Raw genomic sequence first — 57671 nt, 5'->3', positions numbered from 1 at the left:
ATGGAAGTCCCTCAATTTCCGCTACTGTTTGTCCGAGAATTTTGCTGTCAAGCACTGCTGTTAATTGGAAATGATCCGTACGATCAACCAGCTTAACAGCTTCTCTCCCCATATTCCCTCTAGGACCTGCAATTACGATTTTTACGTCATTCATTGTCATTCACTCTCCCCTTCAATCTTTGTCCAGCGGTCTCTATCTCGTGTGTTAAATTTCGTCATAACTTGGCTAAATGCTTCATCAAGATCGATATCGAGTGAATTTGCAAAACAGGTTAATACAAATAATAAGTCGCCCATCTCTTCTTCAATCGTTCGTTCTTTTTCAGTCTGTTTCTTTGGCTTTTCCCCATGATAATGATTCACTTCACGAGCAAGCTCACCAAGTTCTTCAGTCATTCTAGCAAGCATGGCAAGCGGGCTGAAATAGCCTTCTTTAAACTGACTTATGTATTGATCTACCTCATTCTGCATTTCTTTTATTGTTTTATTTGACATGTGCTAAGTCCACCTTTCGCATCTGTACTTATGTTAGCTAAAAGATAGGCATTTGACAAATATTTAACTGAGGTAGCCACAGACCTACTGAGAGTATACCAGAATGAAATTGCTGTGTGCCGTGTATTTGATTATAATGAAAGCTGTTGGTTGTCATGAAAGGAGTGTGCTATATGGAAGGCATACGGGGAAAGAATGTATTCTTTATTTTACTTGGATCCGCAATATTTGCTTTTGGACTTGTTCATTTTAATATGGAAAATAACCTTGCTGAAGGTGGTTTTACTGGGATTACGCTTTTACTTTATTTTCTATTTCAGATTGATCCAGCACTTTCAAATTTAGTGCTTAACATCCCATTATTTATTATTGGTTGGCGTATATTAGGAGGCCGAGCATTTATTTATACCCTAATCGGAACCCTTTCCTTGTCTTTATTTTTATGGATTTTCCAAAAGTATTCAGCGCTTTCAATACCCCTGCAGAATGATTTAACACTAGCAGCACTGTTTGCTGGTGTTTTCGTTGGTGCAGGACTTGGAATTATTTTTCGCTATGGTGGTACAACGGGTGGCGTGGACATCATTGCTAGGCTTGGTTCTAAATACTTAGGATGGAGCATGGGAAAAACGATGTTTGTATTTGATTTCTGCGTGATTGCCCTTTCACTCGTTTACTTAAATTACAAAGAAGCCATGTACACACTTCTTGCAGTTTTTGTTGCTGCAAGAGTGATTGATTTTATTCAGCAGGGCGCATATGCAGCGAAAGCCGCAATGATTATTTCAGAAAACAACAAAGAAATTGCCAATAACATCATGAGTCAAATGGACAGAGGAGCAACTGTTTTAAATGGAAAGGGAAGCTTCTCAGGGGTACAAAAAGAAGTCCTGTACTGCGTCGTTGCGCGAAATGAACTTGTTCGACTTAAAAACATTATTCGTCACGTTGATCCACATGCATTTGTTGCTGTGAATGACGTTCATGATGTGCTAGGAGAAGGATTCACACTTGATGAGAATAAAAACCCAATTGAACATTAGAAATCATTATTTCACATTAATCACTTAAATAAGAATTAAAAAATCTCGCCCTCTGTGGCGAGATTTTCTAATTAATCTTCATTCATACCTATGAAAATAAACACAAAGCGAAGCAATTCTAGAAGAGCTACAACAGCTGCTGCAACATACGTTAGTGCTGCGGCATTTAAGACCTTTTTCGTTTCACGTTCCTCATCATTACGGATTACACCGGTTGATACAACCTGTTCCATCGCACGACTTGAAGCATTAAATTCAACAGGCAATGTTACGAGTTGGAACAAGACGGCGGCACTCATGAAAATAATGCCTAATAGAATGAAATTCGCTGAAGACATCAAGATACCAGCTAGAATAATGAAATAGCTAAAATTCGAACCGAGATTCGCTACAGGAACCAGCGTATGGCGAAATCGAAGTGGTGCATAATTTTGTTCATCCTGGATCGCATGACCAACTTCGTGAGAAGCAATCGCAGCACCTGCTACCGACTGACCGTGATAATTCCCTGATGATAGTCTAACTGTTTTTGATCGTGGGTCGTAGTGATCCGAAAGATGACCCCGCACTTCCTCTACGCCAACAGAAAACAAACCATTTTCATCAAGAATTTTACGAGCCACTTCAGCACCACTCATCCCGGATGAATTAGGGACTTTTGAATATTTTTTATATGCGCTCTTTACCCTGCCCTGGGCCCATAGTGGGATAATTAATAGAAGGGCAAAGTATACTAAAAAACCAGCCATTTCCATTCCTCCATCACATGTGTAATTACTTACTACTATGCTATTTAACGTCAATTTTAGTCAAATTTATATAGAAAGTCAATCACACAGTTTCAGGTTCACAAGATCTCCAAATTACTCAACCTGTTTTCTTTTCTTTTCTTCTTTTTCTCCACGATACTTACGATATATCACGTAAAGTAACGTTACCGTTATCATTCCACCAATTGACGAAATCAACCACAACAGTGATGTTTCATCTTCATTTCTAGTCGAATGATAGGCCTTTTCAAAATCGTCATGCATTGTTTCCAGCTGACCGACTAACTTTTTATCATCACTTGAAGCATACTGTTCAATAAAAGCGATGTGTGAATCGAGACGCGCTTGAGTTTCTGTAGATAAATCGATCGCCATTGCAGGACGAATGATGCTGTACGTACCAATAAACCTCTGTTTGCTTGTTTCATATACGTCACTATCACCATGCTTGATTGCAGCAGCCATTTCTTTGATTAATGGAAGTAATTTACTATCTGTTTGCCGCCACATTGGTTGCTTTTCAGCTACAAGAGCATCTACAGCAAGTCGAAATTCAGTTAGTGCCTGAATTCTTTGATCAGCCGCTTTATCCACAGATGTGACAGCGCGTAATGCTCGTTCTTGTGCATTTAGAATTATTCGTAGCTCTGTCGATGTCAGCTCATTACCTTGATCACCTGGAAAAACGTCCGAAAATTGTTCAAGCATCGTTTTAGCTTGTTCGAAATTTTCCTGTTTTCCAAACTCAAGTACATCTGCTGCTATATCATTCCAGACCTGTTTCACATCAGTTTCAGTTCCATACACGTTTACGGGAAGCGCTAAAAGCAAAAACAAAAGGAGCAATCGTCTACCCATCCCTGTCCCTCCTTCATTCTACTTAAATGTATGAAGGGTTGGACAAGAGTAGACCATCTACCTCATTGAATAGATAGTTTGTAATGTCCCCTGCGAACGGATAAGACATAGACAAGAGCAAGAGAAAGGATCGATAACCAGAACGTAAAATAACCGATACCCAATGTATATTCACTTAGGATAGAATATCGTGGCATTTGACCGAATACATAATCGATCACGTCATTATGTATTGTCCATACAGCAACCGCGATGAGATGCCATGGTTTGATTTTATAAAATGGAGCGTATAACAGTCCTTCAACTGCCATTCCTAAATGCGAGAAAATGAGCATAAGCGCAATGGGCGATAGCTGCCCCGTAACAACCATTACCATGATGTTCATCACAACAGCCCAGATCCCGTATTTAAACAGCGTTACAGCAGCTAGGGACTCCATTAATGGCCAATTCTTTCCGAGAAGAAAAGCAGCGAGTACAAAGCAGAAAAATAAACTGGCAGTGGGACTATCTGGAACGAAAAGTAGAAAAATTGGTTTCGTTTCTTCTAATTGCCAGCCATACCAGTAATAGCCGTAAACCGTACCAAGAATATTAATAAGAAGCAAGAACCATAGAAAGGGCCTTGACCTGAGTAAGTAGAAAAATTGGATAAGCATCGGTATCTCCTTTATGAAAGTGAAAAAAAGCTGACCTGAACAGTCAGCTTTTCAACACATTACTTATTTGCTTCAGCAGTTTTGACAATAAACTCAGCTAGCTTCTCACGTTCTTCATCAGTACCTTTGAAGGCATTAGCTGGCATTCCACCAATTCCATTGACAGCAATGTCCATAATCGACTCTTTTGTTTGCTGGGTTTCAAGAAGAGAAGGTCCAGAACCACCCTGCAAGCTGTCACCGTGACAGCCAATACAAGATTGACCTGAGTAAATTGCGTAGCCTTCTGATTCCTTATCAACTGTTGCCTCAACAATTTCACCTTGCTTCGCAGCTTTTTCCCAGTCATGCGTTACAACAGATTCCCAGGTAAGATAAACGGTTGAAATGAGACCTAGAAGCATAAGCGCTGTTGCAACAGGGCGCTTCGCAGGTCGTCTTTCAGGTCCGCGATCGAGCCACGGTGCCAGAAGAAGTGCACCAAATGCAAGACCTGGCATTACAACAGTTCCGACAAGGGTATAATCACCGGCAGCAAATTTGTACTTCAAGAGCTGGTATAAAAACAGGAAGTACCAGTCAGGAAGTGGTGTATACGTTGCATCCGTAGGATCCGCGACACGCTCAAGCGGAGATGGATGGGCAATCGTTAACGCTAGATAACCGATAAGGAAAACTGCTCCAACCATCCATTCTTTTAATAAGAAGTTCGGCCAAAACGCTTCTGTTTTGCCGGGGTACTCTGAATAATCTTTTGGAATGTTAGGCTTTCTCTGCGCAGGGATACGCGAGTCGCCTACAAACTTCATTCCTTTTCCGCGATGCATCTGTCCCCCTCCTTCGTAGAAAAAATTATGTTGTCATTAAAGAGAATAAGTTCTCAGAACGAATCTTATAGCGGGCCAGAAATACCCTGTTTACGAATCATAATAAAGTGAGCAGCTAGCAATCCAAGGAGTGCAGCTGGCAAGAAGAATACGTGAATTGCGAAGAATCGCGCAAGTGTTTGTGCCCCGATAATTTCTCCACCAGCAAGTAGCGTTTTGGCCCATTCACCAACAACTGGAATCGTAACCGCGATTTCAAGACCAACTTTCGTTGCGAATAGCGCTTTCATATCCCATGGTAAGAGGTATCCAGTAAACCCTAACCCAAGCATAACGAAGAAAATTAATACACCAACAACCCAGTTTAATTCACGAGGTTTCTTGTAAGAGCCGGTAAAGAACACGCGAAGGGTATGTAGAAACATCATAACGATAACGAGACTGGCTCCCCAGTGGTGCATCCCTCTAACAATTTGTCCGAAAGCTACTTCATTTTGAAGATAGTAAACGGATTCCCAGGCATTCACAATGTCTGGCACATAGTACATGGTAAGGAACATGCCGGACAAAATTTGGATAACAGTTATAAAAAACGTTAATCCGCCAAAACAATAAACAAACGCTGAAAAGTGATGAGCCGGGTTAACGTGCTCTGGCACTTCGTGATCCGCAATATCGCGCCACATTGGCGTAATATCTAAGCGTTCATCTACCCAATCATAGATTTTATTTAACATAGATTACGCCCCCTAACGTGGTTCAGGTTTTCCGAGGTAAAGTTTTCCATCTTCAACTTTCTTGTTGTAAACATCAAGCGGCGCAAGTGGTGGTGTTCCTTTTACATTCACACCATCTTTTGTGTAGCGGCCACCGTGACACGGGCAATAAAACTGATTAGGAAAAGCTGCATTCGAAGCCCAGTCAACTGTACATCCTAAGTGTTTACAAACAGGTGAAAGTGCGACAATTTCGTCTTTTTCATCTTTGTAAACCCAGGCGGATTGTGTTACTTCCGATTCATACCAACCATCTACCTGGTCAATTTTGAATTCTTTACGAACTGGTTTATTCGTAATCTCGCTTGTGTCCATAACAGGCACAAATTCTTGTTCTGCTTTTTCTTTTAACAATGGATCAATTGCAAAACGGACCATCGGCATCAGCATCCCTGCTGCCATAAAACCGCCTACACCAGTCAGGCTGTAGTTTAGAAATTGGCGTCTTGTTACTTCGTTTTTCTTCGCCATTGGTTTCCCCCCTATCCTATGAAGTCAGTCCAGCCGGACATAATAGTTCACACATATAACTAGGACATTCCTATGATAGCGTAGTCACTCTTGCTCTGTCAATGTTAGGATTGGTCAATAGCATGCCTCAAATCAACTATTTATATTACTTTGCCACGTATTTGTTACAAATTGAAGCACCTGCTTCACCTGGGCAGAGATAGTTTCCATTTTGTATTGGCCCTCCATATGCTCAAGAGGGATCGCAGGCATCCAGAGCAGGGCGCTTTCCACTTGTCCTTCAGACTGCTTCCAGTCTATATCTGCCGTTAATGTAATAATGTGTTTCATACCGCCTTTAAATAGCTCTGCTTCAACCTGTTTTAGACGATCCACACGTTCATCCATACTTTCCGTTTGAAGATACGTTACCGCAGGGATGAGCAGCAAACGACCTTTAAGTTGTCTTTCTAATTCACCTGAGATGATGGTAATGTATTCACCCATTGAAACTATCGTTTTAATATTTGATGTCAGGGATATCGGAACAAGTGGCACAATAGCTGTATCCACGTATTCTCTTTCTTTTTCATAAACTGCGATATCTGTTTCTGTCCATTTCATTTCTTTAGCTCCTTGTTTGTCCGTATAAATTCCAGACCGTTTGATGTGATTTTGCTTCAAACGATCTGGCGAGGTTTGATGGTAAGTCGACCCATATCAATCTTGCTTCCTGTTCAGCCTGCTCATTTACAATTTCCCACATGCTCTTACTATAAAGAACTTGTTCATCCCAAACCTTTATGTTGAGATAAGAGGCTCCTTTTTCTTCCTTCATCAGAAAAAAGCTTCCTGCATCACTTCGATACATCTCTAAACTATCAACATATGTATGACTTAAGTGCGGTGCATATGGAAGCGGATAGTAAATCGAATAAGGAAAAAAGCTAAGTTTACGACACTGATCATTTTCAATTAAACACTTTCGCTTCTCTTCTCTCGAGGATTCATGCTGGAAAGAAAGCTCCTCATTCCATCCTACCACGTCACCGGGGCTTATGCGAGATGATACAAGACTTGCTTCAAGGTCCATTTGTAAATGTTTAGCTAACCGATTCCCGGGTACATTATTTCGTTCTGTTGCATATCCCGTCCATGTTACACCAGGTTCTAAGAATGCGTCATTCTTCAGTCTGTTCATGAGCATGGTAGCTATACCTTGCCCTTGAAAATTACGGTGCGTACGCAGTCTACCAAGTACAGCAGCTTCACTTTCGAAAATGGTTACACCCGCTATCCCTACAAGCATCTGATCTTGAAAATAGCCGATGACGCAATCTTCTTCCACCAGTTTTAAGAAAATACGAATCACATAATCATCTTCTATCCCGGTTTCCATACTTGATACGATCTCTTTATCAGCTTCTGTCAATATGCGAATCAACCAGAGTCCCCCTCAATCAATCTAACTTTTTGAACTACTACCGTTCTTAATATAAAAAACCCTTGAAATGAATTCAAGGGTTAAAGATTATTAAGCTGCTTGCTCAAACTCTGAAAGGTTACTTCATCTTTTCGATCAAGAGCTTCATCAATTTGCTGTAAAATTGAATCACGCTTATACCGTGTAAATGATTCATCAAGAACCATTTCAGCTAGGAAGGAATATTTCTTATCAGCTGCCATATTTTCTGGCAAAAACGGATTTTCTTCTAATACAGCAACATATTGTGGTGACACATTCTTACTTTTGAAATTGAGCTGAATATAAATAGGCTCGTCCTGATTCAGGCGAATGTCATGGAAGGACTTCTCAGGATCTGTAGTAATAATATTATGCTTGTAAAAACGGAATGGTGCATTTTCTACACAGTGAGTGGAAATGACGAGTGCTTTTGGACAGAATTCAGCATTCTCAACAAAGTGGACATTTCCCATCAACACTTCATCACTGATTAAATAATTTAGTAACCAGACACATTCACGCTTCTTAACTTGATAATTCTTAAGAAACCATTTAAGAAAGTCCTTCTTTTCAACGACAGAAACGGAGCTGCTCATAGCGATTCCTCCCTGAGATTTTCCTAATTTAAGAATTCGTCATTGAAGATAAATTTCCTTCTAGCTCGCTGTTATTCCTCTTTAAATCTTTCTTCTTCAAAGCGCAGCACTTCTTCTTCAAGATGAACGAGTGTCGGATCCATCTTAAGGGCAAGTTTGAATGCCTCAACCGCTTCTTCTCTACGACCTTCTTCAATCAAGAATGCACCATACTCTTCAAGAAAAATCGGATCGTTTTTGAAATAAGTATATGCGTTTTCATAACGTTTTATAGCTTCTTTATAATTTTCTAACTCAGCATACGCTGTGGCAGCAGACCAATCAAGGAACGGATCACTCTGATCACCCTCTTCAATATTTGCTAATAGATCAATAATATCTTCAAATCGCTCTTCTGTACGGAAATAAGTAGCGAGCGTTTTTGCAGCTTCGATGTGAGTTGGATTAATCGCTAACAGTTCACGTAAATACTGCTCTCCGCTATTATTGTCATGTGTTTTATAGCTTAACCTGCTCGCCTGTAAATATAGCTCTTCATTAAATTCATCAACCTTAATTCCCTGCGCAAGGGTCTGGATGGCTTCCGACGTTGCACCTTCCTCCTCATAAGCTTTTGCAAGATAAGGATAGAGGGTACTGTACTGAGGATCTAGTTCTTTTAATTCATTTAGTGCATTGATGGCTTTTCGGTATTCATCAATTTGCAAAGCAGTAAATCCATAACCAAACAGAGCATTGATTTCGCGTCCATTTTCAAGTCCTTTCTCATAAAATGAAAGGGCATCCTCAAACTGTCCGCTACCGCTCAATGCTTCAGCAAGTCTGAGTTCAATATTTTCATTCGCAAGCTCACCTTTTGTACCCAATACGGCTTCATAGTAAGGTACAGCTTTTAGATGGTGCCCCTGTGTCAAATAAAATTCACCAAGACCGAAGTCAATGATGGGCTCATCAGGTGAAAGGCGCTTGGCTTCAAGGAGCTTTTGTTCAGCAACTTCTTCCAAACCTTCTGTTTGATACAAATCAGCAAGAAGAAGCAGCGCTGGTGGGTATGCTGCATCACTTTCATCAATTTTATTTAGTGCAGCGATGGCATCCTGCTCCTGTTCGAGGTCTACATAACATTCAGCTGCTTGAACGAGTAGCTCTCCCTCATTTGGATAGTGGATTAATAATTCTTCTACAACATCCCGTGAATCTTCAATTAATCCGAGATTATAATAAATATTGGAAAGATCATATAACGCTTCATGATCCGCTTCTTTTCGAACTTCTTTCAGTTCAAATAATCCTTTTTCAAAATTTCCTGACTCAATTAACGAGACAGCCTGTTTAAGACGCTCCACGCTCCAAAACTCCTTCTGACACTTGTTATTTTATTTCGATGATTCGTGAATGCTGTTCTTGGAATGACAAAACGTTTCCCGAATCCCGGCTTTAATATAAGGATATCACTCACCTTAAGTAATTCTCCACGAAGTCCTTAAATGATCGACTCCCTTTCATCATAATCAAGAATCTGTTGTTCTTCAACTCGATTGCCTGAATCTGAACGAAACAGATTGTATTCAAAATCCGCTCCCGTGGTTAAACACCCATTTCCTGGATATATCTTTATGAGGTCAAATGGAAGAATGACCGTGTATGATAAAAGGTGATAATCATATGAATCGAGCATCGAATTCCCTTTTCAAGCCTCCCGTCTGTTATTTTGTATCGATCTTCGTTCCAACAACCAATTTATGATTTGCTCCTCATCATGACAAGCTATAAACTGAGTTCTAAAGATATGATAAAAAATATCAATGAAAAAAATTCCCTGTGCAGAAAGCCTTTGTTAGCGCTTTCAAAACACAGGGAAAAAATAAATATGGATAGGAGTGGAGAGAAACCATTACTATTCTTAGTATAACAGGGAATCCTGTAAAATCAACAGATTGTTTCGAAAATTTCTATAAAAATAGAGCAGATTCTTAAGAACCTGCTCTAAGCTGTTTTAAATGATCAAAAAAATCTGGATAAGAAACTCTGATTGCTTCAGGTAATTTTAGATTAACCTTACCGTCAGTTATGCAACCTGCTACTGCAAGCATCATCCCGATTCGGTGATCTCCTAGACTCGAGACTTCGCCACCATGCAGTGGCGTATGACCTTTAATGATCATACCATCACCTGTTCCCTCGATCGAAGCGCCGAGCTTGTTTAAAGCATGAACAACTGCATCAATGCGATTGGTCTCTTTCACCTTCAGTTCTTCCGCATTTTTAATAACTGTCGTACCTTGAGCCTGTGTAGCAAGCAAAGCAATAACAGGAAGTTCGTCAATCAATCGTGGAATCATTTCTCCTTCAATCGTAATACCAGTAAGTTCACTCGTTTTAATGGTGAGATCCGCTACTTCTTCTTGATTAACAATTCGCTTGTTCTGAATAGTTAGATCGGCACCCATTTGCTCGAGAACATCAACAATACCTGAGCGTGTGTGATTTATTCCTACATTTAAAAGAGTGATTGTACTATCAGGAACAATAGCACCTGCGACAAGGAAAAAAGCGGCGGATGAGATATCACCAGGTACTTCCACATTTGTTGCTTTCAGTTCCTGGCCACCGGTTACGCTAACAGAAAGCCCATCACGGATTACGTTAACTCCGAAACTTTCGAACATATTCTCTGTATGATTCCGTGAGCGATGTGTCTCCGTCACGGTTGTGTTACCTGTGGCCTGTAAACCTGCAAGTAAAATAGCAGACTTCACCTGTGCACTAGCTACAGGTGAATCATAGGAAATCCCGTTGAGATTACCGCCACGAATCGAAATTGGTGCAAATGTTCCATTGTTTCTTCCATCAATAGTAGCGCCCATTTGAAGTAAGGGAATTGACACACGATTCATTGGGCGTTTCGCAATTGATTCATCACCGGCAAGGACGGAATGAAAAGGTCTTCCGGCAAGTAGGCCCATCATGAGACGAAAAGTGGTACCTGAGTTTCCAACATTGAGAAGTTCTGTTGGTTCCTGCAAAGCATCCATGCCCTTACCTTTTACAACCACTGACGCACCATCCTGTTCAATATGTACTCCCATTTGCTTAAAACAGCTAATTGTACTGAGACAATCAGCACCAGGAAGAAAGTTCGTAATTCTCGTTGTTCCTTTTGCAATCGCGCCAAACATGACGGCTCGATGAGAAATCGATTTGTCCCCTGGTATAATAACGCTTCCCTGCAAACTTTGTGCTTTGGTTATTGTTTCCATACTCACGAACTCCTTATTTGTCATCTACATACGTATCAAAGTCATGCTCAAGAGCAACTCTAGCGCGTTCACGGTCCTGTTCTGATCGAAAACTAAGTCGTAACACGCCCATGATGTCTTCCCGCGTTTCAATAATGCGAATATTGGTTATTGAGATTTCTTCTCCAGCGAGTTTCTGTGTGACGGATGCAATGACCCCGGGCTGATCCTGTACGTCAAGAAATAGATCATAAAAAGCTGGAATAGCACCTTTTGAGCGAACGGGCAATCCATCCCTAAATTCTTTTGCTTCAGCAAAATAGTTGAAGATTTTATCCCCATCCTCCTGTTCAATGTATCTCTGAATTCGACTTAGTTCTTTCTTCATGTCCTCTGTCAATTGAAGTAGAACTGATTTATTTTTTAATAGAATGTCGCGCCACATAATCGGACTTGCTGAAGCGATTCGGGTAATATCGCGAAATCCTCCAGCAGCAAAACGAGCTACATTGTAAGGTTGGTTGTTGTTACTTTCACTCACATAGTTAACCAAGCTCGCAGATAGAATATGTGGGAAATGGCTGATTAATCCAACAAGATAATCGTGTTCTTCTGCGTCTAATTCAACAAAGGTAGCATTAGTACCTCTTAACAGGTCCATGAGACGGCTCATTTTCTGTTCATCTACATTGCTGTCAGGTGTTAGAATATAAAATGCATTTTCAAACAGGTGTGCCTTTGCAGCAGAAACACCCGTTTTGTGAGAACCTGCCATCGGATGTCCACCAATAAATGTAATGGAAGGATCAAGAATTCGTCCGGCGTGTATCACTATTGAGTTTTTCGTACTCCCTACATCAGAAACAATGACATCTTTCTTTAATGAAATAGTACTTAATTGTTCGATTATCTGCTCGGTCTGAACGACAGGGGCTGCAATAATGATAAAGTCAGCTGATTGAACAGCTTCTTCCAAAGAAGAAGCTGTTTCATCAACAACTCTAAGTGCTTTTGCGAGATGTAGTTGATTAGGATTCACATCAAACCCCGTGATGAACGCATCCTTATGCTCCTTCTTAACAGCAAGCGCGATCGACCCTCCAATCAAGCCAAGTCCAATGACCGCCACTCTCATGATTGATCCTTTCTTTGGTCCATAAAGTGAGACAGACAGGCAATAATGTCTTTGTTTTGCTCTTCTGAACCAACCGTAATTCGTAACGAAGTTGGGAAGCCAAGTGCTGAACCGGATCTGACTATATATCCTTTTCTTAACAAATAATCAAAGACTTCATCTGCAGGAACACCAAAGTCAATAAGAACAAAGTTTCCCTGAGAAGGATACACGGTTAAACCATACTGACTGGAAAAATCATAGTATTGATTTCTTCCCTTCTCATTTTCTATTCGACACATCTCAATAAAGTTTTGATCATTAAGAGCGGCAATCGCTGCAGCCTGTGCGACACGGGAGGTGTTAAATGGCTCACGGGACGGCTCAATGGCTGCTACAACTTCTGGGTTTGCTACACCGTAACCAACGCGAAGTGCTGCAATTCCATATGCTTTTGAGAACGTACGGAGAACGACAAGGTTTTGATTATCAGATAGAGACGTTAGTGTGTTCGGGAAATCTTTAGCTGTTACATACTCCTTATAGGCTTCATCTACTACAATAAGAACGTGATCCGGCACCTGCTGCATAAATGAGAGCAATTCTTTCTCAGGCACGTGCTCCCCTGTCGGATTGTTTGGTGAACAAACCCAAACGATCCGAGTGTTCTCATCAATCGCCGCTACCATTTTATCAAGCTGATGTTTACCATCAACAAGAGGAATTTCTCTCACTTCTGCGTCTTCTATCACAGCATTATGACGATATTGTGGAAAAGTTGGCGTTGCCATTACCGTATTTGTCCCTTTTTCAAGATACGTACGGCAGAGCATTTGGACTACTTCATCAGATCCATTACCAAAGACAAGCTGGTTTTCATCCACCTGAAGACGCTCTGCTACCGCAGTGCGAAGGGATGCTGCATAACCATCTGGATAAATGTGTAGCTGGGATAGTTCTTTTTGAATCGCTTCTTTAACAAATTCAGATGAACCGTATGGATTTTCATTTGATGCCAGTTTAACAACTTCTTTTAATCCAAGTTCTTTTTTTACTTCTTCAATAGGTTTTCCTGGCTTATAAGGGATAAGACCTTTCATTTGTCGTTTTGGAATCATGCCTGCACCTCACGTGTGAATTTTCGCTTTCCCATAAGGAGAAACCAGATCGCGCACATACGTACGGATTTGATCTACTGCCTCTTTCCGGGATGCTTCCTCTGATAGGGCCTCAATGTGCGATTCCACCTGACGGATAATCGCACTCCCAACTATGACGCCATCACAGAAGTTTTTTAATTTCTCAACTTGATCTGGAGCTGAAACACCAAATCCAATAGCCACCGGCACTTCACTATGTCCTTTAACGCGTTCTAGAAAATCAAAAACGGACGAATGGAAATCCTTACGCGTTCCTGTTACACCTAGAGAGGAAACACAGTAAAGGAATCCTGATGATTCACTCGCAATGGCTTTCAACCGCTTATCGGAAGTTGTTGGTGCAACAAGAGAAATAAGTGCAGTTTCATTGCTTTTACAGCTATTCCTCCATTCTTCACTCTCCTCGAAAGGAAGATCAGGCACTAAAAGACCATCGATGTCATTTTTGTGCACTAAAGCAAAGAAGCGTTCTTCTCCTAATTGTAACAAAAGATTATAATAAGTAAATATCACAACTGGAATTTCAAGCCCACGATCACGCATTTTTCGAACCAGATTCATCGCTTTTTCAAGACTCATCCCATGCTCAAGCGCTCGAAGTGATGCCCGCTGAATAACGGGGCCATCTGCCAGGGGATCAGAATAAGGAATGCCAAGTTCTAGAGCATTAGCTCCTTCCTCCTGGAGCATGAGCGCTAGCTCGATCGTTGCTTCTTCAGTCGGATCACCCGCTACAATAAACGGTATAAACAAATCACTGCGTCCATTTACAAACTTCTCAAAACGTTTATTCATCAACGTCACCTCCAAGATGTTCCATAATTGTATGAACATCTTTATCACCTCTACCTGAAAGACAGACAAGAATGACTTCATCACTTGACATCTCAGGAGCTTGCTTCATTGCTTCAGAGAGCGCGTGAGCACTTTCAATTGCAGGGATAATTCCTTCTTCCTCAGAAAGAACCTTTAGCGCATCAAGAGCTTCTTTGTCTGTAATGCCCGTATACGTAACCCGACCGGTTTCAGAAAGATAAGCATGTTCTGGCCCTATTCCCGGGTAATCAAGTCCGGCTGATATGGAGTGCGGCTCCTGAATTTGACCAGTGTCACTTTGAAGAAGGTAGGTGATTGAACCGTGAATTACGCCAAGACGCCCCTCTGATAGCGTTGCCGCATGCTCACCGGTATGAATGCCCTTTCCGGCCGCTTCTACTCCAATTAGTGTGACATCATCCTGAAGAAACGGATAAAACATGCCCATAGCGTTGCTCCCACCACCAACACAGGCAATCACTTTATCAGGCAGGTCTGTTAGCTGCTCACGTGATTCATCACCAATAACGCGCTGAAAATCACGGACCATTTTCGGATAAGGGTGTGGACCAACGACGGAACCAATTAGATAGAACGTGTCCTCTACGTTAGATACCCAGTAACGAATCGCTTCGTTTGTCGCATCTTTAAGCGTTTTGCTTCCTGAAGACACAGGTACAACTTCCGCTCCAAGCAGCTTCATACGGAAGACGTTTAATTCCTGGCGTCTAATATCTTCTTCACCCATAAATACTTTGCACTCAAGTCCAAATCGCGCTGCAACCGTTGCGGCTGCCACCCCATGTTGACCTGCGCCTGTTTCAGCAACAATTTTTTCTTTACCCATTCGCACTGCAAGAAGTGCCTGTCCAATTGCATTATTGAGTTTGTGTGCACCTGTATGGTTAAGATCTTCTCTCTTCAAGTGAATTTGCGCCCCGCCAAGACGTTTCGATAAGTTTTCAGCATGTGTGATTGGGGTTGGACGGCCGGAATATTTCTTTAATTCCTCATGATAGTTTGCCATAAATTGAGGATCTGCCATTGCTTTATCAAGCGATTCCTCAAGTTCTTCTAAAGCATACATTGCGGTCTCTGGTACATACTTCCCACCATACCTTCCATATCTTCCGCGCTGATCTGGTACACTTGTTGCCATCTTTATCCCAGCCTTTCTCTCATTCGCTTGATTTTATATTCGTCTTTTTGCTCACTGCTTTCGATACCACTTGAAACATCAATACCATCTGGATGGAATTTAAGTAATTCATTCACATTATCAGGGTTTATCCCACCTGCAATAAAAAGTGGAACATGCTGCTCATTTGCTTCGGTCTGATAGCCAGGAATTGCCCCCCAATCAAATCGTTTCCCTGTCCCACCCCATTGTCCGGGTAATTTCGTATCAACTACATAACCATCGGCTATTCCTCGGAAAAGCAACATATCGTCCTGTGCGTCTTCACCATGGTGAAGCACCTTCCAGATTGGTTTTCCTGTCATTTGTTTTACTTTTGCTGCGAATACGGGTGTTTCTTTCCCATGTAATTGGAGTATATCAAGCGGTACTTTGCTCACAGTTTCCGCAAGGTCTTCTAACTCTGGATTTACAAAGACACCGACGATTTTAATAGACTCAGGCGGATAGTCACTTAACCAGTTCGCCACCTGTTCATCTGTTACTCGTCGTTTACTGGGAGCAAATATAAAACCGGCATAATCGGCTCCGCTCATTCGAACGGTTCCCCAATCCTGAACCGACCGATTTCCGCAAAGCTTTAATTCAGGCTTTTTCATGGATTGATTCACCAAAGAGACGCTTGATTCCTGCTTCATACGCACCACCACGCATCAGCGCTTCTCCAACAAGAACAGCCGATGCTCCCGCTCGCTTAACGTCCTTGATATCTTCATAAGTTGAAATCCCGCTTTCGCTAATCATGATTGAGGAAGCGGGCACGTATTGACTTAAGGCATGCGTTTCTTTAGTTGATGTTTCAAAGGTTGCAAGATTGCGATTGTTAATTCCTATTACGTCAGGCGTGAACAATTCCGTAAGCTGCTGAAGTTCTTCAACAGAATGAACTTCAACGAGACATTCTAAGTTGTATTCTACTGCAACATCATAGAATTCCTTCGTTTTCTGAGCACCGAGAGCCCTTACGATTAATAAAATAGCATCTGCACCAATTCGTTTGCTCTCTTCAATCTGTCTTTTATCAATAATAAAATCTTTTCTTAATATCGGAAGTCCTACATGCTTCTTAACTTCTGTTAAATAAGCGTTTGATCCTTTAAAAAACGTTTCATCAGTTAACACAGAAATAGCATCAGCCCCGGCTGTTTCATATGCTTTCGCAACTTCAACAGGGTGAAAGTCATTATTAATGATCCCTTTTGATGGCGATGCTTTCTTCACTTCTGCTATGAGGCCAATTTCACGTGTTGGATTTCGTAAGCTGTTCACAAACGATACTTTAGAAAACTGTTTATCTTCTGGCATTCTAAAACGCACCATTTCTTCGTGCTTTACTTCGATTATCCTATCAAGCATGTACATTCAACTCCTTTTGTGCACTTAAAAGATTAAGCTGTTTTCTTGCATCTCCAATAGCGATCGATTCTCTTGCCATACGAACGCCATCTTTTATCGACTCACTTGCTCCTGCAAGATAGAGTGCTGCACCTGCATTGTATAGAACAATTCCTGTACTTGCTTCATTTCCATTTCCATCAAATATTCTTTGAATGAGCTCGGCGCTCTCCCGCGATGTTTCCACTTTTAAATCATTCTGGTCGCACGATGTTAGTCCAACATCCTCTGGGGTTCGACGGTAAGTTGAGACCTCGCCTTCTTTTAACTCAACAAAATCAGTGTGTGTTGAAATAGAACATTCGTCCATGCCCTCTCCGCCTGTGACAAGTAATGCGCGTTCCGTTCCAAGTCGCTTTAAAGCCTCTGCCATTTTTAACGCGTTATCATGACTATAAACCCCAATTAGCTGTGACTGGCTACCTGCTGGATTAGCAAGTGGCCCCAGGCTATTGAAGACCGTCCGAAATCCAATGGCTTTACGAGCCCTGACAGCATGCTTCATTGCCACATGATAATTTGGGGCAAACAAGAAGCACATGTTTCTTTCTTTCAAGGTTCCGATGGCTTCTTCTCTAGAAGACTGCGTTGGAATGCCAAGTTCATCAAGAACATCAGCACTACCGCTTTTAGATGATACTGCTCGATTCCCGTGTTTTGCTACTTTCACTCCAAGACTTGAAACAAGAATGGCTGAAGCAGTTGAAATGTTAAAGGTTGATTGTCCATCACCACCAGTTCCACATGTATCAATGAGTGGAAGACCACCGTGATCAAGTTGAACAACATGGCTTCGTAACGATCGGACAAATCCTGTTAGTTCCTCAACCGTTTCTCCTCTCATTTTTAAAATGGTAAGAAAGCTAGCGATCTGGGCATCATCTGCTTTTCCTTCCATAATAACATTCATCATCTTTTCGGCAATGGCTTCTGACAATGTATTTCCTTCAATCATTCTCTGTAGTTGTTCTTTAAACATTTAACCGCTCCTCCTTTTGATCAAAAATCGATTCCGCTACCTGGATCGCTTTAATAAGGGCACTTGCCTTATTTCGTGTTTCTTCCCATTCACTTTCTGGTACTGAATCAGCAACAATTCCTGCTCCCGCCTGTACATATGCCTTACCACCTTTAATGACCATTGTTCGAATAGCGATACACGAATCAATATTTCCATCAAATCCGATATAGCCAATTGCACCAGAGTAAATGGAACGTGAAGTGGGTTCAAGTTCATTCAGAATTTGCATCGCTCTTACTTTAGGCGCACCAGAAACGGTACCAGCAGGAAACGAAGCCACAACTGCATCAAGGCTCGTAAACTGAGGTGAAAGAATTCCTGTAACTTTCGAAATAATGTGCATCACATGTGAGAAACGACCAATGTCCATGAGCTGCGGTACAGAAACACTGCCGTATTGAGCTACCCTTCCTACGTCATTCCTGGCAAGATCCACAAGCATATAGTGCTCCGCCCGTTCTTTTTCATCGGCTAAAAGCTCTTCCGCTAGCGCTTGATCCTCTTGATCCGTTTTGCCCCGCTTTCTAGTTCCTGCGATTGGATCAATTTCAACCTTGCCGTCCTGAACCTGCACTAACTTCTCAGGTGAGCTTCCGATAATCTCAACATTGTTCATTTTTAAATAGAACATATAAGGAGAAGGATTAATGATCCTAAGAACCCTGTAGAGATCAAGACCATTTATCGATATGTCCTTTTCAAATCGCTGAGATAAGACAGCCTGGAAAACATCCCCATTTTCGATATACTGTTTGATTTTATCGACATCTTCCAAAAATTGGTTTTTTTCGTAGTTCGATTTCACTTGTGAAAAATCCACATCATCAACTGAGTCTGCCGGAAGATGCATTGCATCCCCCTTTGCTGCCATCGAGGCGACAGAAACGAGTTCATCCATAACCGACAATGAATGGTCGTAAATCCCCTTTATATCTGCCCCATCATTAACCCTCGCATGGTGGCAAACCGTAAGTCTTTTTAAATGATGATCATAGATTAGTAAATTTTCACACACAATAAAATGGAAAAGTGGCATATCTTCATCTCGATCTGGATGTTCAGGAACTTTATCAAACCCGCTCACCGCATCATAGCCAATATAACCGACAGCCCCTCCGTAAAATGGAAAATCAGTTTCCGGTAGTTTAGGATTTAAATAGTCAAATAACCCCTGAACACCTGATTGGAAATCGTCACGCTCTAGTATGCTATTGCCGTTAACATCCGTAACCGAAAATAATCCTTTCTGTTCAATAAGTGAATAAACAGGATCGACCCCTATAAATGAATACCGTGACCATCTTGATTCCTGATCGCTGCTTTCTAATAGGAAACTGGCTCGCTCGCCAATGTTTTGAAAAATTTGAATGGGTGTAGCCGTATCAAGGAAATACGACTTCATTAAAGGAATCGTACCGTATGTAGCGGCATCCTTTTTAAAAGAAGAATAATCTGTAGTCAACTTTCTCACCTCTCCATGTAGTGTAATGGAGAATGGAAAAGTTAAGTAAACGAGGATTCAAAATGTGGTATGACAAAAAGCAGACCATATAAGTCTGAATTATCACAATACCGAAAAAGGGTATATAAAAACCCCCTGAATAACCTCAGGGGGTGTATAGACGTATCCCTCTAAGCTCTCCTCAACTCAACTATCCTATTCTCAGCTCTTTCAACTCGTATTACTCTGGCCTCTGCTCTAAACTTATTTCTATCCTAGTATGGTGAACCCTTTTTGTCAACTAGCAAGGTCCGGGCGAAGTGACACAGCTTTCTCTAAATAAACGTGCTGGATCGCACCTTGCTCTTCTATTGAATTGACCAACATTAAAATCCTGATGCAACGCGGTAATGAACCTTGAACCGCTATTTCTGATGAGCAAATAAGTGGAACATGCGTCCATCCTTCAAAGCCCCTCACTGCTTCTGCAGGAAAAACAGCGTTCAGGTCCTCTGTCATCGTAAAATGGATTGAAGCTACACTTTCCGCTGATAACTTGTTTTGGTCAATCGTTTCTTGCAGAAGCTTTGTCGTTGCATCAATAATGGCGTCTTTTTCATTTTCATCAACGGTTGTCGCTCCTCTTATCCCTCTGATCACAGCTAAAAGCTCCTTTCAACACCGAGCAAGTTAAGAGCTACCTTATCTCGAATGCTCACTTTAACAGGTGTTCCAATTTCTTTAAGTAGGACGAATTGCATGCTGTTGTTTTCAGCTTTTTTGTCTTTCTTCATTCGAAGAAGTAGCTTATGAGCATCAAGTTCTTCAGGTACATCTACAGGAAGTCCTACTTCTAGAAACCATTCCCTTAATTTATCAATACGAAATGTTTTATGAAAATATGCTTCACTCATCTTTAATGCATAGATCATTCCGATTGCTACAGCTTCCCCGTGGGTTACTTTTCCATAGCCGAGCTCTGCTTCGATCGCATGCCCCAGTGTATGCCCGAAATTCAAAAAGGCTCTCACACCAGACTCACGTTCATCTTCTTTTACAATGGCTCCCTTAACACTTATTCCTTCCTTAATCATGTACTGGAGTTCATCATCTGAAAAGTTCTGCACAGGCTTTTTACGCTCTATTAACCATGTTAAAAAGTCTTCATCGTGAATCAGAGCATGTTTAATCACTTCGCTAAATCCTGACCGCCATTCCCTGTCAGGCAGCGTACGTAAACAGTCAATATCGTAAATCACTGCTGACGGCTGATGAAAAGCACCAATTAAATTTTTACCAAGCTCATGATTGATCCCCGTTTTACCCCCAACACTCGAATCATGTGCGAGTAGAGTTGTAGGCATCTGAATAAAGTCAATGCCTCTCATATATGTAGCAGCGGCAAAACCTGCGAGATCTCCTACAACACCGCCACCGAGCGCGATGATACAGGCCTTTCGATCAAGTCCCGCTTCAAGCAAAGCCGTCATGCATTCATAATAACGCTGAAAAGACTTTGACGCTTCTCCTGAAGGTACAACAAACGTCGGAATGTTCGTTTCCCCTCTAACATCAGTCAAATAGGTTTCTGATACAGCCTCATCCGTAATAATAAAAAAGCTAGAATATGAATTCGGCTGATGAATGAGATCTCTCCATTTCGATCGAATGCCCGTTCCGATGTGAACAGGATAACTTCCACCGCTCGTTTCAATCGTCATTGTTTCCATAGTTAAAACTCCTGGCTATATGACTTGTAACGATCCATTGCCTCCGCGATCTCTTCCATGCGGTCATGTCCGAATTTCTCAAGAATCGATGCAGCAACTTCCCAGGCAACAACGTTCTCTGCAACAACGCTTGCGGCAGGCACAGCACAGCTGTCTGATCGCTCAATGCTTGCTGAGAATGGCTCTTTTGTATCGATATCTACGCTTTGAAGGGGCTTATACAAAGTTGGAATTGGCTTCATAACCCCTTTAACAACGATCGGCATCCCTGTTGTCATGCCGCCTTCGAATCCACCGAGGCGGTTCGTTTTACGAGTGTATCCTTTTTCCTTTGACCACTCGATTTCATCATGCACTTCACTCCCTGGTTTCCTCGCCGCTTCAAATCCAATACCGAATTCCACACCTTTGAATGCATTAATACTTATGATCGCACCTGCAATTTTTGAATCCAGCTTGCGATCGTAATGAACGTGACTACCAAGACCAACAGGTAACCCTTCAACTACGACTTCAACAATGCCACCAATTGAGTCACCGTTCTTCTTCGCATCATCGATCGCTTCCATCATTTTTTGACCGGCTACTTCATCAAGGCTTCGAACCGGCGATTCTTCTGAAACACGCTGCATCTCTGTAAGAGACATACCTCCGTCATAACTACTTTCTACGCCACCGATCATACGAACATGGCCCGCCACATGAATACCTAGCGTTTTTAATAATTTCTTTGCTACAGCACCAGCCGCAACACGTACAGTTGTTTCTCTTGCAGAAGAACGCTCAAGTACATTTCGCATATCACGATGACCATACTTAATCGCCCCGTTCAGATCAGCATGTCCCGGTCGTGGACGTGAGATCTGGCGCTTCATATTCTTTTCTTGCTCTTCTGTTAAAGGTTCAGCGCCCATGTAATTTTTCCAGTGCGTCCAGTCTTTATTTTCAACAACCAGCGCTATTGGCGCTCCAGTCGATTTCGCATGGCGAATACCGCTTAGAATCTGGACCTGATCTTTCTCGATTTGCATTCTCCGTCCGCGACCATGGCCCAATTGGCGTCTCGCAAGCTCTGTATTAATATCTTCCGCAAGTAATTCAAGCCCTGACGGAAGCCCTTCAAGTATTGTTGTTAATTGTGGTCCGTGTGATTCTCCTGCTGTTAAGTATCTCATCCTATCTCCTCCAATATCCTTTGACGCTTTTACGTACTACTATATCATACCGCATAAACTTCGTGTAATGATTTTTACTATTTTGATTGAATGGTTGCGGATATCCTACCACAAAAACTCAAAAAAAACACTATTCTGTAAGTTCTTTCGTATACTTTACCATATGGTTCCCTAAATGACCGTTACCTTTAACATTTCAGTTCTTCCGTTGCTAGTATGATTAAAAAAGAAGTTCTGTTAGGCATTTCATTCGAATGAGCCTGACATAAAAAAACCGGACATGAACTGTCCGGTTTTTTTAAATATAAGCGCTTTCATTTCTGTTCTAAAATTAAACCCACTTTGATATGGTTTTGGTGTACTCGTTCAATTCACTTTCATTAAAGAACAAAGCAATTTCCCGTTCTGCACTTTCTGGAGAATCCGATCCATGAATAACATTCATGCTTACCTGAACTCCAAAATCTCCACGAATAGTTCCAGGATTTGCGTCCTTTGGGTTTGTAGATCCCATCATAGTACGAGCTGTTGAAATAACATTTTCGCCTTCCCATACCATTGCAAATACAGGACCTGATGTAATGAAATCAACAAGTTCGCCGAAGAACGGGCGCTCTTTATGCTCTCCATAATGTGTTTCTGCGAGATCTTTTGAAATCGTCATCAATTTTGCACCTACTAAATTAAAGCCCTTCTTCTCAAAGCGTGATACAATTCCGCCAATCAGGTTCCGTTGCACGCCATCAGGCTTGACCATTAGAAACGTTTTTTCCACGAAAATCTCCTCACCTTCAACAGGATATATGTACAGGGCAGAAACAGTTTTTCTGCCCTTCAAAATTCTATCAAATTTTCGGAAAAATAACAACATTTCCTTTTAATATTTTCGTTTCCCGATATACTCAGCGATTTGTTTTAGCGATGTTCTTGCAGAATGATAAGGAAGCTGATCAAGCTCTTCAAATGCCTTTTGAAGATAACGATCGCTTATTCCTTGAGCGTATTCTATACCACCGGACGATTTAACAATGGAGAGTACTTGATCTACCTCTTCCTGAGAGGCGTTCAAGTCCTCTGAGAAAACAGCCATGATCTCCTGCTTACTATTCCCCTGGTTCATTGCATAAAGAACAGGTAAGGTAATATTACCCTGCAATAAATCCCCTCCAGCTGGCTTTCCGAGCTGTTTAACAGTTCCAGTATAATCAAGGATATCATCCGTGATCTGGTAAGCCATGCCAACATAATAGCCAAATTGTCTGAGATGGACTTGCTCTTCCTTTGATACTCCTGCAGCAACAGCTCCAAGCTCACATGAGGTTGCAATTAAAAGAGCAGTCTTTCGTTTAATTCTGCGAAAATAATCTCTCACATTTTGTTCCCAGTTAAACTGATCACGTATTTGTTCAATTTCACCAATACTCATTTCCAGAATAGCTTTTGAAAGGATGCGATTAGCTGCTGGATCTTGAAGTTCTGTCACCAGTTCGATTGCTCGCGCAAAAATATAATCGCCTGTATACATGGCGACACGGTTATCCCATTTTGCTTTAATGGTTTTTGCACCTCTACGCATCTCAGCATCGTCAATCACATCATCATGGACAAGTGAGGCCATGTGAATTAACTCAAGGGCCACCGCAACATTCTTCATAAGGGGAAGATTATAATCTCCAAATTTCCCGGATAGCAAAACGAAAACAGGACGGATACGTTTCCCTCCAGCTTTCAATAGGTGGTTAGAAGCTTCTCGTAATACTGGATGATGAGCATTTACCGTCTGCTCCAGTTCAAATTCAATAAAGGATAAATCTTTTTTCAAGGACGCATATATTGTTTTTAATTTCATGAGATCCACCTAACTGATTATCACAAAATATCTATTTTCATTTTATGTTTGTACTGGTTTAATTCCTCTATGCATCGCCGCGACTCCACCGGAGTATGGCTTTACGTCGACACGACTGAAGCCATTTTTAAAGAAAAGCATTTTAAGCTCATCTCTACCAGGGAATGAACTTGCTGACTCCTGTAGCCAGGAATACTCATCGTAGCTTTTAGCCAACATTTTCCCAAGGACGGGCATAACATATTTAAAATAGCCATAATACACCTGTCTAAAGCCAGGAATGGTTGGCTGAGATGTTTCGAGACAAACAACCTGACCGCCTGCTTTAACGACCCTGTACATTTCTTTAATCACTTGATTATAATCCGGAACGTTTCGAAGACCAAAACCAATCGTCACATAATCAAATGAGTTGTCTTCAAACGGAAGGTTCATCGCATTTCCATGCATCAGCGTAATGTTATCCTGCTTACTTTCTTTAACTTTAGCTGATCCAACTTCCAACATGTTTTCACTAAAGTCAAGACCAATTGCTTGACCATTTTCTCCAACAGCTTCAGCCATTGCAATCGTCCAATCTGCTGTTCCACAACATACGTCGAGTGCTGTAGCACCTTTTTGGACATCCATTAAGCGCATTGTATCTTTTCGCCAGGCTTTATGACGTTGAAAGCTAATGACGGAATTCATTACATCATAGCGCTTTGAAATCGTCTGAAAAACATCATGTACACGTTCTTCTTTAGATGTAGTCATATCCTTTATCCCTCTTCCGCCATTTTCTTTTCATGAATACCAGTGAGTCCCCAATTAAACTCTAATCGATGACAAAACATGCCGTGAAGCTCACTATAATGCTTGAGAAGCACATCGATCTCCTTTTTTGCATGCTCAATATACGAATCCAAAACCGATCTTCCCTTAGCTAACTGTTCACTCGTGAGCCTGGTTTCTCTCCTAGAAAGAACGGCAAAAGAGAGTTTATGAAGCAAGCTGGATCCTGAACGAACAAGGTCCTGCTTTCGTTCAAATAGAAGGCGATTCATATAGAAATACTGTGACCCAAATGCCTGCCACTCATCAAGGTCATAATGTTCGGCAACCTTCCGAACGAGAATCGATTCGATCTCTTTTAAGTTAGTGAAGATCGCTTCAATGGAGTGATAGTCTGTTTGATAAAATGACATTTTCGCTTCGTTTATTTCTTGTATCGCTTCTGAAAGAGTCCGGATAAGCTCATTATCGTGCCATTTAGAAAGAATGTGGTAATACATGCTGCTAAAATAATCGCCTGCAAGTACGGTTAGCTGGCGATTTTTTCGTTCATTCTCGTTCTCAACCTCTTCAAGTGAAATTAGTTCATGCGTATCAAGTGCAATTTGAACAAGCATAATTGAAAGAAGTGTATCCTCTTTCCTCTTCTGTTCAAGCTTCGTCTGTTCAAGTATGCCGTAGAACACATACAATCTCTCTTCATCAATGATTGGAAAATCGATAAAACGAAGCAAGTATGAATGGGATAAGCGAGACTGCAGCATGTCCCGAACTCCTTCTATTTGTTTATATGCGGTTTCCTTCGGATTTGTCATATCCCATACCCCTAACATGTCTTCCAATTAAATATGTATTTAATTCTAGTATATCACATTAAATCACGACCTAAAACGACACACTGCCGTTTAAAAATGAAAGAAAAGCAGGTTACGACATCCTGCTTTACTCTTCTGTGCTTATTTCGCCGTGCTCAGTTTGGATAACGGCTTTCCCTCTAACTTTAACAGCAGAAGTATGTTCAGTGAATTGAGCAATCATCACTTCACCCTTATCGAGCTTTTCTGAATGATGAAATCTCGTGTCGGAACCGCGCGTTAATCCAATGACATTCACACCGTTCTCGAGCGCTTTAATGACAAAGAAATCATTTCCTTCGTTTTTCATTTCGATCACTCCGCTTTAATAGAATTAGCTTTTAATCAATCCAAGCACTTCAGATCGTGCAGCTGCATCGCTTTCAAAAACACCTCTGACTGCTGATGTTACTGTGGATGATCCAGGCTTTTTAACGCCTCTCATCGTCATACACATGTGCTCAGCCTCCACGACTACCATCACACCGTGGGGATCAAGCGTATCTACCATTGAATTAGCTATTGTTGATGTAATTCGTTCCTGAAGTTGAGGACGCTTTGTAACCGACTCTACAGCTCTTGCAAGCTTACTGAGACCTGTTACCTTGCCACCTTTTGGTATGTATGCAACATGAGCCTTTCCAAAGAATGGAACAAGGTGGTGCTCACATGTGGAATAGAACGGGATATCTTTAACAAGGACAAGTTCCTCGTGATCTTCACCGAAAATCGTTTGGAAGTGTTCTTCTGGATTCTGATGTAGCCCCTGGAAAATTTCTTCATACATTCTTGCAACGCGTTTTGGAGTATCTAACAACCCCTCACGTTCAGGATCTTCTCCGATCGCTTCGAGGATCATTATAACTGCTTCCTGTATTTTCTCGTGGTTAACTTCGTACATGGTTCTTACTCCTCCATTCAGGGCCTTCTCTATGAAGATTCTAGCATAAGGATAAAAAGTTAGCAAAAAAGAAGAGCCGCAAAATGTGCGACTCTTCTCTTGCCCTATGTATTTCTTACTTTACTGCATCCTTAAGGGCTTTACCAGGTTTAAATGCAGGAACCTTGCTTGCAGCGATTTCGATCTCTTCGCCAGTTTGAGGGTTACGCCCTTTACGAGCAGAACGCTCACGGACTTCAAAGTTACCAAAACCAATTAGTTGAACTTTGTCGCCTTCTTGCAAGGATTGCATAATGTTATCAAAAACTGAGTCAACAGCTTTTGTCGCTTCTTTTTTAGAAAGCTCTGCAGATTCTGCAACAGCATTGATTAGATCTGTCTTGTTCATTCTGTTCACCTCCTCTCAAGAGAGATGGATAAATAAATCATTCACTTAATGACCAATATTTATACGTTGCAATGCACGTTTAGTACGTTTGCATGCCTTATAATATACGAAGACGCGAAAGAATTCAATACGTTTGTCCTGATTTCGACGATTTTTCAGTGTTTTTTTACCTATTATCCGCTATTTACACAGTTTGTAAACGCTTCAGATGATTGTTTATTTAAAATCAGTCAATTCAATCAGCTTTGATTCTATGGCGCTTTCACTAGTCTATTTCATAATTTACCTATCTTCTCCCTGACCTCTCTAAGCTGATAATACCCAAAAATTATGTAACGTTAAACCAAAACCTTTAAAAAACCGACTCCAAATAGTGGAGTCGGTTACGTTATAATATGATCGCAATTAATCCTCCCGAACCTTCGTTAATAATGCGTTCTAACGTTTCCTTTAATTTGTAGCGAGCATTCTCAGGCATTAACCCGAGTTTAGCCTGGATGCCCTCCCTTACTATCGAATTAAGTGATCGCCCGAAGATATCTGAGTTCCAGATTGATAGCGGATCTTCTTCAAAATCCTGCATTAAATAGCGAACAAGCTCTTCACTTTGTTTCTCCGTACCAATAATTGGTGCGAACTCTGATTCAACATCGACCTTAATCATATGGATGGATGGTGCCACCGCTTTAAGTCTTACGCCAAACCTCGATCCCTGTCTGATAATCTCAGGCTCATCCAGACTCATATCTTCAATTGCTGGTGCTGCAATCCCATATCCCGTTTGCTTCACCATTCTAAGTGCATCTGATACGTGATCGTACTCAGCTTTCGCAAAAGCAAATTCCTGCATTAATTGAAGCAGGTGATCCTTTCCTCTAATCTCAACACCAACTACCTCTTTAAGAATTTGGTCATACAAATCGTCTGGCGCATAAAGATCAATTTCCGCGATCCCCTGACCCATTTCAATTCCGGCCAGTCTGGCATCCTGTATAAATTCAAATGCTTCAAACTGCCCTACAACTCGATCAACATCTCGAAGCCGTTTAATATCTTTTACTGTGTCCCTTACCGATTCTTCATAGTTCTGTCTGAGCCAGTGATCCTGATGAAGCACCATTACCCAGCTCGGTAAATTAACGTTCACTTCAAGAACTGGAAATTCATAGAGCACTTCACGCATCACATTGTTAATATCATGTTCTGTCATGCTCTCAACACTTAACGCAAGAACAGGAATGTCATATTTGTTAGCAAGATCACCTCTTAAGGCATCTGTTTGAGGGTGATGAGGATGAGCTGAATTGACAATCATGATAAACGGCTTGCCTACTTCTTTTAATTCTTCCACGACTCGCTCTTCCGATTCTAAATAATCGTGTCGTGGGATTTCTCCAATCGATCCATCTGTCGTAATCACGACACCAAGGGTCGAATGCTCCTGAATAACCTTTCTTGTTCCAATTTCAGCTGCTTCCTGAAATGGTATGGGCTCCTCATACCAAGGCGTGTTAATCATTCGAGGGCCTTCATCATCTTCATAGCCTTTCGCACCTGGAACAGCATACCCTACGCAATCTACGAGTCTCACGTTTACATCTAATCCATCCTCAACGTGAATTTGAATGGCATGGTTCGGTACGAATTTAGGCTCCGTCGTCATAATGGTCCGTCCCGCTGCACTCTGCGGAAGCTCATCCTGTGCCCTCGCTCTGTCGGATTCGTTTTCCATATTAGGTAGTACGATAAGTTCCATGAACTTTTTAATAAATGTCGATTTACCTGTTCGAACAGAACCTACGACTCCAAGGTATATATCTCCCCCTGTACGCTCTGCGATATCTTTGAAGATATCCACTCTCTCCACGTGATCGCCTCCTGGATTCCGCCTCTATGGACGAAATGATTCACTATAGACCGCAGACTTTCTTGAACACTATCATTCTATGATGTTGTCCAATAAATATGACAGATCAGAGTAAAAGGATTTGATGCAGGAGATACACTTTTTGTCCCTTCCTAAAAATAACCATAAAAAAGTCCCTCCTCTTTTTTATAGATGTATTGCTAAAGAGAAGGGAAAATACCTATTTCACTAAAAAAACAGCTTTGTCATCTTCAATTGTGTACGGGACTGACGATATAGGTACAAAAAACGAATTATCGGCTAGTAAATCTCGAATATCGTCTCCATTCTCATATGAATGGTTAGGGTTACTTGCGATCGCTTGATTTAGATCTTTCGTATAATCGATGTGAACAGCACCATTTTCATCCAGAAAGAATGGCAGCTGCTCATTTGTAAACGGACTTGTTACCATCTCTTCCTTGTCCATCCCAAGCGCATCATAATCAATTGAATAGCGGTCCCTTGCTAAAACATCTTTAAACGGAGGATAGCTATTTTTTCTTCGATAATCATTAATCCTTAATTGAAGATCCTTTACTTTTTCTACTGTAATTAAATCAATTAATCTTACAGTAGGATTCTCTTCTACATCTATTAAGACGTACTGAAACACACCACCACTTTCAAAAGAATTACCCGGTGCCTGCTGTAAAAAAGCAGGGACTAGTTTCTTAAATTCAATCGGATACTTTTGGTAAATAGGCGTGCCCTGTTCCCTCGTTTTGATCGGAAGAATCGATTTATTCTGCTGGTATTGCTCAACAGCGGATTGAACAGATTGAATCTGATCTGTGTAAGGGATTTGATTTTCGTTTTTTTTACTTTCCGGATATAGACATCCAGAAAGAATCGTTACAAGGCATGTCCATATGATAAGTTGTTGACCTAATCGTTTCATTTCACTCATTCCTTATTCGCAGATTTGCTGTCTTAATTAGTAGGTCCTGTAAACACAACGAGAAGCATGAGCACCCCCGAAACGAACATACATAAATAAGCGAAAGTGGAAACAATTACACGAAAAAAACCTTTTAATTTAGATCGACTTAGCATAATAGCCATAACAGCTATGAACATTAATCCAAGCGCCGCAAGCGCCACCCACATTTTAATTAATCCTGGCGACATTATTAATCCTCCCTGCCATACCATTCTAACCTGCACTGCAGATCATTATATCAAAACTTACAGTGTTTTACCTATAGCGTTTTCAAATATTCATGAACAGTTGTCCTTTATAGAAAACAAATAAAAAGCTGAAGAAAGGGGCTTTTCCTCAGCTTTTGACTATATGAATTTCACTTCGAAGCGTGCTTCTGCACATTGATGGTTCCTTTTTAGTATATGTTCTTTTTTGAAGGCGGTATCGTTGATTAGCCTAAGTTTCAAACTCTTTCGCTATTTCTGGCTAAAAAGTTTTGCGATCGAAGAAAGATCGAATGGGATGTTCTTGTTTACAATAGCCTTTACGATTCGGTCTTCCTTTTCTTTCGTCACGTTCACGTTAGCAACACGTGCAACATTGGCAATCAGTTTACGTACCGTTTTTTCATCGGTAAAATCTGCACCTTGAACCGAATTAGCCAATTTAAAGATGTCTTCCTTTTTAACATTAGTCTTCTTTTCTATGTTGTCGAACAGATCGCTCACGCGGTTTCCTCCTTACCAATAACGTTCAACATAGTGTATGCAAGGAGGAATACTTCGTGCTTTGACTTTTTACTGTTCTTTTGGATTCAATTCAAAACGGTCTGCAAGTAAGGAAGTCAGATCTTCTGTTTCATGTGTGCGTAGCCTACCCATCAATTGATCAACAGCATCCTTAGGATTTTTATCGTTAAACAGTACGTCAAATAACACAGACGTAATTGGCATATCGACGTCCTGTTCTTTAGCTAGATGGTATGCTGCTTTTGTGGTACGAACACCCTCGACAACCATGCCCATGTTTTCAAGCACTTCGTCAAGATTATTTCCTTTACCAAGCAGGTTTCCTGCACGCCAGTTACGGCTATGTACACTTGTGCATGTTACAACAAGATCCCCTATCCCTGTCAGACCCATAAACGTTAACGGATTGGCTCCCATTGCGGCTCCAAGACGTGCGATTTCTGCCAGACCTCTCGTAATCAGTGCAGCTTTTGCATTATCACCATAACCAAGTCCATCAGACATACCTGCTCCAAGTGCAATAATATTCTTAAGTGCACCACCAAGTTCTACCCCGACAATGTCATGGTTTGTATAAACACGGAAATTCGAATTAATGAACAGATCCTGTACATATTCCGCTTCTGCTAATGACTTAGAAGATACTGTCACTGTTGTTGGATGACGCAGGCTTACCTCTTCTGCATGACTCGGACCTGATAGTACGACAACTGATTTTCTAAGTGACGGCGGAATTTCCTCTTCAATCACTTCAGAAATACGTTTGGATGTGTCCGGTTCAATTCCTTTACTTGCATGAACGAACGTGACAGGCGCTGTTAAGTATGTCTTGAGCTCTGGAAGAACATCTCTCAGTGCTTTCGTTGGTGTGACGAGTAAGATTAATTCTGCATCCCGTACACACTCCTCGAGTGAACTTGTTGCCTTTATACCCTCCGGTAGTGTAATGCCAGGTAAATATTTCTCATTGGTATGACCATCATTTACTTCATCAGCAAGATCTTTTCGTCTTGCCCAGAGTTTAACGTGATGATTATTGTCAGCTAGAACAATAGAAAGAGCTGTTCCCCAGCTACCTGCACCTACAACTGAAATTGTCGCCATTGATCTTCCTCCTTACTGCTCGACCTTCTGACCGAGCTTGCTTTCTGTCCCCGTAACCAGGCGCTTCACATTTGTACGATGTCTCCACACTGAGAGTACTGCCAGCAGCACCCCTAATATAATATATGATGCAGGATACCCGCCAAGTATAAAGATAAAAGCAGGAGTTAGCACCACAAAAATAAGAGATCCAAGTGATACAAATCTGGTGATAAAAATCGAGAAAATTGCAATAATACCAGCATATAACGCAGGCAAAAAGGCAAGTGTAGCGAAAACACCAATGGTCGTTGCTACACCTTTTCCTCCACGAAATCCAAAAAACACTGGCCAATTATGGCCAATAATAGCGCAAATGCCTGCAAGGAAAGGGACAATAGGTTCGTTAGAAAACCAGTACCCTAACCAAACGGCAAGTATACCTTTAATGACATCAAGCGCCAGAACAGCGATAGCGGGTCCAGTTCCAAGCACTCTTAAAGTATTTGTCGCTCCTGCATTACCGCTACCGTGGTCTCTGATATCGATTTTCTTCAGAATTCGAGCGAGTAAATAACTAAAACTCACTGAACCAAGCAGGTATGCAGCAATGCAAATCAGGATCGCGATCATGTAACTTCCCCCTTTATATTAGCATGACTCCCCTGTTTAAGAAGAACTACTCGCTTTTTCTGCGGGCCAAAATGCGGAGAGGCGTTCCCTGAAAACCAAACGTTTCACGAATACGGTTTTCTAAGAAGCGGCGGTAAGAAAAGTGCATCAGGTCTGGATCGTTTACAAATAGCACGATGGTTGGTGGCTTGACCGCAACTTGTGTCGCATAATTGATTTTCAGTCGCTTCCCATTATCAGTCGGTGTTGGGTTCATTGCTACTGAATCCATAATCAATTCATTTAGAACATTTGTTTTAACACGAAGTGCATGGTTTTCTGCTACAGAATTTACAACCGGAAGTAGTGTGTGAAGGCGCTGCTTCGTTTTAGCCGATAGAAAAACGATTGGCGCGTAGCTAAGGAACAAGAAATGATCGCGAATTTTCTGTTCAAAGTTTCGCATTGTTTTATCATCTTTTTCAACTGCATCCCATTTGTTAACAACGATAACAACAGCTTTCCCTGCTTCATGAGCATATCCAGCTACCTTCTTATCCTGTTCAATAATACCCTCTTCACCATCAATCACAACAAGGACAACATCAGATCGTTCAATGCCTCGCATCGCACGAAGAACACTGTATTTCTCTGTAGTTTCATAAATCTTGCCGCGTTTTCTCATGCCGGCCGTATCGATAATCACGTAATCCTGTCCGTCTCTTGTAAACATCGAGTCAATCGCATCACGAGTTGTGCCTGCAACATCACTTACAATCACTCGTTCTTCACCAAGAATGGTGTTGACAAGGGAGGATTTCCCTACGTTCGGACGACCGATTAATGAAAACTTGATCGTTCCTTCATCGTACTCTTCCTCTTGTTCTTCAGGGAAGGATTTAAAAACTTCATCAAGAAGGTCGCCCAGTCCAAGACCGTGAGATCCTGAAATACCAAATGGCTCTCCAAACCCAAGTGAATAGAAATCATACACAAGAACTTGCTGCTCTGGGTTGTCAACTTTATTCACCGCCAGAACAACAGGTTTATTCGAGCGATAAAGAATTTTAGCTACCTCTTCATCAGCGTTTGAAATACCATCACGGCCATTAACCATGAATATAATAACGTCTGCTTCATCAATGGCGATCTCAGCCTGGAAACGGATTTGTGAGAGAAATGGTTCGTCTCCAATTTCAATACCGCCTGTATCTATGATATTAAATTCACGGTTTAACCATTCACCTGTACTATAAATTCGGTCGCGTGTTACTCCTGGAGTATCTTCGACGATGGAGACTCTCTCTCCTACTATGCGATTAAAAATGGTCGATTTCCCAACATTTGGTCGACCTACAATTGCGACAACTGGTTTTGTCATTATGTGCACGCCCTTTCTAAAGACTATCTATCTAAGCTTCACACCAGAAAGTCGTGGACAAACTTTCCAGCAGTTCATTGTAAAAAACCCTCCTCTATAAGGAAGGCATAGTCTTTGATAGCTTTTATATCTTATCAAAAAAGCAACCAATGAACAACAGAGGAAAAATTGAAATTTCTTAAAGTAGGCAATTACCATTTGTTTTTCCTAATGTTTCACAATGATATAAACATCGTTACTCAATTTGTGGGCAATCCCATCAAGAATGGCTTCGAGATCTGCCGCAACGCTATTCATCTCTTCATCCGAAACACATACAAATACATTCGCCCCGACCGGAACCCTACTCGCGTCAAGTGTCACTGTGGCGAGAATGGCTTTCTCAAAAATCATGATTGGTCACTTCCTTTTTCTTTTGTTTCCGTCGGCATGCGAATCGCATTCTCCAAAGTAGGAACTTTTGATATGACCTTTATTGCGAGTTCAGCACTTTTGTTTTGAGGAAGAATGAAAACTCCTATTCTTCCGTCGTCTAAGTCTCGCTTAATAAGAGGAACAAGAGCCGGAGTGCCCGAATCTCTGTACACCCCGAGTGAAATAGCCAAATCATGAAGAATGGCCTGACGTTGACCTAGATTTCCAATTGTTGATCTTGCATCGAAATTTTTCGGACTAATAATAAATCCAAGTCCATGAGCAAGGATTTCCTTTTGTCTTGCAGGAATACCAATGTTCATAATATAAATATTATCCACATATAGACCTGCTCCTTTGAAAGTAACAGTAGACTGCTCGATCAAAGCGATTTCCCCAAGTTTGCTCCCTGTCATGTACTTTTTAGCCACAAGAAATGAAAGAAACGCAGCTACGAATGCTGCCCACATATTGATCGCCAGATAAGCAAATGAGGAGACAAATGAAATAAAAATAACGAGATAATTCCTTCCTTCGAAGGTTACCGCAATTCCTTCTATATAGGATGCTCCCCTTGGAACCAGTTCAAGCGAATCCATTTCAGTCAGCGTTTTTCTTTCCATATTTCGAACTTCTCTAAACTGAGAAGCAGCCAGTGTAAGGAACGTTACAGCTGTAAACTCTTCTTCCATAATGGAAGGTACAACAAGTGATCCAAGCGAGGCAGCTATAAAACCTAAAGCTAAATGAATGATCATGCCATGCGGGTAAGTCGGGTATTGCCGATAATCGGTACGAAACATATAAATACGGGCTAACGTACCAGAAATCACCCCGAACAGAATAGAAAAAGTGTACTCATTCATGAATAACCCCGTCTTTCCTGATATTCTTTTACATGTTTTTCAAGCTGTAACGTCAGTTGAACAAAGTAGTGCCAGACAATGGTTCCCATAATTGAAATAGCCATGATATCAAGTGCTTCAGGACTTCCTGCAATGCGGTTGATCCCCATCTGCTCAAAAAGTGTTGTTAAAATCGATTCCCCGTGTACAATGCCTATCAGTAAAAAGGAGCAGCGCTCGGCAGTGCCACTCAACGTAATGTGAACGATCGCAAAAAGAAAGGCCGAAATTGTCCACTTCGTATATAAGTAAGTAAATACCGGATCATAAACCGAAAATAACTTAATAGCGGTATAAGCTGCTGTGACCGTAATAAGTACCAATACGCCATATTTTAATGTAACCTGTATACTTCCAAGTAATAGGCGATATCCGTAGCCCCATACTAGTAGAAATAGGGCTGTGACTGTATAGTTCATAATGTTAAATTGAATATTCACCAGGCAAATTGCAGTTAGCAATAAAACGATTAGAGGTTTTCGACGCTGAGAATGATTATGAAAGAAAGCGGTGATAACCACTCCCATCCAAGTAAACCATAGAAAAAATGCCCCATCCAATTCGAACCGCACCCCCTTTCATTATGACCAGTATGGGAATAATTCATAATGAATAGACATCGAAAAACAAGAATGCATAACTTTTCGTTGTTTCCTTCATGCTAAGAGAGATGAATTATGGAAATGGAGGGATGAAAGTGGGTAAAGATCGCCAGGAAAAAAATTTAAAGAAATCCAATCGTGTAGAATCAGACCGTGATCAATCATTAGAGCATCATGGAGCTTCCATGCTCGAAGGGCCATCTAATGCACGGAAAAGGAACGGCCAGAAATAACACTAAATGATTCAAACCGCTTTTGTTAAACCAAAAAAGCTCTCTATCATTTATGATAGAGAGCTTTTTGCTTATTTATATTTTTTAAGTTGATCACCGATCATATCGCCAAGTGAGAATGGAGAGTTTCCATCAGAATCTTTTTGATATTCTTCAACTTCGCTGGATACTTGATCAGCTTCAAGTACTTTAATACTTAATGAAATACGCTTCTCATCGAGATTAACATCAAGAACTTTTACACGAACGGTTTCACCTTCTGAGAGTACTTCTTGAGGTGTGCCAATGTGTTTATTCGAGATTTCTGAAATATGAACCAGACCTTCAACGCCAGGAGCAACTTCTACAAATGCACCGAAGCTTACAAGACGCTTTACTGTTCCTTCAATCTCATCTCCTGTATTTAGCTTACCTTTTACTTCTTCCCACGGTCCCGGGAGTGTTTCTTTAATGGATAATGAAATACGTTCGTTATCTCGGTCAACAGAAAGAATTTTCACGTTTACCTGCTGTCCTTCGGTCACTACTTCAGAAGGTGTCTCAACACGGTGGTGGGCCATTTGAGAGATGTGTACCAGGCCATCTACTCCACCGATATCAACAAATGCACCGAAGTCTGTCAAACGTTGAACAGTTCCTTCAACAACCTGTCCCGCCTGAAGTGAAGAAAGTGTTTCCTGTTTCTTATGGTCAGCTTCTTGCTCTAGCACTGCACGATGTGAAAGAATAACCTTGGCTTTTTCAGGATCAAATTCAACGATTTTCACGCTCAGGTTTTTACCTTTGTAATCCGCAAAGTCCTCCACATAGTGTCTTTCAACAAGGGATGCTGGAATAAAGCCCCGAACACCAAGGTCAACCACAAGACCACCTTTAACGACATCAGCAATTTTTACGTCAAACGCAACAGAATTCTCATACTTTTCTTTGAGTGCATCCCATGCTTGATCCGCTTCAACAGCTTTTTTAGAAAGCACGAGCTCATCTTCAGAAACCTTAGTTACTTTCACTTCTATTTCATCACCTTCTGAAAGCACGTCGCTTACCTTTTCGACGTGAAGGCTTGACAGTTCGCTGATTGGCAGCACTCCATCAATTTTGAAGCCTACATCTACTGATGCATGTTTCTCTTCGACTTTGGAGATTTTACCAGTCACCACATCTCCAATTTCGAATGATTTGAACTCAGTCATTTCCTGATTCATCTCTTCACCCATTGACAAACTCCTCCTTCAATCCAAAAGAAATAAAACTTTTCGATATGATTTATAAAAGCCTTCCACCAAAAGCGAAAGAATTTTATTGAAAAGTTAAGCACCCTTTCCTCTAACTTTCACTAAAATTGGCGGATTTGTCAAGTATCCTGACGCATTTATTTAAATTTTTTAAAAATATTGAATCATTTGTGATGTATTTCGATTAAATCCTGAATTTCCTTCATGATTGCCTGCGTCGCTTTTTTCGCCGCTCCCTGCTCTACACGAAGGGGAGATAAGTCAACCGGCTTTCCATAAACAATTTTCAAACGCCCGAACGGCTTATAAGATCCTTTAATGGCACAGGGTACTACAGTCACCTCTGGACGAAGTGCAAAAAATCCCGCCCCTGAAAGACCTTCTCCAAGTTCACCGTTTTTGCTTCTCGTTCCTTCAGGAAAGAGTCCGACGACACCGCCATCTTTTAAGAATTTCATTCCGCTTCTTAATGCCTGTTTGTCACTCATTCCGCGTTTAACAGGAAACGCACCAACCTTATGAATTAACTTTCCTAAAACCGGAATTTTAAAAAGCTCCGATTTAGCCATAAAATGGACATCTCTTGGAAACATTGCTCCAACGAGAGGTGGATCAAGATTATTAATATGATTGGAACAGAGGAGGATCCCTTTATCATTTGGGATCTGATCCGCTCCAACGACAGTGACGCGATTGAATAACGTAAAATAAGCTTTAAATAGGCCTTTTCCCACTCTATATAAACTCACTTGATCATGCCCTTTCTTTCGCTAATTGAAGGATCGAATTGACGACTTCTGAAATTGTCATCGAAGTTGTATCAATCTCCGTAGCATCCTTCGCTTTTACAAGCGGAGCCACTTCTCGCTCTGAGTCACGTTTATCTCTAAGCGCAATCTCCTTCTTAATCCGTTCGAAATCAGCTTCAATTCCATTTTCAAGGAGTTCTTTATAACGTCGCATTGCTCGTTCTTCTACTGAAGCACTTAAAAACACTTTAAGCTCAGATTCAGGCAGAACGTAAGTACCGATATCACGTCCATCCATAACAACCCCGCCCTTATTAGCTAATAACTTCTGACGTTTTACCATTTCTTTACGAACTTCACTTTGTCTTGCCACAAAGGAAACGTTATTCGTCACATCGTATGAACGGATATCAGTCGTTACGTCTCTATTATCGATCAAGACGTGCTGTTCTTTTTCACCAACTTGGAGATCGATTACCGTTTCATCAAGGAGCTTTTTAAGCAATGGCCCATCCTCTAAATCGATTCCTTTTTCAATTGCTTTATAAGTCAGGGCCCGGTACATCGCGCCTGTATCAATATAAAGAAACGTAAGGTTATCAGCTACCTGTCTTGCTACTGTGCTTTTACCGGCACCTGCAGGTCCGTCTATTGCTATATTAATTTTCTTTTTCATCTTAACTCTTGCCTCCACATTCCATTCATCAATCGTCATTCAACAGAAAAAGCATTCCTTTTACGCTCCGCCTTTCCATCTACTAAATCAAAAATAAAGTACAAAAAAAGCAGGGAATCCTGCTTTTCTGTTAAACCAAAAGTTCCTATTTATCATAACATAAGACATTTTTTCGGTCTATTGACTATTGTTCCTTGATTGATTGAGGCAAATCTTTTACAACACCTTCATAATAAAGGGTTTTACTTAAGTAAATCCGAAAATGATCCTGTGTAAGAAGAGCCTGCGAAATTATCAGGAACGTAAACTGGATTACAATCAGTTTAAGGATTAACCGTTCTACTTTCTTCACGCATGACCCCTCCCTTTTTTATAACGTGTCGTAATTCATTTCAGTACCATCCATTTTCTCAACTCGTTCTTCTTTAGCATCGTTCGCATTAATAAATATACGGTACGTTTCATTCTCAATTGTCCCCATAAATTCGTAGCATAATACCTCTTCTCCAATATCATTCCGAATGATTCCAAGACCTTCTTCCATCACCTGTACATTCGGGTTCACCTGCTTTAACGCTTCATCTCTAGAAATTTTTGCTTTAGATGGTTCTCTCTCATGGTGATTTGTTAAATACTCCAGCGATTCATAACCAGCAATATCGCCGTTATCAAGGGCTACTTTAATATGAACAGCATCAGGATAAACAGTAACATTATCCTGTTGGTAGACGAATGTAAACACGCCCATTTTGTCATACTGACTGCTTTCAGATATCGTCATATTCGTAATGTCATGCTCTTTCAAAAAACCTTTCGCCTTATCTGCAGCTTCATTCAGACTGATTTTCTGTTCTCCAATTTCCCTGTCCATTAAGATCCAGATTGGCTTTGCACCTTTTTTCGTAACATCGAGGTTAATGCTCGATTTTTGATCAGGATTTTCAATGGATAAACTATAAGCTTTATACTTTGACTTTTCCCCTGTTGTTGTTATATCAATAGAGGCTTTTGGGTCGAGATCAAGAAAATCAACAACATGCTTTTTTGCCTCTTCTTCAGTTAGTTCTTTTCCTTTAATATTCTTAGTGAGATTTTCTTTTTTTTCGTTTAACTGGGTTACCTCAGGGCCCCAATTCACTTCGCTATATCCCTCTACTTGCTTATCAACTGTTTTAAACCCGTCAATAATGGTATTATCCTGTGGCTGTGACTCTGAAGCAAGAGCGAGTTCGACATCCATCCACCGTAAATTATGATCAATAACCATCGCTTGAACTTTTCTAAGCTCATTTTTGATTTCATTGGAATGGCTGTGTAATTTCTTTAGCGTCTCGTATTCGTCACCTGAAAGTGGCTTTTCATCAAGATCTCGAATGGCTACACGATAGCTGAATGATCCGATATTTGAGAGAAACTCTTCCGTTTTGTTAAAGGGCATTAAAGTGAGCGGGAGTTGCCCCACATCATTTTGCGCCTCTGATGTTAACCGCCATACTTCAGCTAGGGCTGGTGAAATACTTGTTCCAGAATTCATCGCTAGCGTAGAACCAATTTTTTCTTCCAGGGCATCCATATGAAAATTCAAATCATGGAACGCACGCTGGTACGTATTTTCTGCATTAATGAGCACCGCATTCTTTTCTTGGTGTTCCTTGTAACCCCAGTAACCTGTGCCAGCAACACCAATGGCTAGCGCGCCGATTAGAATTGATCGAATCACGTCTATACACCTCCACTATTCACAGAATATATGCTTACCAATTTGCTTAATTTGAGGTCGTGTCCAGATCCACCCTGAAGTAGCGGTGTTCGGATTAAAGTAGTAAAGCGCTTCACCGGAAGGATCCCATCCATTTATCGCATCCAGCACTGCTTCTTTCGCCTGTTCGTTTGGGGTAAGCCAGATCTGCCCATCTGAGACGGCTGTAAAAGCACGCGGTTCAAAAATAACGCCTGATACAGTATTAGGAAAAGACGCACTTTGCACGCGATTAAGAATAACCGCCGCCACGGCAACCTGTCCTTCGTATGCTTCTCCTCTTGACTCTCCATACACCGCATTTGCAAGTAGTTTAATATCATTTTGAGAATAACCAGATGGAGTGTTTTTCCCTTGAACAGTTGCAGATTCTTTAGGTTTATCCACTTTTTGTGAAGGCTGTCCGGCATTCTTGTTCCCACCTTTATTTACCTGCTGCTGAATAGATGGATCATATTTTGTCGACTTACTTAGCTTCGACTTCATCTCTGGTCCAACGAGTCCATCAACATCCATTCCAAATTCATATTGAAAGTTTCTTACCGCCCAATACGTTCCCCATCCAAATACCCCGTCAATATTACCTGTATAAAAACCGATGTGTTTTAGTCTCGCTTGAAGTTCAATGACATCCGTTCCAGTAGCACCCTGCTGGATAACCTGATTCGAGAAAGCTTCTACTTTATTTCCTGTATCTAGTACCGTGATAAGCGGTACGCATAATAAACCGATTATCAGAGGGATTTTCAAGATATGACTTGCCTTTCTCATCGTGTGGACCTCCCTGATCATTCTGTATTCACACCTGTAGTTTTTGTATCGAGAGGTATTTTATACAAAAATTAATTAGATCTGCACCAATTGAAATTATCGCTTTTTGCAAACACAAAAAAAAGACGCCAATATCGGCATCCTTTTTGTGTTCGTTAAGACATTCTCATATTTTCTTTGGTTTGCATTAAATTTGCCTGATTTAAGTCAGCTGCTTTCATTTTCCTTAAACCTACGAACCAAAGAACCAGCATAAAGGGGATCATTAAATAAATCGTATTGCTGTTTATTTGAAGAACAAGATAATTGTACGTTCCATGAAACAAAAAAGGAACAAGTAGTGAAAGCCCAATCCACTTTCCAATCTTATTTTGCAAAGATAATTTCCCTCTACCAAGGTACGACCCCATCATCAATCCAAATAAAGCATGACTAGATACTGGTAGCAAAGCACGCCACCACGCTTCCTGAATGCCATAGGCGAACAAGTAAAAGACGTTTTCAACGGAAGCAAACCCGAGTGAAATGGCAACACCATAGACAATCCCATCATAGAAATCATTGAATTCAATATGGATATAAACGGTAAAATAGAAAATAAACCATTTAAGAAATTCTTCAAGTAAGCCTGACATTAGATAAGCCTGGCTGAATGGAGATTGTAGGATATCTTCTATTTTGAATCCATGCTGAATGACCATGACCGGAAAAACAAGCATAGCTCCAAACACAAAACTTCGTACAACAGGACCAATCGGCTCGGACTCGTACTGATGATGCTTAAGGTAAAAAAAGCAAAGAAGTGCAATGCCTGGCGCTATTCCAGCAGTAATTGCTGCAAACATACGCTTTCCCCATTTCTACCCTGCATGTAGTCAAAAAGGCAGGCTCAATCATACCTATACTTTTCTAATCGTATCATGTTACTTTATTTATGGAAACAAATAATAAGAAATGGCGAGGTGATCCTATGAGCAATATATTAATTATTCATACAGGCGGAACAATCGCGATGGAGGAAAACAAAGAGTCAGGTGCAGTCGCTCCTGGAAAAGAAAATCCTCTCAATGCAACACTTAAACAATTGTTACAGGGAGTCGATGTTATTATAGATGACTTCCTAAATATCCCATCTCCACATATGACTCCCGAAATCATGTTCAGGATCGCCGAAAGAATCGAAACAAGAATCAAGAAGGAACACATTAGTGGTGTCGTTATTTCTCACGGAACGGATACACTCGAAGAAACGGCCTATTTACTTGACCTGGTTCTTCAAACGGATTTACCAGTCGTCATTACTGGTGCGATGAGATCGAGTAATGAAATTGGTTCTGATGGACCATATAACCTGATCTCTTCTATCAAAGTTGCTTGTTGCGAGGAAGCGAAAGGTAAAGGCGTCCTGGTAGTTCTAAATGATGAAATACATACTGCAAAAAATGTAACTAAAACGCATACGAGTAATGTATCAACTTTTCAAAGTCCACAATATGGACCAATTGGGATCGTTACAAAACAGCGTGTCTTCTTCCATCACACATTGACGAATCGTGACCGCTACCATATCTCAGGATTGACAAAGAAAGTGATGTTATTAAAAGCGTATGCTGGAATGGACTCAGAGCTTTTATTTGCTGCAGGAGAACTAGGGATTGATGGCATCGTCATAGAAGCGCTTGGTCAAGGGAACGTGCCACCAGAGATGATGGAAGGCATCAAACAACTAAGAGACCAAGGAATAGCTATTGTGATGGTTTCTCGTTGTTTTAACGGGATTGTACAGGATGTTTATGGGTATGAAGGCGGAGGTAAACGCTTGAAAGATCTGGGCGTTATTTTCTCCAACGGACTGAATGGTCAAAAAGCCCGTCTTAAATTATTGGTAACGCTTGAAGCCACACGGAATCCTGATGAATTGCACAGCCTATTTCTTAGGTAAGCAAAACTTGTGAAAGAACCTACCTTATTCGGTAGGTTCTTTTGATTTCTCAGTAATCGCACGGGCGATCATGGCTCCATGCAGCCGTCCATTTTCTATAAAGATTTCATTAGCGTTATTCCCTGCAGCAATGACGCCTGCAATGTAGCAATTATCCACATTCGTCTCCATAGTCTTATCATCAAACGTTGGTCGTCCACTTTTTCTATCAATTTCAATCCCGATCTTCGTAAGGAAGGAATGATCCGGATGATACCCTGTCATAGCAAATACGAAATCGTTGGTAATCGCTTTATACTCGCCATTTACTTCGTATACAATTTCTTTTTCTCGAACTTCTACTAGACTTGCGTTAAACTCCATCGATACTTTCTTATTTCTTACAAGTGCCTCAAACTCCGGAAGAATCCACGGTTTAACACTTTTGGAGTAATCAGACCCTCGGTAAAGTATCGTTACCCTCGCACCAGCTTTTTCAAGCTCAAGTGCTGCGTCAACTGCGGAGTTTTTACCGCCGATTACAACTACGTCCTGATCAAAATAAGGATGTGGTTCTTTAAAATAATGGAGGACTTTGTCGAGATCCTCACCCGGTACACCCATGTAATTAGGACTATCGTAATACCCTGTTGCAATGATTAATTGTTCTGCACAGTACTTCATGTCTTTAGACTCATGTACTTTTTCCGTTTCAATAACAAATCCATTTTCTGTCTTCGTTACTTTTTTTGCTTTTTCGAATGAATGAATGCGCAGGTCCTTCCGTTTTGCTACATCACGATAATACGCAAGAGCCTGATTTCGCTTCGGTTTTCGCTCTTCAATTATGAATGGCACATCACCGATTTCAAGCTTTTCACTGGAACTAAAAAAAGTTTGATGAGTTGGATAATGGTAAATCGCATTTACAATGTTCCCTTTTTCAATAAGTAATGGGTCATATCCCTTGTTCATTAATTCAATAGCAGCTGACATCCCACATGGACCGGCCCCTATAATAACTATTTTTTCTTCTCTCATTTCACTCACTCCCGAACTTTCCATAAGGTATTGCATATTTCTCTTTTTATGTTACACAAATGAACAGAAAAATTCCCTACCTGAATGATAGGGAATTTTCAATGGATTAGCAACTATTTATATCCAGCCTCTAAAGCGAGAAGCTTCTGCCATCTTCCGAACACCAACCATATAAGCCGATAGTCTCATATCAACCCGTCGTGTTTCAGAGGTACGGTAGATAGAATTGAATGCATTAACCATTACTTTCTCAAGCTTTGCTTCGACTTCTTCTTCAGTCCAATAATAGCCCTGATTGTTTTGAACCCACTCAAAATAAGATACCGTTACACCACCGGAGCTTGCAAGTACATCTGGCACTAGAAGAATACCACGTTCAGTTAGAATCTTTGTTGCCTCAATCGTAGTCGGCCCATTAGCTGCTTCTACGACAATACTTGCTTTAATTTGATGGGCATTCTCTTCTGTAATCTGGTTCTCGATTGCAGCCGGAACAAGAATATCGCAATCAAGCTCAAGAAGCTCCTTATTGCTAATCGTTTCTTTAAATAGCTTGGTTACTGTCCCAAAGCTATCTCTTCGGTCGAGCAAGTAATCAATATCAAGACCTTCTGGGTCGTGAAGAGCGCCATAAGCATCAGAAATCCCTACGATTTTTGCTCCAGCGTCATTCATAAACTTCGCAAGGAAACTTCCAGCATTACCAAATCCCTGAATAACGACGCGTGCTCCTTCAATTTTAATATCTTTTTTCTTTGCAGCTTCACGTATGCAAATGGTTACACCTTTAGCTGTGGCTGATTCTCTTCCATGAGAACCACCAAGTACGAGTGGTTTACCAGTAATGAAACCAGGCGAATCAAATTCACGAATACGGCTATATTCGTCCATCATCCAGGCCATAATTTGTGAATTTGTAAATACATCTGGTGCCGGAATGTCTTTTGTTGGTCCAACAATCTGGCTAATTGCTCGAACATAGCCACGACTTAACCGTTCTAGTTCTCTAAATGACATCTCCCGAGGATCACAAACAATGCCACCTTTTCCTCCACCATAAGGTAGATCGACGATGCCGGCTTTCAAACTCATCCAAATGGAAAGCGCTTTTACTTCCGTTTCAGTTACATCGGGATGAAAGCGTACGCCACCTTTTGTTGGCCCAACTGAATCATTGTGCTGAGCGCGATAACCGGTAAAGATTTTTATTGACCCATCATCCATACGGATTGGAATACGGACAGTCATTAACCTCATTGGTTCTTTTAAAAGCTCATAAACCTCACTAGGATAACCTAGCTTGTCAAGCGCCTCATGAATGACCGATTGCGTCGACTCTAAGACGTTCCGTTTTTTTGAGTTACCTTGTCCATTAGCTGTTTCGTTTTTGTCGACCATTGCTTTACCTCCCATTACTGTGCACATACTCCGTTGTTTTTCAGCTTAGGCCCATTTAAGACGGCCTTTCTCTCATTCACCAAATTAACTATTCATTTAATTTATTTATAGAATGTTCTAATGCTCTGCTTTCAAAACATAGTATACACGTTTCGCCAACCTATGAGAAGGCATTCTACCCACATTTATGCAATTTGTTCCACATAAATGAAAACGCTTACTAAACAGGCGTATTACTTAATGAATGAAAAGGAAAACCCCACTTCAGTGAGGTCATTTATTACTTCTTGTTTAAACCAAGTTGGATGAGATTTTCAATCATTTGCTCATAGGTATAGCCGATCTCTTTAGCTGCATCCGGGAATAAACTAGTTGGTGTCATGCCAGGAAGAGTGTTCACTTCAAGAAAGACAGGTTCAGAACCATCTGATGGTACGATGAAGTCTACTCTTGAATATGTGTCACAGTCGAGAAGCTCATGAGCGACAACGGATTGATGTTGAATCAACTCTGTATAGCTGGATGAAATCCTGGCAGGAACGATATGCTCACTTCCTCCTTCAGCATATTTTGATTCATAGTCATAGTATGCATTTTTAGGAACAATCTCAACAACTGGGAGGGATTTAACATTTCCTTTTTCACCCATCACAGCAACTGTAACTTCGGTACCAGAAATAAATTCTTCAAGGATGACGGTGCTATCAAAATGAAAAGCTTCTTTAATACCTTTCTGGAGTTCCTCTTCATCCCGGGCAATTGTTAGTCCTATTGTTGAACCCTCACTATTTGGTTTAACAACTACAGGATAATCAAAAGGCAAGTCGAGGGGTTGTTGATCGTCGGATTTATATAAAACAAGATCTTTTGCTAATCGAATACCAGAGTCCTTCAGTACTTTCTTACTTTTTGCTTTATCCATCGCGACCGCGGATCCAAGAACGCCAGAACCTACGTATGGTATATCGAGCATATCCAACAGACCCTGAATCCGTCCGTCTTCACCATATTTACCATGAAGACCAATGAAAATGATTTCAACATCTAGATCCATGACTTCCTGTAACCTTTCCGGGTGAAAATCGATTCCGATCACTTCATGACCGTTCGCTTTAAGTGCATTCATAATTCCTTTACCACTGGATAGCGAAACTTCTCTCTCTGCAGAAGTGCCTCCATAAAGAACTCCAACTTTCATGACCTATACCTCCTGGGCTGCTTTTATGTATGTTAGTATATTCGATAATAAATCGAGTGGAACTTACCAAAACTCCTCTCATCATACCATGTTTTTCGAAAGCTATGTAACCTCTAATGACCATCGTTAGTTAATAATATTGGAAAACCTGGATTCATATTCGTTATACTACCCATAGACTGATTCAAGAAAGGAAATCCTATGACAAGAACAATATTGTTTGTATTTGCACACCCTGATGATGAAACATTTACTTCTGGTGGTACACTATTTGAATTATCGCAACAGCAGGATGCAAATACAGTCCTGTATAGTGCGACACCAGGTGATGCCGGCAAATGTGGGGAACCTCCTCTTTGCAATCCCGAAGATCTTTCAATCGTTCGCCAAAAAGAATTGGAGATGGCCGCTAAATTGCTCGGAATTAATGAACTCATTATCGGTGATTATAAAGATGGTCAGCTAAGTCAGCTTCAAGATGGAGTATTAATAGATGAAGTAATTAACCAGATCGAACAGGTTAAGCCTGACGCTGTTGTTACTTTTCCACCCCATGGGTTATCTGGCCATCAAGACCACAAAGGCATTCAAAAAGCGACCCTTCAGGCTGTACAGGAAGCTATCTTTCCTGTGAAAGAGCTTTATTACACGACGGTTCCACGCTCAATCGCAGTAGAAACAGGTAATCCTGCGTATTCAGATCCTGATGAAGACATTAGTCTTATTAAAACCTTTAGTACGCAGCATATGGAACAAGTCCGTCTGGCATTACTTGCACATAAGACCCAGCACCTCTCCGTGGAACGCGTATTCCCTACTATTTACAATGAGAACGGGTTCTTTAAATTCGATAATAAAGAATACTTTATCAAAGCCTGGCAAAATCCTGATGTGAGATCTGAACGGGTTCTCTTTTAACGAACAAAACCTCCCACTTAGGGAGGTTTTTCTATTTAAAATAGTTGTTTAATTGTTCTACTGCCGTTGAATCCATCAGGGTTTTTCCGTATTCTACCACTCGATAACTTGTAATCGTCGATGGGTTACCGAATTCAGCAAGTAGGGCAACAAGTGAGTCCAATTCATATTCCTTGAATTCTTCCTCGTCAAATTTAAGGTAGAAATGTTTTTGGAATGAATAGAGTGTACCACCCTGAATGCCTACATTAATTAATCGTTTTGCAAGACCAATGACATCTTCAAATGAAGCAAATTCATAGAATACTTCATCACTTTCGTCAAGAGTTACTTGCATTTCAATGTATTCTTCATTATAGTCATCTTCGAATTCATTTTCTCCATTTGAACCTTTCGTAACAATGACTACCATTCCCTGTGCAGGAAGTGAGAAAACCTCAACAGCGATAGGACCATCAACTTTAAAACCAAGTTCATCATCGGCTTCCATGATCATTTCACGAAATAAACGGTGAACCTTTGGTACGTCCTGCCAGAGCTCTTCTTTTGAAATTCCCCGCTCGTTTAAATCGTCATAAGTTAGAAAGATTTTTATTTTGTCGTACGTTAAACGTTCAAGACGCATCTAATTCCCCCCTACCGTCTGTCACCCGCAAATCCTTTATTCATACTATATGTGATAATACAAAGATGGTTCTTGGTTGACGATATTCTTCTAGTTTACACTGATCAGGGAAACTTAGACAAGTCAGGACCCCTATCGTTCTAAGTGGTGATTTTTTGAAGCTTATTTTTAATCCATTCATCCCACTCTTCTTTTTTGTCCCCAACAACATAAGAAGTATATGCCTGTCTCTTTTCACCTTGCAAACGAGCAGTGGCTGCCCCTCCAACTCCTATGGTAAGGTCTTGAAACTTATTATCAAGACGATCAATTAAGTCAAGACATCTTGGTAAGTTTGCCATTAGCGTACAGGATAGAAAAAGGATTTTCGGAGCAGTGTCTTCTAACACGATCTCAATATCATCCTCCGGTATACTTGATCCCAAATAGATGACTTCAAAACCTTTTCTTCTCAGATAGAGTGTAAAGATTAATAATCCAAGCTCGTGGTATTCACCAGATGAACAAACCGCCATAACTTTAGGTAAGTACCCATCTACAGGCAGCGTGTGAAAGATCATACCAATTCTGGAGCGTAAAAAAGCTGTAGTAAAATGTTCATGGGCAATTGTAATTTTTTCGTTCTCCCATAATTCCCCCACTCGAACGAGAAGCTGAGCTAATATATCGTGAACGACTTTATCAATGCTAAATACAGAAAACGCTTGGTTCAGTAAATCCTGAGCCTTATTTTCATCGAAGGCTAGAAGAGCTTCAAGAATTTCATCAGCAAGCAAATGCGCGCGATCTCGTCCCATACCTATGTCTAGTGTTTCGGATTCAGTTGACACATTCCCGTTTTCAAGGAGCTCGACTGCTTGACTAATTGTAAAACCCTGTTCTGTTTTTTGAACAAGCCATTTCAATATAGCCATATGTTCTTCTGAATAGAGGCGATGACCGGCTTCATTTCGAATAGGAGATATAATATTATAACGCCTTTCCCATGCCCTTAAGGTTCCGGGTTGTATTCCCAATTTTTTCGAGACCGCTTTTATATTATACTTACCTTCAGACATAGTCATCTTCTCCTCTAATACAGCCATTATGACACCTAGTATAAGGGGTGAATGAGGTTTGTGTAAACTTTGTATAAGTATTCACATCATATTATTGCATTTATCTCACCTTAAGGGGCAGTAATCCAGAGAACTATGAAGGTAGGTCAATCAAGATGTTTTGATGCTGGTAATTGCCCCTAAAGGTTCGATTAGTTCAACTAACAATCAGAGGGGAATGAAGCAACCCCCCCCCTGATGGAAGTTTCAATTTATTTCCTTTTTAATATAAAAATATGTGTTTCAGCAGGTGCCATTAAGCGAAGTGGAAGAGTCGTAGTTCCATATCCATTACTTATCACGACTGTCGTACCGTTAACTTCCTTAATACCACCTTTTTCGCGAATTCCATATCCTAAAATACGGATTTGACCACCGTGAGTGTGACCTGAAAGAAGAAGATTAATGCCACTTTCTTTCGGTAGCTCATGTTTAATATCAGGATTATGGCTAAGCAAAATTTTCGTGGGTTCGCTAGCCAGCGCTAACGCTTGATCGAGAGAGTCATTTTCGGTTGAAAGATCATCAATGCCAAGCAAGCTAATAGCTTCATTGTTTTTACTGATAGTAGCTGCGTCATTTTTAAGAATATGAATATTATAGTGATTTAAAAGCTTCTCGAGTTCAAACGGATCTTCTTCGTAATCATTATTTCCCCATACAAAATAACATGGTGCAAGTTCACTCAATTCTTTCAAGTTGTGACTTACTTTATGAAATGGAACACCTTTCTCCATCACATCGCCACCAATTACAACAAGATCAACACTGTCCTTAACCTTACTTAAAATCTGTTGAGAAATCAAACGGTTATGCAAATCCGAAATAAAAAAAATTCGAAAAGAATCGAAGTTTTGTGGTAAACCCTTGATCTCAAGCTCTTTCGTTATCACCCTGTTTAAATGGGCTTCAATCCACATATAGATCAGTAGTAGTATGCCCGCTCCTACTAATCCAAGCAAAATGATCATACTTCATTTCTCCTTCTAAATCTCTTCAATGCTCTTGCTGTCTGTATATTTGCGGATAGAGTCCCGTAAATAAACGCCATTAAGAGAGATGCAAGTGTTACCCATATATTTGTTTGAAACAATATCCAGTATACTCCAATTAATAAACCAATCTCAATAACAAATGACCGCCACAGCCGCTTGTTTTTAAAACCAAACGATATAAATCCTTCTACATACTCTCTGACAATTCGGGCTACCAATAGAAACCCGAACAAAAAGCAAATCGCCCCAAATCCATATAGGAAACTGTTCAACATGATGTCTGTAAATGTCATGCTCTTCAAATTCAGATTGGTTTCAGCTATTATGAGCAAAATAAATAGAACAATCAAACGCATGAGTCGAAGCAACATAGCAAAACCTCCCACTCTAACCTATGTCAGAGAAGGAGGTTTTATGGGTGTCCAACAATTAAACTTCTTTAATATCCAGGACTTTAAATCCATTCTTCTCAAGCTTAGCGATAAATTGATCGATGTTTTCACTTTTTTCAATTTTCATAACAATTCTTCGGATGTTCTGATTCGATTCATCAAAAGTAGAAAGAGAAATAATGTTCTCATGATAGCTTTTGGCAATTTTTGCAAGCCTCGCAATTCTTCCTTCTGTCTCTGAAGATGCAAAAGCAATACGAATACCCGGTTTTCTCATACCAAAAGCGCTCTGAAACTGATCAAGGATGTCCGATCTTGTAATAATGCCAATAAAGTTCTGTTTTTCATCCACTACAGCTACAAGAGGTGCATTTTTCACTAATAAAAGCGTGGTTTCAAATACTTCATCCTGATCTACCGTTACATCTTTCTGATATGCAATTTCACCGGCTCTCGTTTCATTAAGAAACCGCTCCTTATCTGTCATATTACTTTTAAAAAATGCTTTATAAATACGGTTAAATGTTACGATTCCAAGATACTTCTTGCCCTGAATAACAGGGACACCATCAACTTCGGTTTTTTTCAAAAGTTCAAGTGTTTCGCTCAACTCTGTGTCATCATTCACATAAATTGTATTTCTAATCGTCTTCATTGCACTACGTACATACATGGCCATCACCTCTTTATATAATCATTACAGTTAATTAATACCACAATTCCACAATAATATCCTTCCAAATTTCATATTAAACTAAATTAGGACATTCCTTTCGTAAATTAGGCTTTATAATTTCTTGAAGATTCAGTCTTTTTGAGTTAAGATAAACTTATAAAATGACAATTTGAGACGGATACCAAAAAAACGGAGATGATGAATCAATGATTAATAAACTTAAAACAAAATCATTGTTAGTTAATGAGGATTTAGATTTTAACCGCCGTCTTGGAATGCCTGTTGAAGTATTTTGCCCCAAGATTAAAGACACGGTAGCATTCGGTAAAATCGAGATGTTTGATGAAGAAGCATTGTCAATAAACGGAGATTGCTTCCAAATTGAACAATATCTGTTCTTTGGGTGTCCCGAACAGCGGTAATGATTATTTATAATAAAGGTTAATATCATACCTTTCTTTCATGTGTTTAAACACATCATGTCGATTCTGCCATTGGCTTTTTTCCTCAAAAAGTTCGTCGCTTCGATCTAATACCTCTATTCGCAGGGATTCCAATTCATCCTCCGCTTTCTTGCATTTTTTTGTAAACTTTCTAACTTGATAATAAACCACAATACTCAGTAGGAAGAATAATGTGAGAAACGGGTTGCTTTTTAAAGTCAGGATCGATATGAACATTGTAGTACTTCTTTCAAGCTCCAATACGACCAATCCACCAGTTATAAGAACGAAAAGCATGAACACATACCCATAGAGAAGAGACTTCGCTTTATACTTTTCTTCCTCATTCTTTCGATCCACCAATTCTTGAAGCAAGACCATTGTCACATCCGATTGAGGTTGTGGAAGGTTCCATTGTTTAAAAGCAGTCACTATGCTTCCCCCTTTATTGAGACTAGTTTATGCGCCGGAAGCTCTAGATAAAACCATGGGGAAACCCTTGTTAAAGATAGGTTAGGAGAAATAGGAATAAAGAAGGAATAATGAAACCATACCAATAAATAGAAGAGCTAGAAGACGGATCAGCGTGAACGATGGCATTTCGTTCTCCTGACCTTTTTTCTGCGTCTGCTTTCGTTTCTTTGTTGTTTTATTCTGATGGTATTCTTTCCTTGAAGGTAGAGAATGTTCGTTTTTCATGAAACTCACCTTTCGTGATGTATTCAATTACGGGCTTTTCGCTTGATGAGGCAGCCCATTGTAAAATCTATTAAAAAGTGGGCAGTAATCGTTACAAGAACATTTCCAGTCCACTCGTAAAGGACTCCAAGCATAAAGCTAATTCCTACAACTGACGTGAATAAAACAGGTTTTGTAAGATACCTAATATGAATTACTGCGAACAATCCGCTGGCAATAAAAAGACCAAAGTGGGTTTGGATCACACCTCTAAATAGTAATTCTTCACATATAGCAATGATGAGGGATAGGAAAAAAATATGCAATACCGATATCTCCTTAAAAATTCGTTCGTTTATCCCACCATCGTCTAACATTTCTTCAGGTAACCATATCATTAAAAGGGAATCGACTAGAATGACTACTAATGCCAGCCCTCCCCCCAAAAATAACATTTCTGTCCAATTTATTTCTGTAATTTCATCAAAAAACCACCATTCCCTGTAAAGTAATCCCCCAATTACACCAGTGAGAATAAGCAAAATCCCCTGTGTTAAATACACGTTAAGGAGCAGCTCCCGATCTGATAGTTTTCTCACTAGTTCAGCCTGTCGATTTTTCACTATTCTCCTCCTTTTGTACACCAAGCATTCGGCTGAGCTCGTCTTTCCAATCGATAATCCCCTCCACCTGCTTCTCTTCCTTTGCCGTGATTTTGTCATATCTCTTAAGGGTGAGACCACAATAGTCACAGCAGGGATCGATGGTAACAGGAAGCTCTCCAAACTGTTCAAGCAGCCCCTTCCTTCTGCACCTGTCTTCTTCTAACCAGCTTTTAAATCGGACCCATTTTACAATTTTTTCGTTTTTGCGACGTTCTGTTTCATCTAAAATCCGACTGATTTTATCATCTAATTGAAAGTTCATAATCACGTCATTTTGTACAATACCATGAACCTCAAGCTTATGGTAAATGTACCGCCACGCCGTTTCTGTCAATCCTAACGGTACACCCTCGCTTTCATATTGTTTTTGGGTTAAACGTTTTCCAATCCTCGTGGAAACATTGTTCATAAGTCTGGATATCTGATTATGATTCGGCAGTTCGCTCTCAATAAAAGAAAGCGGCAGAAACTCGTCTTCCGCCGTATACAAATGAATGGCTATTCCTCTCTTCTCATCACGACCAGCACGTCCAATTTCTTGCAAGTAGCTTTCAAAGGTGGAAGGCGGGTGAAAATGAATTACATAGCGAATATTGCGCTTGTTAATGCCCATTCCAAATGCATTTGTAGAGCAGACAACGGAAAGTTCATCGTTTAAGAACTGCTGTTGAATTAACAGACGATCTTCTTGATCGAGACCTGCGTGGTATGAAGCCACCCTTCCTACTCCGCAGCTTTCTAATTCTTTAGCCATTTTATCAGCCCAGCTTCTACTCGAAAAGTATATAATACCTGGTCCTTGAAGCCTGTTCGCATAATGATGAATAGCTTTCACTTTTTCTTCTATTGAGTTAAGCTTTTCAAGCTTGATGGCGATATTAGGTCGATCAACACTATATACATGGCATGAGGGATTTGACATGTGGAGTTGAGAGATAATATCTTCACGGATTTCTGCCGTTGCGGTTGCTGTTAATGCAAGAAGAGGTGGACGTCCTAACTCCTCTCTAATATCACCGAGCTTTAAATAATCAGTCCTAAAATCGTGCCCCCACTGTGAGATACAATGCGCTTCATCAATCACCATTAATTGAAACCGAATTTTCTTCAACGTCTCTTTAACAATTTTATTTTGAAGTATTTCTGGGGATACATAAATAAAAACGTACTCTGATAAGTTCCGAAGCGTGCTTCTTCGCATTTCAAAATCCTGAAAGCTGTTTAAGGCAACTACTCGTTTTTCTCCACTCGATTTCAATTGCTGTACCTGGTCCTCCATTAATGACACAAGGGGTGACACGATCAGCACCGGAGAAGCTCCTGCATACACGGGTAATTGATAGCACATTGACTTTCCAGCACCTGTAGGAAGCATAGCGAACACATCTCTTCCCTCAAGGACATCTTCAATGATCTGCTCTTGACCTGTTCGGAAATTTCGATATCCGAAACGCTGATAGAGTATTTCTGTTAAGTCCATTAGATCCCTTCCTTGCATAGTGTTAACCGTATTTGAAAGTATGAATATGATTCTTTTAAATGCTCTTTAATTGTTTTAAGCCGCTGACTGTTTGTTTCACTGCTCGCCGATAAAATATCCTGTTGAGCTTTTTTTGATACAAAAAGATCAATGGAAAACCCCTCAACGTTCATGGCAATTTCAACTAAATGATCTTCTATCGTACTTCTTTTCAATCGTCGACTATTTGCAATTTGATCAATATCCAAACCTCTCTGAATTAATTCAAGCGTTTGCCTTGTGGAAGACGTTAATGGTATTTCAGCGTATTCATTTGCTGCAAAAGAAGAAAGGAGCGGATAGTTTTCCTTATTATTTTGAATAGTTGAAAGAAAAGCATGGAGCGTACCATTAAATTGGATCGTTGCTTCTTCTACCGTAATTGAATAAATTGCTGCTGCTTGTTTGAGTGTAAGACCTGTTCTTTCCGATCCACTTAGTCGTTGGATAAAAAGCTTTGCATGATGCTCAGGTAGTGGTTCCAATATCGAAAAGATCTCATGATATAATTGTTCTGCCGTTCTCTTACGGGCATCCTTACTGATAGGAAAATGTTTCTTGACCCATACTTGCGTAGATTCTTCTTTACTAACCGGATAAAAGCTCATAGTTTCATAAACGGAACAGGAAAGACTTTGCATAAATAAACTTAGACGTTGCCAGAATTGTTCAGTGAGATGATGATACTTCCATCCATTTAAACTGTCCGGGAATGGATTGGATTCCAGAAACCCTCTCAATTCGGTATTTCCTTTGGAGGTTAGGATGACACTCCCCTGGTAGTTCCTTTTAAGTAACCCGGACTTTTCTAACCGCAGAACAACACGATCAAATTGGTCCCGTTCTAAACCTTTCAACATTCCAAATAAGAACCCAATTCTAAAAAGCTTCGCGTCTTGAATTGTCTGAGAAGATTTTTTCCCTTTTAATAAATGAAAAGCCGCCGATAACGAACGATCGCTTCCAAAACGGTTAAGTACAACTAATAACATACCTTCAAAATAGCTCATGCTCTAACCACCCTGTTCATTCTTTACTTATTGTATCAAATCTTCCTATCTGTTTACTTATTTTAAAACCGGGTAACCTCTAAATGAGCACATATATAGGATTTGGCTATTGAAAAGTCAAGTCATCACCTTTACAATAAAGTTATTAAAAACTTTCATTCACGAATAATGGGATGATGAAAGACATATAGAAGTATTGAATAGGAGGTTAAAATTATGGCTAAGTATACTATTGTAGATAAAGATACTTGTATCGCATGTGGCGCTTGTGGTGCTGCAGCACCCGATATTTATGATTACGACGACGAAGGGATTGCTTTCGTAACTCTTGACGATAACGAAGGGATTGTTGAAATTCCTGAGGTACTTCACGAAGATATGATGGACGCCTTTGAAGGCTGTCCAACTGACTCCATAAAGATTGCAGATGAGTCATTTGATGGTGACGCAACAAAATTTGAATAACGAATTTGATCGATCCCTGGTGTGAAAACCAGGGGTTTTTCTCATTTTTCAGCCGGAAAAATATTTCATTTGAAATTGACACTTTAGTGCTTTCATGGTAAAAAGTAAGGTATTGAGTTTTCTAAAAAATGAGAAGAGATAGAAAAAGGAGTGGAGAAGATGGCTAACGTTCTTGTAACTGATGGTATCAAAGAAGATGGTTTGCAACCTTTACTAAATGAAACAACGATCCAATGTGATATTGGTTCCCTTGATTCATTCAGCGATCGACTAGGTGAATATGAAGCATTACTGGTAAGAAGTGCTACGAAAGTAACTGCTGAGGTACTGGATCAAATGCCTAACTTGAAAATTGTGGCTCGTGCAGGTGTAGGTGTCGATAACATTGATATCGACGCTGCTACAGAGCGAGGGGTTATTGTCGTCAACGCTCCAGATGGTAATACGATTTCAACTACAGAGCATACATTTGCAATGATGGCTTCTCTTGTACGAAACATCCCCCAGGGTACTTCATCTTTAAAAAATGGAAAATGGATGCGCAAGCAATATGTTGGTACAGAACTCAGCGGGAAAACGCTCGGAATTATTGGAATGGGGCGCATTGGTACCGAGCTTTCAAGACGAGCAAGAGCTTTTGGAATGGACGTAGTGGTTTTCGATCCATTTCTAACAAATGACCGAGCTGAGAAGTTGGATGTTGAATCCGTAGAGTTCGATCATTTACTTAATGAGGCTGATATCATCACCGTTCATACCCCTCTTACTGAAAAGACGCGCGGACTTTTGAATCAAGAGACCATTTCCAAAACGAAAAAAGGTGTTTTCCTTATCAATTGCGCGCGTGGAGGGATTATCGATGAGCAGTCCCTTATTCCATTTCTTGAATCAGGACATATTGGTGGTGTGGCGCTTGATGTATTTGAATCAGAACCACCAGAGAGCGACCATCCACTCCTCTCCTTTGACCGAGTCATTGTGACACCTCACCTTGGTGCTTCAACAAAAGAAGCGCAACTAAACGTAGCTGCTCAGGTTGCGGACGAGGTACTTCAATTCTTAAAAGAAAAACCTATTCGAAACGCCATTAACCTGCCTGGCTTTTCAAAAGAAGAGTACGAAAAAATTAAGCCATATTATGAATTAACTCGTAAAATGGGTAGTATCCTATCTCAATGTATGAAGTCCGCTGTCCACCTCGTTGAAGTCACGTATGCGGGTAAATTAACAGAGCTTGATACAGCCATCCTGACGAGAAATTTAATGGCATCTTTCCTAAAATCAAGACTTGATACAACAGTTAATGAAGTTAACGCTCCTTCGATCGCGAGGGAAAGAGGAATTACCTACGGTGAAAAACATAGTTCTGAAACCCATGGGTATTCTAACCTTATTTCCGTCACTGTTAAGGGAGATAAAGAAAGCTTTTCTCTTCAAGGTACGTATATCAAGGAATATGGAGATAGGATTACACAGTTGAACGGCTTTGATATTGATTTCCACCCGCAGGGAAACCTGCTTTACATTCAGCATAATGACCGTCCAGGTGTAATCGGACATGTAGGTCAAGTTCTTGGCGAGCACGAAATCAACATCGCAACGATGCAAGTAGGACGGAAAGTTGCTGGCGGTGAAG

69 protein-coding genes (2 of these 69 only partly in view) are annotated in these 57671 nt (G+C 40.6%); 7 read left to right on the top strand and 62 right to left on the bottom strand.

The genetic code is table 11. The features are described from left to right. Both dapB and ABFG93_RS20610 read right to left on the bottom strand, forming a co-directional pair. On the bottom strand, positions 1-154 hold the start of the coding sequence (dapB, locus tag ABFG93_RS20615; protein WP_347549870.1) for a 4-hydroxy-tetrahydrodipicolinate reductase. The gene continues 647 nt to the left of window position 1, outside the view; only the first 154 of its 801 coding nucleotides appear in the window; its start codon is at positions 152-154; its stop codon lies off the left edge, out of view. A gap of 2 nt (positions 155-156) precedes the next feature. Further along, positions 157-495, bottom strand: coding sequence for a nucleotide pyrophosphohydrolase (locus ABFG93_RS20610; RefSeq protein WP_347549869.1), 339 nt, complete (start codon positions 493-495; stop codon positions 157-159). A 173-nt stretch (positions 496-668) separates the two neighbouring features. On the opposite strand from ABFG93_RS20610, the gene ABFG93_RS20605 reads away from it, so the two are divergent. Continuing rightward, positions 669-1538, top strand: coding sequence for a YitT family protein (locus ABFG93_RS20605; protein WP_347549868.1), 870 nt, complete (start codon positions 669-671; stop codon positions 1536-1538). A gap of 71 nt (positions 1539-1609) precedes the next feature. Here the strand turns inward: ABFG93_RS20605 and ABFG93_RS20600 are convergent, their stop codons facing one another. From ABFG93_RS20600 to ABFG93_RS20405, 40 genes are all read right to left on the bottom strand, one after another. After that, on the bottom strand, positions 1610-2287 hold the full coding sequence (locus ABFG93_RS20600; RefSeq protein WP_347549867.1) for a zinc metallopeptidase: 678 nt from the start codon (positions 2285-2287) through the stop codon (positions 1610-1612). A gap of 114 nt (positions 2288-2401) precedes the next feature. Further along, positions 2402-3166, bottom strand: coding sequence for a sporulation protein YpjB (locus ABFG93_RS20595; protein WP_347549866.1), 765 nt, complete (start codon positions 3164-3166; stop codon positions 2402-2404). Positions 3167-3228: 62 nt separating this feature from the next. Beyond that, on the bottom strand, positions 3229-3819 hold the full coding sequence (locus ABFG93_RS20590) for a DUF1405 domain-containing protein (protein ID WP_347552914.1): 591 nt from the start codon (positions 3817-3819) through the stop codon (positions 3229-3231). Between the two features lie 65 nt (positions 3820-3884). Further along, positions 3885-4652, bottom strand: a complete 768-nt coding sequence (locus ABFG93_RS20585; protein WP_347549865.1) for a menaquinol-cytochrome c reductase cytochrome b/c subunit — start codon at positions 4650-4652, stop codon at positions 3885-3887. Positions 4653-4717: 65 nt separating this feature from the next. After that, a complete protein-coding gene (gene qcrB, locus ABFG93_RS20580) occupies positions 4718-5389 on the bottom strand; it encodes a menaquinol-cytochrome c reductase cytochrome b subunit (RefSeq protein WP_098443956.1) in 672 nt (223 codons plus the stop codon). 12 nt (positions 5390-5401) lie between these two features. Continuing rightward, positions 5402-5899 carry a ubiquinol-cytochrome c reductase iron-sulfur subunit gene (locus tag ABFG93_RS20575; RefSeq protein ID WP_347549864.1) on the bottom strand — a complete coding sequence of 166 codons (498 nt, stop codon included), beginning with the start codon at positions 5897-5899 and terminating at the stop codon, positions 5402-5404. A gap of 132 nt (positions 5900-6031) precedes the next feature. After that, on the bottom strand, positions 6032-6502 hold the full coding sequence (locus ABFG93_RS20570; RefSeq protein ID WP_347549863.1) for a YpiF family protein: 471 nt from the start codon (positions 6500-6502) through the stop codon (positions 6032-6034). A gap of 4 nt (positions 6503-6506) precedes the next feature. Continuing rightward, complete coding sequence (locus tag ABFG93_RS20565) at positions 6507-7322, bottom strand: GNAT family N-acetyltransferase (RefSeq protein WP_347549862.1); 816 nt, start codon at positions 7320-7322, stop codon at positions 6507-6509. An 80-nt stretch (positions 7323-7402) separates the two neighbouring features. Next, positions 7403-7939: a ReoY family proteolytic degradation factor gene (locus ABFG93_RS20560; protein WP_347549861.1), complete on the bottom strand. Its 537-nt coding sequence runs from the start codon at positions 7937-7939 to the stop codon at positions 7403-7405. 71 nt (positions 7940-8010) lie between these two features. Continuing rightward, the gene (locus tag ABFG93_RS20555) at positions 8011-9285 is read right to left on the bottom strand and encodes a tetratricopeptide repeat protein (protein ID WP_347549860.1); all 1275 of its coding nucleotides are present in this window, start codon (positions 9283-9285) and stop codon (positions 8011-8013) included. A gap of 137 nt (positions 9286-9422) precedes the next feature. Next, entirely contained in the window at positions 9423-9617 is a 195-nt protein-coding gene (locus ABFG93_RS20550) for a hypothetical protein (protein ID WP_347549859.1), read from the bottom strand. 295 nt (positions 9618-9912) lie between these two features. Further along, positions 9913-11199, bottom strand: a complete 1287-nt coding sequence (gene aroA / locus ABFG93_RS20545; protein ID WP_347549858.1) for a 3-phosphoshikimate 1-carboxyvinyltransferase — start codon at positions 11197-11199, stop codon at positions 9913-9915. Between the two features lie 13 nt (positions 11200-11212). After that, entirely contained in the window at positions 11213-12313 is a 1101-nt protein-coding gene (locus tag ABFG93_RS20540) for a prephenate dehydrogenase (protein ID WP_347549857.1), read from the bottom strand. Then, on the bottom strand, positions 12310-13410 hold the full coding sequence (gene hisC / locus ABFG93_RS20535; RefSeq protein ID WP_347549856.1) for a histidinol-phosphate transaminase: 1101 nt from the start codon (positions 13408-13410) through the stop codon (positions 12310-12312). The genes ABFG93_RS20540 and hisC overlap by 4 nt, the downstream gene beginning before the upstream one ends. 9 nt (positions 13411-13419) lie before the next feature. After that, positions 13420-14247 (bottom strand): tryptophan synthase subunit alpha, encoded by an 828-nt coding sequence (trpA, locus tag ABFG93_RS20530; RefSeq protein ID WP_347549855.1) that lies wholly within the window; start codon positions 14245-14247, stop codon positions 13420-13422. Next, positions 14240-15427 (bottom strand): tryptophan synthase subunit beta, encoded by a 1188-nt coding sequence (gene trpB, locus ABFG93_RS20525; RefSeq protein WP_347549854.1) that lies wholly within the window; start codon positions 15425-15427, stop codon positions 14240-14242. The genes trpA and trpB overlap by 8 nt, the downstream gene beginning before the upstream one ends. Before the next feature lie 2 nt (positions 15428-15429). Further along, positions 15430-16065 carry a phosphoribosylanthranilate isomerase gene (locus tag ABFG93_RS20520; protein WP_347549853.1) on the bottom strand — a complete coding sequence of 212 codons (636 nt, stop codon included), beginning with the start codon at positions 16063-16065 and terminating at the stop codon, positions 15430-15432. Beyond that, on the bottom strand, positions 16052-16822 hold the full coding sequence (gene trpC, locus ABFG93_RS20515; protein WP_347549852.1) for an indole-3-glycerol phosphate synthase TrpC: 771 nt from the start codon (positions 16820-16822) through the stop codon (positions 16052-16054). The genes ABFG93_RS20520 and trpC overlap by 14 nt, the downstream gene beginning before the upstream one ends. After that, on the bottom strand, positions 16815-17840 hold the full coding sequence (gene trpD, locus ABFG93_RS20510) for an anthranilate phosphoribosyltransferase (RefSeq protein ID WP_347549851.1): 1026 nt from the start codon (positions 17838-17840) through the stop codon (positions 16815-16817). Before trpD ends, trpC begins: the two co-directional genes overlap by 8 nt. After that, a complete protein-coding gene (trpE, locus tag ABFG93_RS20505; RefSeq protein WP_347549850.1) occupies positions 17833-19344 on the bottom strand; it encodes an anthranilate synthase component I in 1512 nt (503 codons plus the stop codon). The genes trpD and trpE overlap by 8 nt, the downstream gene beginning before the upstream one ends. 276 nt (positions 19345-19620) lie before the next feature. Then, the gene (gene aroH / locus ABFG93_RS20500) at positions 19621-19983 is read right to left on the bottom strand and encodes a chorismate mutase (RefSeq protein ID WP_347549849.1); all 363 of its coding nucleotides are present in this window, start codon (positions 19981-19983) and stop codon (positions 19621-19623) included. A gap of 2 nt (positions 19984-19985) precedes the next feature. Then, the gene (gene aroB, locus ABFG93_RS20495) at positions 19986-21053 is read right to left on the bottom strand and encodes a 3-dehydroquinate synthase (RefSeq protein WP_347549848.1); all 1068 of its coding nucleotides are present in this window, start codon (positions 21051-21053) and stop codon (positions 19986-19988) included. A 2-nt stretch (positions 21054-21055) separates the two neighbouring features. Next, positions 21056-22228 carry a chorismate synthase gene (gene aroC, locus ABFG93_RS20490; protein ID WP_347549847.1) on the bottom strand — a complete coding sequence of 391 codons (1173 nt, stop codon included), beginning with the start codon at positions 22226-22228 and terminating at the stop codon, positions 21056-21058. A 331-nt stretch (positions 22229-22559) separates the two neighbouring features. Further along, on the bottom strand, positions 22560-23003 hold the full coding sequence (gene ndk, locus ABFG93_RS20485; protein ID WP_347549846.1) for a nucleoside-diphosphate kinase: 444 nt from the start codon (positions 23001-23003) through the stop codon (positions 22560-22562). 102 nt (positions 23004-23105) lie between these two features. Then, positions 23106-24077 (bottom strand): heptaprenyl diphosphate synthase component II, encoded by a 972-nt coding sequence (hepT, locus tag ABFG93_RS20480; RefSeq protein WP_347549845.1) that lies wholly within the window; start codon positions 24075-24077, stop codon positions 23106-23108. Positions 24078-24119: 42 nt separating this feature from the next. Next, a complete protein-coding gene (locus ABFG93_RS20475) occupies positions 24120-24833 on the bottom strand; it encodes a demethylmenaquinone methyltransferase (protein WP_347549844.1) in 714 nt (237 codons plus the stop codon). Between the two features lie 5 nt (positions 24834-24838). Further along, positions 24839-25666 (bottom strand): heptaprenyl diphosphate synthase component 1, encoded by an 828-nt coding sequence (locus ABFG93_RS20470; protein WP_347549843.1) that lies wholly within the window; start codon positions 25664-25666, stop codon positions 24839-24841. Between the two features lie 127 nt (positions 25667-25793). Continuing rightward, positions 25794-26015 carry a trp RNA-binding attenuation protein MtrB gene (mtrB, locus tag ABFG93_RS20465; protein WP_347549842.1) on the bottom strand — a complete coding sequence of 74 codons (222 nt, stop codon included), beginning with the start codon at positions 26013-26015 and terminating at the stop codon, positions 25794-25796. 24 nt (positions 26016-26039) lie between these two features. Continuing rightward, the gene (gene folE, locus ABFG93_RS20460; protein ID WP_347549841.1) at positions 26040-26606 is read right to left on the bottom strand and encodes a GTP cyclohydrolase I FolE; all 567 of its coding nucleotides are present in this window, start codon (positions 26604-26606) and stop codon (positions 26040-26042) included. A gap of 115 nt (positions 26607-26721) precedes the next feature. Continuing rightward, positions 26722-26994 (bottom strand): HU family DNA-binding protein, encoded by a 273-nt coding sequence (locus ABFG93_RS20455; protein ID WP_048309232.1) that lies wholly within the window; start codon positions 26992-26994, stop codon positions 26722-26724. 388 nt (positions 26995-27382) lie between these two features. Further along, positions 27383-28861 carry a stage IV sporulation protein A gene (spoIVA, locus tag ABFG93_RS20450; protein WP_347549840.1) on the bottom strand — a complete coding sequence of 493 codons (1479 nt, stop codon included), beginning with the start codon at positions 28859-28861 and terminating at the stop codon, positions 27383-27385. 220 nt (positions 28862-29081) lie between these two features. Next, positions 29082-29801, bottom strand: a complete 720-nt coding sequence (locus tag ABFG93_RS20445) for a hypothetical protein (RefSeq protein WP_347549839.1) — start codon at positions 29799-29801, stop codon at positions 29082-29084. Positions 29802-29833: 32 nt separating this feature from the next. Next, on the bottom strand, positions 29834-30031 hold the full coding sequence (locus tag ABFG93_RS20440; RefSeq protein WP_347549838.1) for a DUF2768 domain-containing protein: 198 nt from the start codon (positions 30029-30031) through the stop codon (positions 29834-29836). A gap of 270 nt (positions 30032-30301) precedes the next feature. Continuing rightward, a complete protein-coding gene (locus ABFG93_RS20435; RefSeq protein ID WP_048309228.1) occupies positions 30302-30553 on the bottom strand; it encodes a stage VI sporulation protein F in 252 nt (83 codons plus the stop codon). A gap of 69 nt (positions 30554-30622) precedes the next feature. Next, the gene (locus tag ABFG93_RS20430; protein WP_347549837.1) at positions 30623-31678 is read right to left on the bottom strand and encodes an NAD(P)H-dependent glycerol-3-phosphate dehydrogenase; all 1056 of its coding nucleotides are present in this window, start codon (positions 31676-31678) and stop codon (positions 30623-30625) included. Between the two features lie 12 nt (positions 31679-31690). Then, a complete protein-coding gene (plsY, locus tag ABFG93_RS20425) occupies positions 31691-32290 on the bottom strand; it encodes a glycerol-3-phosphate 1-O-acyltransferase PlsY (RefSeq protein ID WP_347549836.1) in 600 nt (199 codons plus the stop codon). Positions 32291-32336: 46 nt separating this feature from the next. After that, positions 32337-33650, bottom strand: a complete 1314-nt coding sequence (gene der, locus ABFG93_RS20420; RefSeq protein ID WP_347549835.1) for a ribosome biogenesis GTPase Der — start codon at positions 33648-33650, stop codon at positions 32337-32339. A 207-nt stretch (positions 33651-33857) separates the two neighbouring features. Next, positions 33858-34043 (bottom strand): capping complex subunit for YIEGIA, encoded by a 186-nt coding sequence (locus tag ABFG93_RS20415; RefSeq protein ID WP_347549834.1) that lies wholly within the window; start codon positions 34041-34043, stop codon positions 33858-33860. Continuing rightward, on the bottom strand, positions 34040-34930 hold the full coding sequence (locus ABFG93_RS20410; protein ID WP_347549833.1) for a YIEGIA family protein: 891 nt from the start codon (positions 34928-34930) through the stop codon (positions 34040-34042). The genes ABFG93_RS20415 and ABFG93_RS20410 overlap by 4 nt, the downstream gene beginning before the upstream one ends. Further along, positions 34927-35529 (bottom strand): YphA family membrane protein, encoded by a 603-nt coding sequence (locus tag ABFG93_RS20405; protein ID WP_347549832.1) that lies wholly within the window; start codon positions 35527-35529, stop codon positions 34927-34929. Before ABFG93_RS20405 ends, ABFG93_RS20410 begins: the two co-directional genes overlap by 4 nt. A 137-nt stretch (positions 35530-35666) precedes the next feature. Between ABFG93_RS20405 and ABFG93_RS20400 the strand changes: the two genes are divergently transcribed. After that, entirely contained in the window at positions 35667-35804 is a 138-nt protein-coding gene (locus ABFG93_RS20400) for a YpzI family protein (RefSeq protein ID WP_347549831.1), read from the top strand. Positions 35805-35875: 71 nt separating this feature from the next. On the opposite strand, the gene rpsA is transcribed toward ABFG93_RS20400, so the two are convergent. From rpsA to prsW, 7 genes are all read right to left on the bottom strand, one after another. Then, positions 35876-37021 (bottom strand): 30S ribosomal protein S1, encoded by a 1146-nt coding sequence (gene rpsA, locus ABFG93_RS20395; protein WP_347549830.1) that lies wholly within the window; start codon positions 37019-37021, stop codon positions 35876-35878. Between the two features lie 182 nt (positions 37022-37203). Next, on the bottom strand, positions 37204-37788 hold the full coding sequence (locus tag ABFG93_RS20390) for a lysophospholipid acyltransferase family protein (RefSeq protein ID WP_347549829.1): 585 nt from the start codon (positions 37786-37788) through the stop codon (positions 37204-37206). Positions 37789-37792: 4 nt separating this feature from the next. Next, on the bottom strand, positions 37793-38464 hold the full coding sequence (cmk, locus tag ABFG93_RS20385; RefSeq protein ID WP_347549828.1) for a (d)CMP kinase: 672 nt from the start codon (positions 38462-38464) through the stop codon (positions 37793-37795). A gap of 184 nt (positions 38465-38648) precedes the next feature. Then, the gene (locus ABFG93_RS20380; RefSeq protein ID WP_347549827.1) at positions 38649-38816 is read right to left on the bottom strand and encodes a DUF5359 family protein; all 168 of its coding nucleotides are present in this window, start codon (positions 38814-38816) and stop codon (positions 38649-38651) included. Positions 38817-38834: 18 nt separating this feature from the next. Then, positions 38835-40184 carry a germination protein YpeB gene (ypeB, locus tag ABFG93_RS20375; protein WP_347549826.1) on the bottom strand — a complete coding sequence of 450 codons (1350 nt, stop codon included), beginning with the start codon at positions 40182-40184 and terminating at the stop codon, positions 38835-38837. Positions 40185-40199: 15 nt separating this feature from the next. Then, positions 40200-40967 (bottom strand): spore cortex-lytic enzyme, encoded by a 768-nt coding sequence (sleB, locus tag ABFG93_RS20370; protein ID WP_431522103.1) that lies wholly within the window; start codon positions 40965-40967, stop codon positions 40200-40202. Between the two features lie 182 nt (positions 40968-41149). Continuing rightward, on the bottom strand, positions 41150-41839 hold the full coding sequence (gene prsW / locus ABFG93_RS20365) for a glutamic-type intramembrane protease PrsW (protein WP_347549824.1): 690 nt from the start codon (positions 41837-41839) through the stop codon (positions 41150-41152). A 125-nt stretch (positions 41840-41964) separates the two neighbouring features. Here prsW and ABFG93_RS20360 point away from each other — a divergent pair, with 125 nt between their 5' ends. Then, positions 41965-42936, top strand: coding sequence for an asparaginase (locus ABFG93_RS20360; RefSeq protein WP_347549823.1), 972 nt, complete (start codon positions 41965-41967; stop codon positions 42934-42936). Between the two features lie 24 nt (positions 42937-42960). On the opposite strand, the gene ABFG93_RS20355 is transcribed toward ABFG93_RS20360, so the two are convergent. The 3 genes from ABFG93_RS20355 to ABFG93_RS20345 all read right to left on the bottom strand — a co-directional run bounded on the left by ABFG93_RS20355 (position 42961) and on the right by ABFG93_RS20345 (position 46552). After that, on the bottom strand, positions 42961-43956 hold the full coding sequence (locus ABFG93_RS20355; protein WP_347549822.1) for a YpdA family putative bacillithiol disulfide reductase: 996 nt from the start codon (positions 43954-43956) through the stop codon (positions 42961-42963). 117 nt (positions 43957-44073) lie between these two features. Beyond that, on the bottom strand, positions 44074-45354 hold the full coding sequence (locus ABFG93_RS20350) for a Glu/Leu/Phe/Val family dehydrogenase (RefSeq protein WP_347549821.1): 1281 nt from the start codon (positions 45352-45354) through the stop codon (positions 44074-44076). Positions 45355-45634: 280 nt separating this feature from the next. Next, the gene (locus ABFG93_RS20345) at positions 45635-46552 is read right to left on the bottom strand and encodes a D-alanine--D-alanine ligase family protein (RefSeq protein WP_347549820.1); all 918 of its coding nucleotides are present in this window, start codon (positions 46550-46552) and stop codon (positions 45635-45637) included. 201 nt (positions 46553-46753) lie between these two features. On the opposite strand from ABFG93_RS20345, the gene ABFG93_RS20340 reads away from it, so the two are divergent. Continuing rightward, the gene (locus ABFG93_RS20340) at positions 46754-47470 is read left to right on the top strand and encodes a PIG-L deacetylase family protein (protein WP_347549819.1); all 717 of its coding nucleotides are present in this window, start codon (positions 46754-46756) and stop codon (positions 47468-47470) included. A 31-nt stretch (positions 47471-47501) separates the two neighbouring features. On the opposite strand, the gene ABFG93_RS20335 is transcribed toward ABFG93_RS20340, so the two are convergent. The 5 genes from ABFG93_RS20335 to ABFG93_RS20315 all read right to left on the bottom strand — a co-directional run bounded on the left by ABFG93_RS20335 (position 47502) and on the right by ABFG93_RS20315 (position 51252). Then, the gene (locus ABFG93_RS20335; RefSeq protein WP_347549818.1) at positions 47502-48095 is read right to left on the bottom strand and encodes a genetic competence negative regulator; all 594 of its coding nucleotides are present in this window, start codon (positions 48093-48095) and stop codon (positions 47502-47504) included. 140 nt (positions 48096-48235) lie between these two features. Next, positions 48236-49159 (bottom strand): MerR family transcriptional regulator, encoded by a 924-nt coding sequence (locus tag ABFG93_RS20330; RefSeq protein ID WP_347552913.1) that lies wholly within the window; start codon positions 49157-49159, stop codon positions 48236-48238. A gap of 245 nt (positions 49160-49404) precedes the next feature. Continuing rightward, positions 49405-50163, bottom strand: a complete 759-nt coding sequence (locus tag ABFG93_RS20325; protein ID WP_347549817.1) for a metallophosphoesterase — start codon at positions 50161-50163, stop codon at positions 49405-49407. Continuing rightward, a complete protein-coding gene (locus ABFG93_RS20320) occupies positions 50160-50558 on the bottom strand; it encodes a hypothetical protein (protein WP_347549816.1) in 399 nt (132 codons plus the stop codon). The genes ABFG93_RS20325 and ABFG93_RS20320 overlap by 4 nt, the downstream gene beginning before the upstream one ends. Before the next feature lie 58 nt (positions 50559-50616). Beyond that, positions 50617-51252, bottom strand: coding sequence for a CBS domain-containing protein (locus ABFG93_RS20315; RefSeq protein WP_347549815.1), 636 nt, complete (start codon positions 51250-51252; stop codon positions 50617-50619). Between the two features lie 209 nt (positions 51253-51461). On the opposite strand from ABFG93_RS20315, the gene ABFG93_RS20310 reads away from it, so the two are divergent. Then, positions 51462-51677: a hypothetical protein gene (locus ABFG93_RS20310; protein WP_347549814.1), complete on the top strand. Its 216-nt coding sequence runs from the start codon at positions 51462-51464 to the stop codon at positions 51675-51677. A 3-nt stretch (positions 51678-51680) separates the two neighbouring features. Here ABFG93_RS20310 and ABFG93_RS20305 read toward each other — a convergent pair whose 3' ends face one another. The 5 genes from ABFG93_RS20305 to ABFG93_RS20285 form a co-directional block, all read right to left on the bottom strand. Next, positions 51681-52130: a DUF2663 family protein gene (locus ABFG93_RS20305; RefSeq protein WP_347549813.1), complete on the bottom strand. Its 450-nt coding sequence runs from the start codon at positions 52128-52130 to the stop codon at positions 51681-51683. A gap of 81 nt (positions 52131-52211) precedes the next feature. After that, complete coding sequence (locus ABFG93_RS20300) at positions 52212-52397, bottom strand: hypothetical protein (protein ID WP_347549812.1); 186 nt, start codon at positions 52395-52397, stop codon at positions 52212-52214. A gap of 23 nt (positions 52398-52420) precedes the next feature. Beyond that, a complete protein-coding gene (locus ABFG93_RS20295) occupies positions 52421-52999 on the bottom strand; it encodes a CPBP family intramembrane glutamic endopeptidase (protein WP_347549811.1) in 579 nt (192 codons plus the stop codon). Then, positions 52980-54521: a RecQ family ATP-dependent DNA helicase gene (locus tag ABFG93_RS20290; RefSeq protein ID WP_347549810.1), complete on the bottom strand. Its 1542-nt coding sequence runs from the start codon at positions 54519-54521 to the stop codon at positions 52980-52982. Before ABFG93_RS20290 ends, ABFG93_RS20295 begins: the two co-directional genes overlap by 20 nt. Continuing rightward, complete coding sequence (locus ABFG93_RS20285) at positions 54521-55570, bottom strand: helix-turn-helix domain-containing protein (RefSeq protein WP_347549809.1); 1050 nt, start codon at positions 55568-55570, stop codon at positions 54521-54523. The genes ABFG93_RS20290 and ABFG93_RS20285 overlap by 1 nt, the downstream gene beginning before the upstream one ends. Positions 55571-55786: 216 nt before the next feature. On the opposite strand from ABFG93_RS20285, the gene ABFG93_RS20280 reads away from it, so the two are divergent. Both ABFG93_RS20280 and serA read left to right on the top strand, forming a co-directional pair. Then, positions 55787-56035 carry a ferredoxin gene (locus ABFG93_RS20280; protein WP_098444014.1) on the top strand — a complete coding sequence of 83 codons (249 nt, stop codon included), beginning with the start codon at positions 55787-55789 and terminating at the stop codon, positions 56033-56035. A gap of 159 nt (positions 56036-56194) precedes the next feature. Then, positions 56195-57671: the 5' portion of a phosphoglycerate dehydrogenase gene (serA, locus tag ABFG93_RS20275; RefSeq protein ID WP_347549808.1), read on the top strand. It continues 104 nt past the right edge of the window; the window shows 1477 of its 1581 coding nt (coding positions 1-1477); its start codon is at positions 56195-56197; its stop codon lies off the right edge, out of view.

The sequence above is a fragment of the Pseudalkalibacillus hwajinpoensis genome (assembly GCF_039851965.1).
Taxonomy (GTDB): domain Bacteria; phylum Bacillota; class Bacilli; order Bacillales; family Guptibacillaceae; genus Guptibacillus; species Guptibacillus hwajinpoensis_E.
This window is presented reverse-complemented; position numbering and strand designations above follow the sequence as displayed.

Coding starts and splice junctions, on each gene's coding strand:
- ABFG93_RS20610 (WP_347549869.1), bottom strand. CDS start 495: ATGTCAAATAAAACAATAAAAGAAATGCAGAATGAGGTAGATCAATAC.
- ABFG93_RS20605 (WP_347549868.1), top strand. CDS start 669: ATGGAAGGCATACGGGGAAAGAATGTATTCTTTATTTTACTTGGATCC.
- ABFG93_RS20600 (WP_347549867.1), bottom strand. CDS start 2,287: ATGGCTGGTTTTTTAGTATACTTTGCCCTTCTATTAATTATCCCACTA.
- ABFG93_RS20595 (WP_347549866.1), bottom strand. CDS start 3,166: ATGGGTAGACGATTGCTCCTTTTGTTTTTGCTTTTAGCGCTTCCCGTA.
- ABFG93_RS20585 (WP_347549865.1), bottom strand. CDS start 4,652: ATGCATCGCGGAAAAGGAATGAAGTTTGTAGGCGACTCGCGTATCCCT.
- qcrB (WP_098443956.1), bottom strand. CDS start 5,389: ATGTTAAATAAAATCTATGATTGGGTAGATGAACGCTTAGATATTACG.
- ABFG93_RS20575 (WP_347549864.1), bottom strand. CDS start 5,899: ATGGCGAAGAAAAACGAAGTAACAAGACGCCAATTTCTAAACTACAGC.
- ABFG93_RS20570 (WP_347549863.1), bottom strand. CDS start 6,502: ATGAAATGGACAGAAACAGATATCGCAGTTTATGAAAAAGAAAGAGAA.
- ABFG93_RS20560 (WP_347549861.1), bottom strand. CDS start 7,939: ATGAGCAGCTCCGTTTCTGTCGTTGAAAAGAAGGACTTTCTTAAATGG.
- ABFG93_RS20550 (WP_347549859.1), bottom strand. CDS start 9,617: ATGCTCGATTCATATGATTATCACCTTTTATCATACACGGTCATTCTT.
- aroA (WP_347549858.1), bottom strand. CDS start 11,199: ATGGAAACAATAACCAAAGCACAAAGTTTGCAGGGAAGCGTTATTATA.
- ABFG93_RS20540 (WP_347549857.1), bottom strand. CDS start 12,313: ATGAGAGTGGCGGTCATTGGACTTGGCTTGATTGGAGGGTCGATCGCG.
- hisC (WP_347549856.1), bottom strand. CDS start 13,410: ATGATTCCAAAACGACAAATGAAAGGTCTTATCCCTTATAAGCCAGGA.
- trpA (WP_347549855.1), bottom strand. CDS start 14,247: ATGAATAAACGTTTTGAGAAGTTTGTAAATGGACGCAGTGATTTGTTT.
- trpB (WP_347549854.1), bottom strand. CDS start 15,427: ATGGCAACAAGTGTACCAGATCAGCGCGGAAGATATGGAAGGTATGGT.
- ABFG93_RS20520 (WP_347549853.1), bottom strand. CDS start 16,065: ATGAAAAAGCCTGAATTAAAGCTTTGCGGAAATCGGTCGGTTCAGGAT.
- trpC (WP_347549852.1), bottom strand. CDS start 16,822: ATGCTTGATAGGATAATCGAAGTAAAGCACGAAGAAATGGTGCGTTTT.
- trpD (WP_347549851.1), bottom strand. CDS start 17,840: ATGTTTAAAGAACAACTACAGAGAATGATTGAAGGAAATACATTGTCA.
- aroB (WP_347549848.1), bottom strand. CDS start 21,053: ATGGAAACAATGACGATTGAAACGAGCGGTGGAAGTTATCCTGTTCAC.
- aroC (WP_347549847.1), bottom strand. CDS start 22,228: ATGAGATACTTAACAGCAGGAGAATCACACGGACCACAATTAACAACA.
- hepT (WP_347549845.1), bottom strand. CDS start 24,077: ATGAAATTAAAAACAATATATGCGTCCTTGAAAAAAGATTTATCCTTT.
- ABFG93_RS20475 (WP_347549844.1), bottom strand. CDS start 24,833: ATGACTACATCTAAAGAAGAACGTGTACATGATGTTTTTCAGACGATT.
- ABFG93_RS20470 (WP_347549843.1), bottom strand. CDS start 25,666: ATGACAAATCCGAAGGAAACCGCATATAAACAAATAGAAGGAGTTCGG.
- mtrB (WP_347549842.1), bottom strand. CDS start 26,015: ATGAAAAACGAAGGAAATGATTTCTTTGTCATTAAAGCGCTCGAGAAC.
- folE (WP_347549841.1), bottom strand. CDS start 26,606: ATGTACGAAGTTAACCACGAGAAAATACAGGAAGCAGTTATAATGATC.
- ABFG93_RS20455 (WP_048309232.1), bottom strand. CDS start 26,994: ATGAACAAGACAGATCTAATCAATGCTGTTGCAGAATCTGCAGAGCTT.
- ABFG93_RS20445 (WP_347549839.1), bottom strand. CDS start 29,801: ATGAAACGATTAGGTCAACAACTTATCATATGGACATGCCTTGTAACG.
- ABFG93_RS20440 (WP_347549838.1), bottom strand. CDS start 30,031: ATGTCGCCAGGATTAATTAAAATGTGGGTGGCGCTTGCGGCGCTTGGA.
- ABFG93_RS20430 (WP_347549837.1), bottom strand. CDS start 31,678: ATGGCGACAATTTCAGTTGTAGGTGCAGGTAGCTGGGGAACAGCTCTT.
- plsY (WP_347549836.1), bottom strand. CDS start 32,290: ATGATCGCGATCCTGATTTGCATTGCTGCATACCTGCTTGGTTCAGTG.
- der (WP_347549835.1), bottom strand. CDS start 33,650: ATGACAAAACCAGTTGTCGCAATTGTAGGTCGACCAAATGTTGGGAAA.
- ABFG93_RS20415 (WP_347549834.1), bottom strand. CDS start 34,043: ATGATTTTTGAGAAAGCCATTCTCGCCACAGTGACACTTGACGCGAGT.
- ABFG93_RS20410 (WP_347549833.1), bottom strand. CDS start 34,930: ATGAATGAGTACACTTTTTCTATTCTGTTCGGGGTGATTTCTGGTACG.
- rpsA (WP_347549830.1), bottom strand. CDS start 37,021: ATGGGTGAAGAGATGAATCAGGAAATGACTGAGTTCAAATCATTCGAA.
- cmk (WP_347549828.1), bottom strand. CDS start 38,464: ATGAAAAAGAAAATTAATATAGCAATAGACGGACCTGCAGGTGCCGGT.
- prsW (WP_347549824.1), bottom strand. CDS start 41,839: ATGTTTGCAGCAATTACTGCTGGAATAGCGCCAGGCATTGCACTTCTT.
- ABFG93_RS20360 (WP_347549823.1), top strand. CDS start 41,965: ATGAGCAATATATTAATTATTCATACAGGCGGAACAATCGCGATGGAG.
- ABFG93_RS20355 (WP_347549822.1), bottom strand. CDS start 43,956: ATGAGAGAAGAAAAAATAGTTATTATAGGGGCCGGTCCATGTGGGATG.
- ABFG93_RS20350 (WP_347549821.1), bottom strand. CDS start 45,354: ATGGTCGACAAAAACGAAACAGCTAATGGACAAGGTAACTCAAAAAAA.
- ABFG93_RS20345 (WP_347549820.1), bottom strand. CDS start 46,552: ATGAAAGTTGGAGTTCTTTATGGAGGCACTTCTGCAGAGAGAGAAGTT.
- ABFG93_RS20340 (WP_347549819.1), top strand. CDS start 46,754: ATGACAAGAACAATATTGTTTGTATTTGCACACCCTGATGATGAAACA.
- ABFG93_RS20335 (WP_347549818.1), bottom strand. CDS start 48,095: ATGCGTCTTGAACGTTTAACGTACGACAAAATAAAAATCTTTCTAACT.
- ABFG93_RS20330 (WP_347552913.1), bottom strand. CDS start 49,159: ATGACTATGTCTGAAGGTAAGTATAATATAAAAGCGGTCTCGAAAAAA.
- ABFG93_RS20325 (WP_347549817.1), bottom strand. CDS start 50,163: ATGATCATTTTGCTTGGATTAGTAGGAGCGGGCATACTACTACTGATC.
- ABFG93_RS20320 (WP_347549816.1), bottom strand. CDS start 50,558: ATGTTGCTTCGACTCATGCGTTTGATTGTTCTATTTATTTTGCTCATA.
- ABFG93_RS20315 (WP_347549815.1), bottom strand. CDS start 51,252: ATGTATGTACGTAGTGCAATGAAGACGATTAGAAATACAATTTATGTG.
- ABFG93_RS20310 (WP_347549814.1), top strand. CDS start 51,462: ATGATTAATAAACTTAAAACAAAATCATTGTTAGTTAATGAGGATTTA.
- ABFG93_RS20300 (WP_347549812.1), bottom strand. CDS start 52,397: ATGAAAAACGAACATTCTCTACCTTCAAGGAAAGAATACCATCAGAAT.
- ABFG93_RS20290 (WP_347549810.1), bottom strand. CDS start 54,521: ATGGACTTAACAGAAATACTCTATCAGCGTTTCGGATATCGAAATTTC.
- ABFG93_RS20285 (WP_347549809.1), bottom strand. CDS start 55,570: ATGAGCTATTTTGAAGGTATGTTATTAGTTGTACTTAACCGTTTTGGA.
- ABFG93_RS20280 (WP_098444014.1), top strand. CDS start 55,787: ATGGCTAAGTATACTATTGTAGATAAAGATACTTGTATCGCATGTGGC.